59 protein-coding genes, 1 tRNA gene and 1 pseudogene (2 of these 61 cut by a window edge) are annotated in these 53,794 nt (G+C 72.2%); 35 read left to right on the top strand and 26 right to left on the bottom strand.

Annotated elements, in window-relative coordinates; genetic code table 11:
• A protein-coding gene (locus tag ACIO5E_RS31505) for a hypothetical protein (RefSeq protein WP_400674421.1) crosses the window boundary here: on the bottom strand, positions 1 to 309 show its 5' portion. 132 nt of this gene lie to the left of the window's left edge; 309 of the gene's 441 nt are visible here — the first part of the coding sequence; the start codon lies at positions 307 to 309; its stop codon lies beyond the left edge, outside the window.
• Between the two features lie 303 nt (positions 310 to 612).
• Here ACIO5E_RS31505 and ACIO5E_RS31500 point away from each other — a divergent pair, with 303 nt between their 5' ends.
• Entirely contained in the window at positions 613 to 1,752 is a 1,140-nt protein-coding gene (locus ACIO5E_RS31500; protein ID WP_400674419.1) for a cation diffusion facilitator family transporter, read from the top strand.
• A gap of 113 nt (positions 1,753 to 1,865) precedes the next feature.
• Here ACIO5E_RS31500 and ACIO5E_RS31495 read toward each other — a convergent pair whose 3' ends face one another.
• Positions 1,866 to 2,426 carry a hypothetical protein gene (locus ACIO5E_RS31495; RefSeq protein ID WP_400674416.1) on the bottom strand — a complete coding sequence of 187 codons (561 nt, stop codon included), beginning with the start codon at positions 2,424 to 2,426 and terminating at the stop codon, positions 1,866 to 1,868.
• A 256-nt stretch (positions 2,427 to 2,682) separates the two neighbouring features.
• On the opposite strand from ACIO5E_RS31495, the gene ACIO5E_RS31490 reads away from it, so the two are divergent.
• Positions 2,683 to 3,690 carry a hypothetical protein gene (locus tag ACIO5E_RS31490; RefSeq protein ID WP_400674413.1) on the top strand — a complete coding sequence of 336 codons (1,008 nt, stop codon included), beginning with the start codon at positions 2,683 to 2,685 and terminating at the stop codon, positions 3,688 to 3,690.
• 37 nt (positions 3,691 to 3,727) lie between these two features.
• On the opposite strand, the gene ACIO5E_RS31485 is transcribed toward ACIO5E_RS31490, so the two are convergent.
• Both ACIO5E_RS31485 and ACIO5E_RS31480 read right to left on the bottom strand, forming a co-directional pair.
• Entirely contained in the window at positions 3,728 to 4,318 is a 591-nt protein-coding gene (locus ACIO5E_RS31485) for an isochorismatase family protein (protein ID WP_400674410.1), read from the bottom strand.
• Between the two features lie 211 nt (positions 4,319 to 4,529).
• A complete protein-coding gene (locus ACIO5E_RS31480) occupies positions 4,530 to 5,846 on the bottom strand; it encodes a nicotinate phosphoribosyltransferase (protein ID WP_400674407.1) in 1,317 nt (438 codons plus the stop codon).
• A 141-nt stretch (positions 5,847 to 5,987) separates the two neighbouring features.
• Between ACIO5E_RS31480 and clpS the strand changes: the two genes are divergently transcribed.
• From clpS to ACIO5E_RS31445, 7 genes are all read left to right on the top strand, one after another.
• Positions 5,988 to 6,281 carry an ATP-dependent Clp protease adapter ClpS gene (gene clpS / locus ACIO5E_RS31475; protein ID WP_280680041.1) on the top strand — a complete coding sequence of 98 codons (294 nt, stop codon included), beginning with the start codon at positions 5,988 to 5,990 and terminating at the stop codon, positions 6,279 to 6,281.
• Positions 6,282 to 6,372: 91 nt separating this feature from the next.
• On the top strand, positions 6,373 to 6,945 hold the full coding sequence (locus tag ACIO5E_RS31470; protein ID WP_400674403.1) for a DUF2017 domain-containing protein: 573 nt from the start codon (positions 6,373 to 6,375) through the stop codon (positions 6,943 to 6,945).
• A 187-nt stretch (positions 6,946 to 7,132) separates the two neighbouring features.
• Positions 7,133 to 8,575, top strand: coding sequence for an amino acid permease (locus ACIO5E_RS31465; RefSeq protein WP_400674400.1), 1,443 nt, complete (start codon positions 7,133 to 7,135; stop codon positions 8,573 to 8,575).
• A gap of 112 nt (positions 8,576 to 8,687) precedes the next feature.
• Positions 8,688 to 9,119 carry a Mov34/MPN/PAD-1 family protein gene (locus ACIO5E_RS31460; RefSeq protein WP_400674398.1) on the top strand — a complete coding sequence of 144 codons (432 nt, stop codon included), beginning with the start codon at positions 8,688 to 8,690 and terminating at the stop codon, positions 9,117 to 9,119.
• A gap of 139 nt (positions 9,120 to 9,258) precedes the next feature.
• The gene (locus tag ACIO5E_RS31455; RefSeq protein WP_347878546.1) at positions 9,259 to 9,378 is read left to right on the top strand and encodes a putative leader peptide; all 120 of its coding nucleotides are present in this window, start codon (positions 9,259 to 9,261) and stop codon (positions 9,376 to 9,378) included.
• A gap of 110 nt (positions 9,379 to 9,488) precedes the next feature.
• Positions 9,489 to 9,767, top strand: coding sequence for a MoaD/ThiS family protein (locus tag ACIO5E_RS31450; protein WP_196952340.1), 279 nt, complete (start codon positions 9,489 to 9,491; stop codon positions 9,765 to 9,767).
• Between the two features lie 86 nt (positions 9,768 to 9,853).
• Complete coding sequence (locus ACIO5E_RS31445; protein ID WP_400674394.1) at positions 9,854 to 10,822, top strand: PLP-dependent cysteine synthase family protein; 969 nt, start codon at positions 9,854 to 9,856, stop codon at positions 10,820 to 10,822.
• 17 nt (positions 10,823 to 10,839) lie between these two features.
• Here the strand turns inward: ACIO5E_RS31445 and ACIO5E_RS31440 are convergent, their stop codons facing one another.
• Positions 10,840 to 11,295, bottom strand: coding sequence for a type II toxin-antitoxin system PemK/MazF family toxin (locus ACIO5E_RS31440; RefSeq protein WP_400674392.1), 456 nt, complete (start codon positions 11,293 to 11,295; stop codon positions 10,840 to 10,842).
• 183 nt (positions 11,296 to 11,478) lie between these two features.
• Here ACIO5E_RS31440 and ACIO5E_RS31435 point away from each other — a divergent pair, with 183 nt between their 5' ends.
• Positions 11,479 to 11,670 (top strand): MerR family transcriptional regulator, encoded by a 192-nt coding sequence (locus ACIO5E_RS31435; RefSeq protein WP_400674391.1) that lies wholly within the window; start codon positions 11,479 to 11,481, stop codon positions 11,668 to 11,670.
• Between the two features lie 198 nt (positions 11,671 to 11,868).
• Positions 11,869 to 12,615 (top strand): MBL fold metallo-hydrolase, encoded by a 747-nt coding sequence (locus ACIO5E_RS31430; protein ID WP_400674388.1) that lies wholly within the window; start codon positions 11,869 to 11,871, stop codon positions 12,613 to 12,615.
• Positions 12,616 to 12,708: 93 nt separating this feature from the next.
• Here ACIO5E_RS31430 and ACIO5E_RS31425 read toward each other — a convergent pair whose 3' ends face one another.
• From ACIO5E_RS31425 to ACIO5E_RS31410, 4 genes are all read right to left on the bottom strand, one after another.
• On the bottom strand, positions 12,709 to 13,995 hold the full coding sequence (locus ACIO5E_RS31425) for an LLM class flavin-dependent oxidoreductase (RefSeq protein ID WP_400674385.1): 1,287 nt from the start codon (positions 13,993 to 13,995) through the stop codon (positions 12,709 to 12,711).
• Positions 13,992 to 15,044 carry an LLM class flavin-dependent oxidoreductase gene (locus ACIO5E_RS31420; RefSeq protein WP_400674382.1) on the bottom strand — a complete coding sequence of 351 codons (1,053 nt, stop codon included), beginning with the start codon at positions 15,042 to 15,044 and terminating at the stop codon, positions 13,992 to 13,994. The genes ACIO5E_RS31425 and ACIO5E_RS31420 overlap by 4 nt, the downstream gene beginning before the upstream one ends.
• Before the next feature lie 444 nt (positions 15,045 to 15,488).
• Positions 15,489 to 16,766: a PTS transporter subunit EIIC gene (locus ACIO5E_RS31415; RefSeq protein ID WP_280680016.1), complete on the bottom strand. Its 1,278-nt coding sequence runs from the start codon at positions 16,764 to 16,766 to the stop codon at positions 15,489 to 15,491.
• Positions 16,767 to 17,539: 773 nt separating this feature from the next.
• Positions 17,540 to 18,829: a PTS transporter subunit EIIC gene (locus ACIO5E_RS31410; RefSeq protein ID WP_400674379.1), complete on the bottom strand. Its 1,290-nt coding sequence runs from the start codon at positions 18,827 to 18,829 to the stop codon at positions 17,540 to 17,542.
• Between the two features lie 401 nt (positions 18,830 to 19,230).
• On the opposite strand from ACIO5E_RS31410, the gene ACIO5E_RS31405 reads away from it, so the two are divergent.
• The 4 genes from ACIO5E_RS31405 to rdgB all read left to right on the top strand — a co-directional run bounded on the left by ACIO5E_RS31405 (position 19,231) and on the right by rdgB (position 21,503).
• A complete protein-coding gene (locus ACIO5E_RS31405; protein ID WP_030284095.1) occupies positions 19,231 to 19,464 on the top strand; it encodes a glucose PTS transporter subunit EIIB in 234 nt (77 codons plus the stop codon).
• Between the two features lie 126 nt (positions 19,465 to 19,590).
• Positions 19,591 to 20,316: a ribonuclease PH gene (gene rph / locus ACIO5E_RS31400; protein ID WP_400674376.1), complete on the top strand. Its 726-nt coding sequence runs from the start codon at positions 19,591 to 19,593 to the stop codon at positions 20,314 to 20,316.
• Between the two features lie 160 nt (positions 20,317 to 20,476).
• On the top strand, positions 20,477 to 20,866 hold the full coding sequence (locus tag ACIO5E_RS31395) for a hypothetical protein (protein ID WP_400674374.1): 390 nt from the start codon (positions 20,477 to 20,479) through the stop codon (positions 20,864 to 20,866).
• Between the two features lie 31 nt (positions 20,867 to 20,897).
• The gene (gene rdgB / locus ACIO5E_RS31390) at positions 20,898 to 21,503 is read left to right on the top strand and encodes an RdgB/HAM1 family non-canonical purine NTP pyrophosphatase (RefSeq protein ID WP_400674371.1); all 606 of its coding nucleotides are present in this window, start codon (positions 20,898 to 20,900) and stop codon (positions 21,501 to 21,503) included.
• 69 nt (positions 21,504 to 21,572) lie between these two features.
• Here rdgB and ACIO5E_RS31385 read toward each other — a convergent pair.
• A tRNA-Leu gene (locus tag ACIO5E_RS31385) sits at positions 21,573 to 21,654 on the bottom strand.
• 61 nt (positions 21,655 to 21,715) lie between these two features.
• The gene (locus ACIO5E_RS31380) at positions 21,716 to 22,198 is read right to left on the bottom strand and encodes an HNH endonuclease signature motif containing protein (RefSeq protein WP_400674369.1); all 483 of its coding nucleotides are present in this window, start codon (positions 22,196 to 22,198) and stop codon (positions 21,716 to 21,718) included.
• A 268-nt stretch (positions 22,199 to 22,466) separates the two neighbouring features.
• On the opposite strand from ACIO5E_RS31380, the gene ACIO5E_RS31375 reads away from it, so the two are divergent.
• Positions 22,467 to 24,926: a chitinase C-terminal domain-containing protein gene (locus tag ACIO5E_RS31375; protein ID WP_400674367.1), complete on the top strand. Its 2,460-nt coding sequence runs from the start codon at positions 22,467 to 22,469 to the stop codon at positions 24,924 to 24,926.
• A gap of 77 nt (positions 24,927 to 25,003) precedes the next feature.
• On the opposite strand, the gene bcp is transcribed toward ACIO5E_RS31375, so the two are convergent.
• On the bottom strand, positions 25,004 to 25,480 hold the full coding sequence (bcp, locus tag ACIO5E_RS31370; RefSeq protein WP_280680004.1) for a thioredoxin-dependent thiol peroxidase: 477 nt from the start codon (positions 25,478 to 25,480) through the stop codon (positions 25,004 to 25,006).
• A gap of 150 nt (positions 25,481 to 25,630) precedes the next feature.
• On the opposite strand from bcp, the gene ACIO5E_RS31365 reads away from it, so the two are divergent.
• The 3 genes from ACIO5E_RS31365 to ACIO5E_RS31355 all read left to right on the top strand — a co-directional run bounded on the left by ACIO5E_RS31365 (position 25,631) and on the right by ACIO5E_RS31355 (position 27,734).
• Positions 25,631 to 25,972, top strand: a complete 342-nt coding sequence (locus ACIO5E_RS31365) for a DUF3618 domain-containing protein (RefSeq protein WP_280680002.1) — start codon at positions 25,631 to 25,633, stop codon at positions 25,970 to 25,972.
• 216 nt (positions 25,973 to 26,188) lie between these two features.
• Entirely contained in the window at positions 26,189 to 26,491 is a 303-nt protein-coding gene (locus ACIO5E_RS31360; protein WP_049655715.1) for a co-chaperone GroES, read from the top strand.
• Positions 26,492 to 26,555: 64 nt separating this feature from the next.
• On the top strand, positions 26,556 to 27,734 hold the full coding sequence (locus tag ACIO5E_RS31355; protein WP_400674364.1) for a winged helix DNA-binding domain-containing protein: 1,179 nt from the start codon (positions 26,556 to 26,558) through the stop codon (positions 27,732 to 27,734).
• Positions 27,735 to 27,755: 21 nt separating this feature from the next.
• On the opposite strand, the gene ACIO5E_RS31350 is transcribed toward ACIO5E_RS31355, so the two are convergent.
• A complete protein-coding gene (locus tag ACIO5E_RS31350; RefSeq protein WP_400674362.1) occupies positions 27,756 to 30,128 on the bottom strand; it encodes a transglycosylase domain-containing protein in 2,373 nt (790 codons plus the stop codon).
• A 245-nt stretch (positions 30,129 to 30,373) separates the two neighbouring features.
• On the opposite strand from ACIO5E_RS31350, the gene ACIO5E_RS31345 reads away from it, so the two are divergent.
• From ACIO5E_RS31345 to ACIO5E_RS31295, 11 genes are all read left to right on the top strand, one after another.
• Positions 30,374 to 31,273, top strand: coding sequence for an ABC transporter permease (locus tag ACIO5E_RS31345; protein WP_400674360.1), 900 nt, complete (start codon positions 30,374 to 30,376; stop codon positions 31,271 to 31,273).
• 55 nt (positions 31,274 to 31,328) lie between these two features.
• Positions 31,329 to 32,093, top strand: a complete 765-nt coding sequence (locus tag ACIO5E_RS31340) for an ABC transporter permease (RefSeq protein ID WP_400674559.1) — start codon at positions 31,329 to 31,331, stop codon at positions 32,091 to 32,093.
• A 26-nt stretch (positions 32,094 to 32,119) separates the two neighbouring features.
• Positions 32,120 to 33,079, top strand: a complete 960-nt coding sequence (locus ACIO5E_RS31335; RefSeq protein WP_400674357.1) for an ATP-binding cassette domain-containing protein — start codon at positions 32,120 to 32,122, stop codon at positions 33,077 to 33,079.
• Positions 33,080 to 33,241: 162 nt separating this feature from the next.
• A complete protein-coding gene (locus ACIO5E_RS31330; RefSeq protein ID WP_400674355.1) occupies positions 33,242 to 34,474 on the top strand; it encodes a glycosyltransferase family 2 protein in 1,233 nt (410 codons plus the stop codon).
• Positions 34,471 to 35,772, top strand: coding sequence for a nucleotide sugar dehydrogenase (locus ACIO5E_RS31325; RefSeq protein WP_400674354.1), 1,302 nt, complete (start codon positions 34,471 to 34,473; stop codon positions 35,770 to 35,772). Before ACIO5E_RS31330 ends, ACIO5E_RS31325 begins: the two co-directional genes overlap by 4 nt.
• 124 nt (positions 35,773 to 35,896) lie before the next feature.
• Complete coding sequence (locus ACIO5E_RS31320) at positions 35,897 to 37,192, top strand: DUF445 domain-containing protein (protein WP_400674352.1); 1,296 nt, start codon at positions 35,897 to 35,899, stop codon at positions 37,190 to 37,192.
• Between the two features lie 65 nt (positions 37,193 to 37,257).
• The gene (locus ACIO5E_RS31315; RefSeq protein ID WP_400674350.1) at positions 37,258 to 38,325 is read left to right on the top strand and encodes an adenosine deaminase; all 1,068 of its coding nucleotides are present in this window, start codon (positions 37,258 to 37,260) and stop codon (positions 38,323 to 38,325) included.
• A gap of 137 nt (positions 38,326 to 38,462) precedes the next feature.
• Positions 38,463 to 39,023 carry a toxin-antitoxin system HicB family antitoxin gene (locus tag ACIO5E_RS31310; protein ID WP_400674347.1) on the top strand — a complete coding sequence of 187 codons (561 nt, stop codon included), beginning with the start codon at positions 38,463 to 38,465 and terminating at the stop codon, positions 39,021 to 39,023.
• Between the two features lie 93 nt (positions 39,024 to 39,116).
• Positions 39,117 to 39,956 carry a DUF4097 family beta strand repeat-containing protein gene (locus ACIO5E_RS31305; protein ID WP_400674345.1) on the top strand — a complete coding sequence of 280 codons (840 nt, stop codon included), beginning with the start codon at positions 39,117 to 39,119 and terminating at the stop codon, positions 39,954 to 39,956.
• Positions 39,956 to 40,882 carry an ATP-binding cassette domain-containing protein gene (locus tag ACIO5E_RS31300; protein WP_400674342.1) on the top strand — a complete coding sequence of 309 codons (927 nt, stop codon included), beginning with the start codon at positions 39,956 to 39,958 and terminating at the stop codon, positions 40,880 to 40,882. Before ACIO5E_RS31305 ends, ACIO5E_RS31300 begins: the two co-directional genes overlap by 1 nt.
• Complete coding sequence (locus tag ACIO5E_RS31295) at positions 40,879 to 41,646, top strand: ABC transporter permease (protein ID WP_400674339.1); 768 nt, start codon at positions 40,879 to 40,881, stop codon at positions 41,644 to 41,646. The genes ACIO5E_RS31300 and ACIO5E_RS31295 overlap by 4 nt, the downstream gene beginning before the upstream one ends.
• Positions 41,647 to 41,751: 105 nt before the next feature.
• On the opposite strand, the gene ACIO5E_RS31290 is transcribed toward ACIO5E_RS31295, so the two are convergent.
• The 7 genes from ACIO5E_RS31290 to ACIO5E_RS31260 all read right to left on the bottom strand — a co-directional run bounded on the left by ACIO5E_RS31290 (position 41,752) and on the right by ACIO5E_RS31260 (position 47,522).
• Positions 41,752 to 42,486, bottom strand: coding sequence for a DUF2071 domain-containing protein (locus ACIO5E_RS31290; RefSeq protein WP_400674337.1), 735 nt, complete (start codon positions 42,484 to 42,486; stop codon positions 41,752 to 41,754).
• Between the two features lie 175 nt (positions 42,487 to 42,661).
• Positions 42,662 to 43,060: a hypothetical protein gene (locus tag ACIO5E_RS31285; protein ID WP_400674335.1), complete on the bottom strand. Its 399-nt coding sequence runs from the start codon at positions 43,058 to 43,060 to the stop codon at positions 42,662 to 42,664.
• A 260-nt stretch (positions 43,061 to 43,320) separates the two neighbouring features.
• The gene (locus ACIO5E_RS31280; RefSeq protein WP_400674332.1) at positions 43,321 to 43,896 is read right to left on the bottom strand and encodes a hypothetical protein; all 576 of its coding nucleotides are present in this window, start codon (positions 43,894 to 43,896) and stop codon (positions 43,321 to 43,323) included.
• Positions 43,893 to 45,275: a hypothetical protein gene (locus ACIO5E_RS31275; protein ID WP_400674329.1), complete on the bottom strand. Its 1,383-nt coding sequence runs from the start codon at positions 45,273 to 45,275 to the stop codon at positions 43,893 to 43,895. Before ACIO5E_RS31275 ends, ACIO5E_RS31280 begins: the two co-directional genes overlap by 4 nt.
• Positions 45,272 to 46,081 carry an ABC transporter ATP-binding protein gene (locus ACIO5E_RS31270; protein WP_400674326.1) on the bottom strand — a complete coding sequence of 270 codons (810 nt, stop codon included), beginning with the start codon at positions 46,079 to 46,081 and terminating at the stop codon, positions 45,272 to 45,274. The genes ACIO5E_RS31275 and ACIO5E_RS31270 overlap by 4 nt, the downstream gene beginning before the upstream one ends.
• 56 nt (positions 46,082 to 46,137) lie before the next feature.
• Positions 46,138 to 46,962: a zf-HC2 domain-containing protein gene (locus ACIO5E_RS31265; RefSeq protein WP_400674323.1), complete on the bottom strand. Its 825-nt coding sequence runs from the start codon at positions 46,960 to 46,962 to the stop codon at positions 46,138 to 46,140.
• On the bottom strand, positions 46,959 to 47,522 hold the full coding sequence (locus ACIO5E_RS31260; protein WP_400674320.1) for an RNA polymerase sigma factor: 564 nt from the start codon (positions 47,520 to 47,522) through the stop codon (positions 46,959 to 46,961). Before ACIO5E_RS31260 ends, ACIO5E_RS31265 begins: the two co-directional genes overlap by 4 nt.
• Positions 47,523 to 47,657: 135 nt before the next feature.
• Here ACIO5E_RS31260 and ACIO5E_RS31255 point away from each other — a divergent pair, with 135 nt between their 5' ends.
• On the top strand, positions 47,658 to 47,894 hold the full coding sequence (locus ACIO5E_RS31255) for a hypothetical protein (RefSeq protein WP_400674317.1): 237 nt from the start codon (positions 47,658 to 47,660) through the stop codon (positions 47,892 to 47,894).
• Between the two features lie 53 nt (positions 47,895 to 47,947).
• On the opposite strand, the gene ACIO5E_RS31250 is transcribed toward ACIO5E_RS31255, so the two are convergent.
• Both ACIO5E_RS31250 and ACIO5E_RS31245 read right to left on the bottom strand, forming a co-directional pair.
• On the bottom strand, positions 47,948 to 48,133 hold the full coding sequence (locus tag ACIO5E_RS31250) for a DUF397 domain-containing protein (protein ID WP_400674314.1): 186 nt from the start codon (positions 48,131 to 48,133) through the stop codon (positions 47,948 to 47,950).
• Between the two features lie 4 nt (positions 48,134 to 48,137).
• On the bottom strand, positions 48,138 to 48,989 hold the full coding sequence (locus ACIO5E_RS31245) for a helix-turn-helix domain-containing protein (RefSeq protein WP_400674311.1): 852 nt from the start codon (positions 48,987 to 48,989) through the stop codon (positions 48,138 to 48,140).
• Positions 48,990 to 49,186: 197 nt separating this feature from the next.
• On the opposite strand from ACIO5E_RS31245, the gene ACIO5E_RS31240 reads away from it, so the two are divergent.
• From ACIO5E_RS31240 to ACIO5E_RS31230, 3 genes and pseudogenes are all read left to right on the top strand, one after another.
• Positions 49,187 to 49,567, top strand: a complete 381-nt coding sequence (locus ACIO5E_RS31240) for an ATP-binding protein (RefSeq protein ID WP_400674308.1) — start codon at positions 49,187 to 49,189, stop codon at positions 49,565 to 49,567.
• Positions 49,564 to 49,821 carry a hypothetical protein gene (locus tag ACIO5E_RS31235; protein ID WP_400674306.1) on the top strand — a complete coding sequence of 86 codons (258 nt, stop codon included), beginning with the start codon at positions 49,564 to 49,566 and terminating at the stop codon, positions 49,819 to 49,821. The genes ACIO5E_RS31240 and ACIO5E_RS31235 overlap by 4 nt, the downstream gene beginning before the upstream one ends.
• Positions 49,822 to 50,013, top strand: a pseudogene (locus ACIO5E_RS31230) (helix-turn-helix transcriptional regulator); the annotation flags it as partial.
• Positions 50,014 to 50,043: 30 nt separating this feature from the next.
• Here the strand turns inward: ACIO5E_RS31230 and ACIO5E_RS31225 are convergent.
• From ACIO5E_RS31225 to ACIO5E_RS31210, 4 genes are all read right to left on the bottom strand, one after another.
• Complete coding sequence (locus tag ACIO5E_RS31225) at positions 50,044 to 50,478, bottom strand: ester cyclase (protein ID WP_400674304.1); 435 nt, start codon at positions 50,476 to 50,478, stop codon at positions 50,044 to 50,046.
• A 210-nt stretch (positions 50,479 to 50,688) separates the two neighbouring features.
• Entirely contained in the window at positions 50,689 to 51,522 is an 834-nt protein-coding gene (locus ACIO5E_RS31220; protein ID WP_400674302.1) for an NmrA family NAD(P)-binding protein, read from the bottom strand.
• A gap of 263 nt (positions 51,523 to 51,785) precedes the next feature.
• Complete coding sequence (locus tag ACIO5E_RS31215) at positions 51,786 to 52,193, bottom strand: hypothetical protein (protein WP_400674300.1); 408 nt, start codon at positions 52,191 to 52,193, stop codon at positions 51,786 to 51,788.
• 194 nt (positions 52,194 to 52,387) lie between these two features.
• Positions 52,388 to 53,374: a zinc-binding alcohol dehydrogenase family protein gene (locus tag ACIO5E_RS31210; protein ID WP_400674297.1), complete on the bottom strand. Its 987-nt coding sequence runs from the start codon at positions 53,372 to 53,374 to the stop codon at positions 52,388 to 52,390.
• A 110-nt stretch (positions 53,375 to 53,484) separates the two neighbouring features.
• Here ACIO5E_RS31210 and ACIO5E_RS31205 point away from each other — a divergent pair, with 110 nt between their 5' ends.
• Positions 53,485 to 53,794, top strand: the 5' portion of a protein-coding gene (locus ACIO5E_RS31205; RefSeq protein ID WP_400674295.1) for an ArsR/SmtB family transcription factor. Its footprint extends 50 nt past the window's final position; only the first 310 of its 360 coding nucleotides appear in the window; the start codon lies at positions 53,485 to 53,487; the stop codon falls past the right edge of the window.

Genomic DNA, 53,794 nt, shown 5'->3' with positions numbered 1-53,794 from the left:
GTCGGCCGGGTGGTGGTCCGGGGTCGCGGGCACCTGCCGGGTGTGGTCGGCGACGGTGCCGCGCAGGATCTGCCAGGCCTGCGCGGTGGGGTTGGAGCTGCCCAGTAACTCGCGCCATTGGACGGCGATTTCGGCGAACGCCTGTTGGACGGCGGCGGCCGCGGCGCTGTGCTCGGTCAGCCACACCCGGGCGTAGCTGAGGTACCGGGGGCGGTGGAGTTCGCAGAAGGCGGCGAACTCCAGTGGTACGTCCTCCGGTTCGCCGGGCCCCGGGGGTGGCTCGGCGGAAGTCGCGTGACGGTTGGTCATCTCGGCTTCTCGGAAAGGGAGATGGGCTTCTGACGGTCGATCATCTGTGCTCACTCTACGGTATGCCCTCGGTGCGCTGGGTGACCAATCGGATTGAATGCCCGGAACCCGCCGCCGCTCGGCCGGTTCCGGTGTCGACCGGTGGAGCGCGGCGGTGGAGCGGTGGCGGGGCGGCCGGGCGGGAGATCGGCGGGGGAGGGTGGCGCAGTGGCGTGGGTGGCGTAGTTGCGAGCATGTCGCAGCTGGTCAGAGCATGTAGGACGGCCATAGCCGCAAGTCGGTTGATGTGCAACCGTAGGCTTTATGGAGGCTGACGTCCACGCCCACGGCGCGAAGCCGCGCGCGCACAACCACCCGCGCAACCACACCCACGATCGCGACCACGATCACGCGAACGATCACGACCATGACCACGGCCACGATCACACCCATGACCACGACCACGCCCACGACCACACCCGCGACCACGCCCACCGGCACGGGCCCGGGCGCTCTCGTACGGCCGCCCTGCGGCACCGTCTCGCCCACGTCCTGCGTCCGCACTCGCACGATGCCGCGGACCGGGTGGACGCCGCCATGGAGGCCTCCGCAGAGGGGCTGCGCACCCTCTGGATCTCGCTCGTGGTGCTCGGCGCCACCGCGCTGCTCCAAGGGGCCATCGTGGCCCTCTCCGGCTCGGTGGCCCTGCTCGGCGACACCGTGCACAACCTCGCGGACGCGCTGACCGCCGTCCCGCTGGGGATCGCCTTCCTGCTCGGCCGCCGGGCCGCCAACCGCCGCTACACGTACGGCTACGGGCGGGCGGAGGACCTGGCGGGAGTGGCGATCGTGCTCGCCGTCGCCGCGTCGGCGGTCTTCACCGCCCTGGCGGCGGTGGACCGGCTGCTGCACCCCCGGCCGGTGGACCACCTGGCGGCGGTGGCGGCGGCCGCGCTGGTCGGCTGCCTCGGCAACGAGTGGGTGGCCCGTTACCGGATCCGCACTGGCCGCCGGATCGGTTCGGCGGCGCTGGTCGCGGACGGGGTGCACGCCCGCACCGACGGCCTGACCTCGCTGGCGGTGCTGGTCGGCGCGGCCGGGGTCGGGCTGGGCCTGCCGTGGGCGGATCCGCTGGTCGGCCTGCTGATCACGGCGGCGATCCTGGTGGTGCTGCGGAGCTCGGTGCGCGAGGTCGGTCGACGGCTGATGGACGGGGTGGATCCGGCCCTGGTGGACGCCGCCGAGGGAGCGCTGCGCGGGGTGGACGGCGTGCGCGGGGTGGGCGCGCTGCGGATGCGGTGGATCGGGCACTCGCTGCGCGCCGAGGCGGACGTGGTGGTGGACGGTGCGCTCACCGTGGTGGCGGCGCACAGGGTGGCGGAGGCGGCGGAGCAGGCGCTGATCCGGGCGGTCCCGCGCCTGCTGGCCGCCACCGTGCACATCGACCACGCCCCGGCGGCCTGAGGCCGTCCGGACCGAGGGTCGAAACCCAAGGATCGAAGCCGAGGATCGAAGCCGAGGCCCGAAGTCCGAGGGTCGAAGTCCGAGGACCGGGGCGCGGCTGGGGCGGTCCGGCGTCAGGACGTGGGGCGGGCCTCCGTCGGGGAGATCCGGTCGTCGACGGCGTTGCCTCGCTCGACCTGGGCGGGGAAGGACTCGATGGCCCGCCGCCGGGCCAGTTGGGCGGCGGTGGCGGCTGCGGCCGAAGCCGCTGCGGTGGCCCCGGCGGCGGCCTCCTCCCGCTCGCACCGGTGCCCGCCTCCGGTCGGGTGCCCACTGGCGGAGTGCCCGCCGGGCGCGCGTCGTCGGCGGCCGAGCGCGGTGCGGGCGGCGTGTTCCTCGGCCGCCTGTCTCGCGGCCAGGTAGGCCTGGACGGCGGCCATGCCGTAGACCGGCTGGATGAGCTGGTGGCCCTTGAAGAACGGTCTGGCCGGGGCGAACCCGGCGGCGACCACGAGGTCGCGGATTTCGGCTATCTCGGCCTCGCTGCGGGCGGTGAAGCGGACCTCCCAGCCCTTCTTGTACGTATGGCCCTGTTCGCCGCCGCGGCGGGCCGGGTCCGGGCGGCGGACGTATCCGGGCAGACGGCCGAGGCGGAGCTGGGCCGCGCGGAGGCCGGCGGTCTCGTCACGTGACATGACGTAAGCCTAGGCAATTCCAGGGGCGGGATTGACGCGCGGAGGGTCCCTCGGCGTATGCCCTTGGTCACTCTGGGTCAGGCGGCCTGGCGGGCGATCGTTTTCGATCAGATATGACAACCCGACGACCGTCAATTACTCCGAATGGGTGAGGGTATGAGGACTTTAGTGCAGGCTGATCCCGGTTTCGCGACGGTTGGGTAACAGTGCGTCAGGTGGCCGGTGGCGGGTCGCGGCGGTTGGGGATGGTGTCGGCATGAGCTACCGGATTCCCACGCCGCCACCGTCCCTGGAGGAGCTGGCGAAGCGTCAACAGAACGTCGTCACTGCGAGCCAGTTGCGCGCCCGTGGTGTGCCGGCCCGGGTCATCACCGAGCACTGCCGTCGCGGCGGGCCCTGGCGGCGGCTGCTGCCCCGGGTCTACCTGCTGCAGTCCGACGGGCCGACCCCGGAGCAACGGATGTGGGCCGCACTGCTGTACGCGGCGCAGAACGGCCGCGAGGAGGGCCGCCGCGAGGGGGCGGTGATCACCGGTGCGGCCGCGCTCGCGCTGTACGGCTTCGCCGCGGTGCCGCGGCTGCCCGCGGTGACCGGGGTGGACGTCCTGGTGCCCCGCCAGCGTCGGCTGAAGGACGCCGGTGAGGTGCGGATCCGGCGCACCGAACGGGAGTTGGTGGCCCGGTCGGTGCACGGCCTGGCCTGCGCGCCGGTCGCCCGGGCGGTCGCGGACGCGCTGTGCGAGTGGGCGGAGGAGGGGGCCGGCGTCCCGGTGCCGGTGCGGGAGGTGCTGCGGGAGGCCGTCTCCCGGCCCGACAGCCGGTGCACGGTGCGGGAGTTGGCGGCCGAGCTGGCCGAGTCCGGGCTGACCGGCGAGCCCCGGGTGCGCGCCGCGCTGGACGAACTGCTGGCCGGCGAACGGGACTTCGTCCTGGACCGGGTCGGCGAGCTGGTGGACGAGTGCCTGCTGCCCGTCCCGCTGGCCGGCCCCGAACTGCGGATGCGCGGCGGCACGTTCATCGCCGTCCCGGACCTCTACTGGCCGGAGCGGGGCGTCGCGTTGGAGGTGGACTCGGACCTGCGCTGCGTCAGCGAGGGCGAGGCCGCCTGGGTGCGCGGCGGCCAGCACCGGATGGAGTACCTGGGGATCCGGGTGGTGTACGTCTGCGGCGCCCGGCTCGTGGCCGACCGGGACGCGGTCGGCGCCGAACTCCGCGAGGCCTACCGGGTGGGTGGTACGGACGTGGTGGAGCTGATGGTCGATTAGAGTCCGCCCCCCCGCAGGGTCCTAGCCCCGCACCACCCTAGCCCCGCACCACCGGGGTGCCGACCAACTCGACCCCGGCGGCCCGCAGTTCGGCCAGCGCGGCGGCGGTGGTCTCCGGCGCGACGCCGGCGGTGAGGTCGAGCAGGATGCGGGTGGTGAAGCCGGCCCGGGCGGCGTCCAGGGCGGTGGCCCGGACGCAGTGGTCGGTGGCGAGGCCGACCACGTCGATCTCGTCGACCTGCCGTTCGCGCAGCCAGTCCACCGGGCCGCGGTTGTTCTCGTCCAGCCCCTCGAAGCCGCTGTACGCCGCCGAGTAGGCGCCCTTGTCGAAGACCGCCTCGACCGCGCCGGAGATGACGGCCGGGGCGAAGTTGGGGTGGAAGCCCACGCCCTCGGTGCCGGCGACACAGTGCACCGGCCAGCTGTTGACGTAGTCGGGCTCGTCGGAGAAGTGGTCGCCCGGGTCGATGTGGTGGTCGCGGGTGGCGAGGATGTGCTGGTAACCGGGGGGGGACTCGGCGATCAGGTCGGTGATGGCGGCGGCCACCTCGGCGCCGCCGGCGACGGCCAGGCTGCCGCCCTCGCAGAAGTCGTTCTGCACGTCGACGACGATCAGTGCCCGGTGCATGGCTCGCATCCTCGGATGTGGGGGGCGGCGACGGTGGCGGCCCCGGGTGGGGGAGCCCTCGGGAGTGCTCGGCCCGCTGCGGGGCTCGGGGGTTCTCGGGGAGCTCCAGGGGAACTCTACGGCTGACTTTAGGGAGTGGCGCGCGGGGGCGGAAGGCCTGGGGCGGGCCCCGGGGCCGTCCGCCGGGTCGCGTCGGTCGCCCGGGGCCGGGTCAGAGGAGGAGTTCGGTCGGCAGGACCGGGTCGCCCTTGGAGAGCTGGGTGGCCGACAGCGGCAGCGCGGCCCGGGCCCGGATGTGCCGTTCGCGGGCGGCGGTGAGCGGTTCGCGGCCGACGATCCGGCCGGCCCGCACCAGCGGCACCTGCATCAGGTGGGGTTCCAGGGCGGCGGGGACCGCCCCGGTGCCGACCACCTCGGCCTCGGCGACGCCGTCGGCGTCGGGCCGGCGGGCGGCCCACTTGCGGCCGCCGATGCTGCTCTTGCCGCCGGCCGCGCGCTTGGCCACCGGCACCAGCGGCCCGTCCTCGGCCTCGGTGCGGGCGACCAGCTTGTAGACCATCGCGCAGGTCGGGTGGCCGCTGCCGGTGACCAGGCTGGTGCCGACGCCGTAGCCGTCCACCGGGGCGGCGGCGAGCGCGGCGATGGCGTACTCGTCGAGGTCGGAGGTGACGATGATCCGGGTCTGCTCGGCGCCGAGCTCGTCCAGCTGGCGGCGGACCCGGTGGGCCAGCAGGGTGAGATCGCCGGAGTCGATCCGGACGGCGCCCAGTTCGGAGCCGGCCACCTCGACGGCGGTGCGGACGGCCTCGCGCAGGTCGAAGGTGTCGACCAGCAGCGTGGTGCCCTTGCCCATGGAGGCGATCTGCGCGCGGAAGGCGTCCCGCTCGCTGTCGTGGACCAGGGTGAAGGCGTGCGCGGCGGTGCCGGTGGTGGGGATGCCGTGGGTGAAGCCGGCCTCCAGGTCGGAGGTGGCGGCGAAGCCGGCCACGTACGCGGCCCGGGCGGCGGCGACGGCGGCGTGCTCGTGGGCGCGCCGGGCGCCCATCTCGATCACCGGGCGGCCGCCGGCGGCGGCGGTCATCCGGGAGGCGGCGGCCGCGATCGCCGAGTCGTGGTTGAGGATCGACAGGATCACCGTCTCCAGGATCACCGCCTCGGCGAAGCTGCCCTCGACGGTGAGCAGCGGCGAGCCGGGGAAGTAGACCTCGCCCTCGGGGTAGCCGTGGATGTCACCGCCGAAGCGGTAGTCGGCGAGGTAGCGCAGGGTGTCGTCGTCGACCACGCCCTGGCCCGCCAGCCAGTCGAGCTGGGCGGGGGAGAAGCGGAAGTTCTCGACGGCGTCGAGCACTCGGCCGGTGCCCGCCATGACGCCGTAGCGGCGGCCGTCGGGCAGGCGGCGGGTGAACACCTCGAACACGGAGCGGCGGTGCGCGGCCCCGCTGCGCAGGGCGGCCTGCAGCATGGTGAGCTCGTAGCGGTCGGTGAGGAGCGCGGTCGAACCGGCCGCGTGCACTGAAGTGGCGTCCATGCGGATGATGCTACTACCACTTAGCGTCAGAGTGACGATTTCTCGTGGTGGGACCCGGGCCGGAATCGCCCGGGGGTCCCCCGGATGGCAGCATGGGGCTGAAGAGGCGTGGACGGACTGCGCAGCGAGGAGGACCCGGCGGTGAGTGTCGCGCCCGTGGAGATCGAGCGCCCGGAGGTCGAAGGACTGCCGGTGACGGAGCCGGACACGCCCTGGGTGACCATCGTGCACAACGACCCGGTCAACCTGATGAGCTACGTCCAGTACGTCTTCCAGGCCTACTTCGGCTACCCGAAGGACAAGGCCCGGAAGCTGATGATGGACGTGCACACCAAGGGCCGGGCGGTGGTGTCCAGCGGCTCCCGTGAGGAGATGGAGCGCGACGTCCAGGCGATGCACGGCTATGGCCTGTGGGCGACGCTGCAGCACGACTGACCGCGGGTACGACTGACCGCGGGTGCGACTGACCGCGGGCCCGCGGAGCCAGTACCCACCCGAGACGACGAAGACGGGCTGACCGATAGACATGGCTGGGTTGTTCGAGAGTGCCGGCGGCGGCAGTGCGGCGATCGCGCTGGACGAGCTGGAGGTCTCCATCCTGCGCTCCCTGGAGGTGGGGATGGTGCAGCTGATCGGGCCCGGCCCGGGCGGGGACGGCGGCGATCCGCTGGCCGCGCTGTTCGCCGAGGGCCCGACGGAGGCGCCGACCAATCCGATGCTCGCGCGGCTCTTCCCGGACGCCTACGGCGACCCGGCCAAGCCGGAGGACCCGGAGAGCCGGGCCGCCTCGGGCGAGTTCCGCCGCTACACCGAGGTGGATCTGCGGGCCCGCAAGCGCGAGGACGCGCTGCACGTCGTCCGGATGCTCGACCGGCTCGGCGGCGAGGGCGGGGTGCTCAAGCTGGACCCGGCCGACTCCCTGCGCTGGCTGGGCGCGCTCAACGACCTGCGGCTGGTCCTGGGCGTCCAGCTGGAGGTCAGCGAGGACGACGAGGAGCTCTACGACCTGCCGGACGAGGACGACCGGAAGCCGCTGGTGATGGCGTACGTCTGGCTGGGGGCGCTCCAGGAGACGTTGCTGGAGGCGATCGCGGACTGATCCTGCCCGCTTTCGGGCAAGCCCTGGCCGTTTCGTCCAGTATGTGGACGGGCGGCCGGGGCATTTCCGTTTAAATCGGGCAAACCATACCAGGTCATGCTCAAATAACGCTCAGATGAACGCCGCTATCCGGACCCTGCGTGGTACGACTTCTGCACCCCACGAGACCCACCCAGGACGGTGCACCATGGCCGAGCAGCTGTACGAAGACGTGGTCGACCCGAAACCGGACGAGGAGGGCTATCACCGCGGGCTGGGCAGCCGCCAGATTCAGATGATCGCGATCGGCGGTGCCATCGGCACCGGCCTCTTCCTCGGTGCGGGCACCGCGATCTCCAGGTCCGGCCCGAGCCTGATCCTCTCCTACGCCGTCGCCGGCGTGGTGATCTTCGCGATCATGCGGGCCCTCGGTGAACTCCTCACCTACCGCCCGGTCTCCGGCAGCTTCGCCGAGTACGCGCGGGAGTTCCTGGGCCCGTTCGCCGGCTACGTGACCGGCTGGACGTACTGGCTGTTCTGGGTCGTCACCGGCATGGCGGAGACCACCGCCGCCGCCGTGTACGTGCGGTTCTGGGCGCCCGACATCCCGCAGTGGATCAGTGCGTTGACCTTCCTGGTGATCCTCTACGCGGCCAACCTGATCTCGGTGAAGCTGTTCGGCGAGATCGAGTTCTGGTTCTCCATGGTCAAGGTCACCGCCATCATCGGCATGATCCTGATCGGCGTCGGCGTCCTCACCCTGGGCTTCAGCAAGGCCGGTGACACCGCGTCGATCACCCACCTGTGGCAGAACGGCGGCTTCTTCCCCAAGGGCATCGGCGCCACCGTGATGACCCTGCAGATCGTCATGTTCGCCTACCTGGGCGTCGAACTCGTCGGCGTCACCGCGGGCGAGAGCGAGAACCCCGAGAAGACCCTGCCGCGCGCCATCAACACGCTGCCCTGGCGCATCGCGCTGTTCTACATCGGCGCCCTGGTGGTCATCCTCGCGCTCGTGCCGTGGACCGAGTTCCAGCCGGGCGTCAGCCCGTTCGTCGCCGCCTTCGGCAAGATCGGCATCCCGGCGGCGGCCGGCATCATCAACTTCGTGGTGCTCACCGCCGCGCTCTCCTCCTGCAACTCCGGGATGTACTCCACCGGCCGCATGCTGCGCGACCTCGCCCTGCGCGGCCAGGCCCCCGGGCGGCTCACCGGGCTCAACTCCCGCCGCACCCCGGCCTTCGCGATCACCGTCTCCTGCCTGCTGATGGGCGCCGGCGTGGTGCTCAACTACCTCGTCCCGGCCAAGGCGTTCGAGTACATCACCTCCGTCGCCACCGTCTGCGGCCTGTGGACCTGGGCGATGATCCTGATCTGCCAGATCCGCTACCGGAAGGCCTGGCGGTCCGGCCGCCTGCCTCCGCCCACCTTCAAGGCACCGGGCGGCGTCTGGACCAGTTGGGCCGCGCTCGCCTTCCTCGTCCTGGTCGTGGTGCTGATCGCCTTCGACTCCAGCAGCCGGATCTCGCTGTACGTCTTCCCGTGCTGGGCCGTGCTGCTGGTGGTCGGCTACCAGGTGCTCAAGCGCCGCAATCCGCAGGCCGCCCAAGCCGTCGCGCACGACCACCTGCACGTGCGCAACGGCGGCTGAACCGGTCGCGGACGCCCGGTCACCGGCCCTCCGCGCCCAGGTGGCGGACGCCCGGTGACCGGGCCTCGGACGTCCCGGCGGGCACCCGCCGGGGCGTGGCTATCCTGGCCGCATGCTGACCATCACCCGAGAACTCCGCGACCGGATCGTGGCCCACGCCCGCGCCGACCACCCGGACGAGGCCTGCGGCGTGGTCGCCGGACCGGCCGGCAGCGGACGGCCCGAGCGGTTCGTCCCGATGCTCAACGCGGCCCGCTCGCCCACCTTCTACGAGTTCGACTCGGGCGACCTGCTCAAGCTCTACCGCGAGATGGACGACCGCGACGAGGAGCCGGTGATCGTCTACCACTCGCACACCGCCACCGAGGCCTACCCCTCGCGCACCGACGTGAGCTACGCCTCCGAGCCGTTCGCCCACTACGTCCTGGTCTCCACCGCCGAGGGCAACGGCGAGAACGACCCGTACCAGTTCCGCTCGTTCCGCATCGTGGACGGCGAGATCACAGAGGAAGACGTCCAGGTCGTCGAGGCCTACCCGGCCTGACCAGCACCCACCTGGGCGCGGCCCGTCGACCGCCGTCGAGCGGTCGGCGGGCCCGTGTCGTCTCAGCCTGAGAAACGGGAACATCCGGATCCCGAGACGGCCATGGAGGAGCGGGCCGGGGAATCTATACGATGAGCCCATGCGTTCCGTCGATGTGAGCAACCAGGCCCCGGGCACCCGCCTCGTGGCGCGCCTGCACGTCGACCTGTGCCGGCTCGCCAGCGCGATCTGTCCCGGCACGCCCGCGCGCTCGCGCTGAGCCGCCCCACCCGGGCCCGCCGCCCGCCGACGGCGTCGAGCCCCGGGACCATCCGCACTGCCGCGCCCGTTGCGGCCCACCCACCTCACGACTCGCACAGGAGCGCACCCATGGCCATCGAGGTCCGCATCCCGACCATCCTCCGCACCTACACCGACGGCGCCAAGGCCGTCGAGGGCACCGGCAGCAACCTCGGGGAACTCTTCACCGACCTCGACGCCCGCCACCCCGGCATCGCCGCCCGCCTGGTCGAGGGCGGCGAGCTGCGCCGCTTCGTCAACGTCTACCTGAACGACGAGGACGTCCGCTTCCTGGAGGGCATCTCCACCGCCCTCGCCGACGGCGACAGCGTCACCATCCTGCCCGCCGTGGCCGGCGGCGCCCGCTGACCTCCCGCTCCCCCGCCCGCCCGTTGCGAGGCGCGGGCGGGGGAGCGCCCTTCCCCCACCCTCACCGCCGACGCCGGAGGCCTCCCTTGCGTTACGACAGCCCGCTCGAAGCCGTCGGCAACACCCCGCTGGTCCGCCTGCCGCGGCTGTCCGCCGCCGTCCCCGGCAACGTCGACGGCCTGGTGACCCTGTGGGCCAAGCTGGAGGACCGCAACCCCACCGGCTCCATCAAGGACCGCCCCGCGCTGCACATGATCGAGCGCGCCGAGGCCGCCGGCCGGCTCACCCCCGGCTGCACCATCCTGGAGCCCACCAGCGGCAACACCGGCATCTCGCTCGCCATGGCCGCCAAGCTCAAGGGCTACCGGATGGTCTGCGTGATGCCCGAGAACACCAGCGAGGAACGGCGCGAGCTGCTGCGCATGTGGGGCGCCGAGATCATCCCCTCCCCGGCCGCCGGCGGCTCCAACACCGCCGTCCGGATCGCCAAGGAGATCGCCGCAGAGCACCCGGACTGGGTCATGCTCTACCAGTACGGCAACCCCGACAACGCGGGCGCCCACTACGCCACCACCGGCCCCGAGATCCTCGCCGACCTGCCGACCGTCACCCACTTCGTGGCCGGCCTCGGCACCACCGGCACCCTGATGGGCGTCGGCCGCTTCCTGCGCGAGAAGGTCCCCGGCGTGCGGATCGTCGCCGCCGAACCCCGCTACGACGACCTGGTGTACGGGCTGCGCAACCTCGACGAGGGCTTCGTCCCCGAGCTGTACGACGCCGAGGTGCTCACCACCCGGTTCTCGGTCGGCTCCGCGGACGCCGTCCGCCGCACCCGCGAACTCCTCCAGCAGGAGGGGATCTTCGCGGGCGTCTCGACCGGGGCCATCCTGCACGCCGCGATCGGCGTCGGCCGCAAGGCCGCGGCGGCCGGGGAGCGCGCGGACATCGTGTTCGTGGTCGCCGACGGCGGCTGGAAGTACCTGTCCACCGGCATCTACACGGCGGAGTCCACCGAGGCAGCCGTCGAGGCGCTGCAGGGCCAGCTCTGGGCCTAGCCCCACCCTGCCCGGCGCTAGCCGGCCTTGGCCGCGCGCCGGGCGCTGGCCCAGATCTGCCCGTCCACCGCGCCGGCCCGGCGGCGGAACGCCGACAGCGGCACCTCACGCAGCTCGTCGGTCTCCAGCCAGCTGGTCCGGCCCTGGCGGTCGCCGACCGAACCGGGCGGCAGCGGCAGCACGCCAGGGCGGTCGGTGTGGTGCTTGCTGGTGATCTTCGCGACGGTGGCGGTGCGGCCGTGCACCCGCAGCACCAGGCACGGGCGGTCCTTCGCCCCCGGGCCGTCCTCGAACGGCACCTCCGCCCACCAGATCTCCTGCGGCGCCGGTGCCGGACGCCCCTTCGCCGGACGCGGCCGCGGCGCGGACGGTGCCTGCGCCGGGGCCGGCCGGGACCGCCGGACCAGCGCCGACACGACGAAGGCCAGCAGGACGACGCCCGCCGCCGCCAGGGCCACCCAGATGCCAGTCATGCCGCCGACCGTACCGGGCCCGCGACGTCCCCCACCACCGTGACCACCGTGACAGTTGGGCATTTGTCCGCACCCTGCTCCCGGTTCGTCACGGAATGACCACAGAGTCCGTTCTGCGGCGGAGTAACCGCCGATGCCCGGAGAGGCTGCTCGCGAACGCCCCCACACCCCCGGAGGTCACCCGTGAGCCGCAGCACCGACCTGTGGTCCTACGCCGAGATCGCCCGCCACATCAACGTCCAGGCCGAGACCGTCCGCAACTACCGGCGGCACGGGCTGCTGCCCGAGCCGGACGTCGTCGACGGCAGCGGTCACCCCCGCTGGTACCCCGACACGATCAGGGCCTGGGCCCGCAACCGGCCCCGCCACCGCTGACCCGGCGGCACCCGAAACGACGCCCCCGCCCCCGCCCCGGCGTTCTGGTGATTCCAGCCACAGCCCGGCACGGGGACGGGGGCAAAGTGCCGCTCCGCCCTTACTCTCGACACGCGAAGCAGTGCTACTGGCCGGTCGACCGGCCCGGCCTGCCGTTTTCCAGCAGCAGCCAGGACGTGTCGGGGCGGAGGGGCTCGGATGAAACTGACCGTGGTGGGGTGCTCGGGGAGCTTCCCGTCCGCCGACTCCCCCTGCTCCAGCTACCTCGTCGAGGCCGACGGCTACCGCGTCGTGCTCGACCTCGGCAACGGCGCCCTCGGCGCCCTGCAGAAGTACGTCAGCCTCTACGAGGTCGACGCCGTCCTGCTCAGCCACCTGCACGCCGACCACTGCATCGACCTGTGCGCCTACTGGGTCGCCCGCAACTACCGCGCCGAGGGCTGCCCCGACCCGATGCCCGTCTACGGCCCGGACGGCACCGCCGAACGGCTCGCCCGCGCCTACGACATGCCGGAGAACCCGGGGATGAAGGAGGTCTTCGACTTCCACACCCTCACCCCCGGCGCCTTCGACCTCGGTCCGTTCCGGATCGAGGTCGCCCAGGTCAACCACCCCGTCGACGCCTTCGCCTTCCGGCTCGAACACGGCGGTCGCGCGCTGGTCTACTCCGGCGACACCGGTGAGAGCGCCGAACTCGTCGAACTCGCCCGCGACGCCGACCTGTTCCTCTGCGAGGCCGCCTACATCGACGGTCGGGACACCTATCAGGCCGTCCACCTCAACGGCCGGGAGGCCGGTGAGCACGCCGCCGCCGCCCGAGTCCGCCGGCTCGTCCTCACCCACATCCCGCCGTGGACCGACGCCGAACACAACCGCCGCGACGCCGCCGCGGTCTACGCCGGCCCCGTCGAGGTCGCCCGGGCCGGCGCGGTGTACCTGATCTGAGCGGACCGCCGGCCTGGGAGCGGAGAGCCGCTTCCAGGCCGGCGTGCACGCGGCCCGGCTGGGGTGAATCCAGGGCCTGGGCGCCGGCTGGTGTCAGCGCCGGCCGGGGGCCGGGAGGCCGAGGTGGTCGCGCAGGGTCGTCCCGCTGTAGTCGGTGCGGAACACCCCGCGTTCCTGGAGCAGCGGCACCACGCGGTCGACGAAGGTGTCGAGGCCGCCCGGGGTCAGGTGGGGGACGAGGATGAAGCCGTCCGCCGCGTCGTTCTGCACGAAGAAGTCGATCTGCCCGGCGACCGTCGCGGGGGAGCCGATGAAGGACTGTCGGCCGGTCACCTCGATGACCAGCTCGCGGCTGGTGAGCTTCTTCTCGGTCGCCAGCGCCCGCCACGTGGCGGCGATGGCCGGCGGGTCGCCGATCCGGACCCGGCCCTGGGCCAGGGCGCTGCCGGGGTCGGGGTCGACGGCGGGCAGCGGGCCATCCGGGTCGTGGTCGGACAGATCGATGCCCCAGACCTGTTCCAGGAAGGCGATCGCGGTCTGCGGTCCGACCTGGGCCCGGCGGGTCTCGGCGGCGAGTTCGGCGGCCTCGGCGTCGGTGTCGCCGAGGGTGAAGGTGACGCCGGGCATGATCTTCAGCTCGTCCGGCTTGCGGCCGTACGCGGCGAGCCGGCGTTTGACGTCCGCGTGGAAGGCCTGGCCGTCGGCGAGGGTGGAGTGCCGGCTGAAGACGACGTCGGCGGTCGCGGCGGCGAACTCCCGGCCCTCGTCGGAGTCCCCGGCCTGGATGACCACCGGGTGGCCCTGGGGTGGGCGGGGCAGCGAGAGCCGGCCCTCGACGTCGAACTGCGGGCCCTGGTGCCGGACGGTCTCCTCACCGCCGTCCCAGAACTCCCGTGCCAACTGGACGAATTCGGCGGCCCGGGTGTAGCGGTCGGCGCGGTCGAGGTAGCCGCCGCGGCGGAAGTTCTCCCCGGTGAAGGCGTCCGAGGAGGTGACCACGTTCCAGGCCGCGCGTCCGCCGGAGAGGTGGTCCAACGAGGCGAAGCGGCGGGCCAGTTCGTACGGCTCGTTGAAGGTGGCGTTGACGGTGGCGGCCAGCCCGAGGCGGGTGGTGACGGCGGCCAGCGCGTTCAGCACGGTGATCGACTCGGGGCGGCCGACCACGTCCAGGTCGTGGATGCGGCCCTTGTTCTCGCGCAGCCGCAGGCCCTCGGCGAGGAAGAGGAAGTCGAACTTCCCGCGCTCGGCGGTTTCGGCGAGGTGGCGGAAGGAGTCGAACTCGATGTGGCTGCCGGAGGCCGGGTCGCTCCACACCGTGGTGTTGTTGACGCCCGGGAAGTGCGCGGCGAGGTGGATCTGCTTGAGCGGGCGGTCCGTCATCGGGTCACCTCGGCGAGAGCTGCGGGGCCGGTGGAGTCGGTAGCGGTGGCAGGGCCGGCGGCGTAGCGGCTGGCCGGGCGGGCCAGGCCGAGGTGGTCGCGCAGGGTGCGGCCGGCGTACCCGGCGCGGAACAGCCCCTCGGCACACAGGATCGGGACGACCCGCTCGGCGAGCGCGGCCAGGTCGCGTCCCGGGTCGGCGGGGACGAGGTGGAAGCCGTCGACCCCGGCACCGGTGGCGGCGAGCTCGGCGAGCAGACGCTCGACGGCGGCGGCGTCGGGCAGGGCGGCCTCGGTCCGGGCGAGGATGCGCAGGTGCTCCCCGGCGCGCAGCCGCAGTTCGGTGGCGGCGCTCAGCCGGGCGGTGTGGTCGGGGGCGTCGAGCAGCACGACGTCCGCGTACCGGATCGCCGTCGAGACCCGGGCCCGCCCGCCGGGGGAGGCGTCCGGGGCGAGGTCGGCGGCGGTCACCGGCACCGCGACGACCGGGCGGCCCTGCGGCGGGCGCGGGGTGATGGACGGGCCGCGGACGGAGAAGTGCGCGCCCTCGAAGTCGATGTAGTGCAGCTTGTCGCGGTCGATGAACCGCCCGGTGGCGGCGTCGCGGATCTCCGCGTCGTCCTCCCAGCTGTCCCAGAGCCGGGCGGCGACCTCGGCGGCGTCGGCAGCCTCGGCCCAGAGCGCGTCGGCGGGGGCGGTCGGGCGGCGGCCGAAGGCCTTCGCCTCGGCCTCGGTCGCGGAGACGCCGACCAACCAGCCGGCCCGGCCCCGGCTCACCCAGTCCAGGGTGTTGACCGAGATCGAGGTGTGGAACGGCTCGGTGTGGGTGGTGGTGACGGTCGGCACCAGCCCGACCCGCTCGGTCAGCGGGGCGATCCGGGCGAGGGTGGCGAGGGCGTCGGGGCGGCGCGGTTCGGGAGTGAAGGAGTCGTCGAGGGTGACGAAGTCGAGGGCGGCCCGTTCGGCGAGGCGGGCGAGGGCGGCGTAGTGCCCGGCGTCGACGTGGCCGGGGCTGTCCAGGGCGGCGGAGAGGTGCAGTGGGCGGGGCATGGAGAGGCCTGACTTTCCTCGTGCGGACGCGTGCGGGCGACGCCGTCGGACGCGCACAGGGGTGTGCGGGTGTGTGCGGCCGCGCGGTGACGGCCCGGAGGCGGGCGGGGCCCGCGCGGGCGGGAGGGGAGGAGCGGCGCCGGGCGGGACGTCAGCCGGGCGGCGGCGGGGGGAACGGTCGGTTCAGCCGCGACACGCCGCGGACCACACGCGACCGAAGTCGATGTGGCTGCGGGTCACCAGCGGGCACGAGGCGTTCACCGCTTCAGTTGACCAGTGCCCCCGCCGGTTCGTCAACCGCCGTTCCCGCCGCGACCGCTGTCCCCGCCGACCTGGATCGGGACACCTGACGGCCCCACGCCGGATCGGGATACGCGACGACCCCGCCCCGCCGCTGGGGGAGCGGCGGCGGGGCGGGGTCGTGGTGTGCGGACGGGCGGGGCCTCAGGCCTTGGTCACGTCCTCGATCTCGTCGTCGTCCTCGCGACCGGGGGTCTTGAGGTTGAACTTGGTGATCGCGAAGCGGAAGAGGAAGTAGTACAGCGCGGCGAAGACCAGTCCGATCGGGATGATCATCCACGGGTCGGTGGCCTTGCTCCAGGCCAGCGCGTAGTCGATCAGACCGGCCGAGAAGGTGAAGCCGTCGTGCACGCCGAGCGCCCAGGTGACGGCCATCGAGACGGCGGTGAGCACCGCGTGGATGACGTACAGGGCCGGTGCGATGAAGACGAAGGCGAACTCGATCGGCTCGGTGACACCGGTGACGAAGGAGGTCAGGGCCAGCGACATCATCATGCCGAGGACGGCCTTGCGGCGGTGCGGCTTGGCGGCGTGGGCGATCGCCAGCGCGGCGGCGGGCAGCGCGAACATCATGATCGGGAAGAAGCCCGACATGAACTGGCCGGCGGTCGGGTCGCCGGCGAAGAAGCGCGGGATGTCGCCGTGCACGACCGTGCCGTCGGCCTTGGTGAAGTCACCGGTCTGGAACCAGGCGTAGGAGTTCACGAACTGGTGCATGCCGACCGGCAGCAGACCGCGGTTGACCAGGCCGAAGGCGCCCGCGCCGAGCGCGCCGGCACCGATCAGGGTGTCGTTCAGGCTCTTGATGGCGTCGCCGACCGGGCCCCAGGCCAGGGCGAACACCACGCCGACGGCGGTGCCGACGAAGGCCATCAGGATCGGCACCAGACGGCGGCCGTTGAAGAAGCCGAGCCAGTCGACCAGCTTGGTGCGGTGGTACTTCTGCCACAGCACGGCGGCCAGCAGGCCGATCACGATGCCGCCGAGCACGCCCGGGTTCTGGTAGGTCGGGGCGACCCACTTGCCGTCGGCGATGTGGCCCTCGGTGATCGGGAACGCGGTCAGCACGTTCTTGTAGACCAGGAAGCCGACCAGGGCGGCGAGGGCGGTGGAGCCGTCCGCCTTCTTGGCGAAGCCGATCGCGATGCCCACCGCGAACAGCAGCGGGAGGTTGTCGAAGACCCCGCTGCCGGCGGTGTTGAACACCGCGGCGACCTTGTCCCAGCCGAGGCCGTCCTTGCCGAACACGTCGTCCTGGCCGAGGCGCATCAGCAGACCGGCGGCGGGGAGCACGGCGATGGGCAGCTGGAGGCTGCGGCCGATCTTCTGCAGGCCCTGCAGGAGGTTCTGGCCGAACTTCTTGGCGGGGCTTGGCGTGGCCGGAGCCGTGGCGGGCGCCGGTGCCTGCGCTGACTGACTCATGGGGTGGGCTTCCTAACGGCATGGCGGTCGGGGGAGGGGCACAGGGGGCCGAACCGCGAACTGGTCTACACCACGTGTGGTGTAGACCAGTTTTGTAGCACGGGTGGAGAAGGGGGGGAACCCCGGAAAGGGCCACCGCCGGGAAGTGCTATGAAATCGAAACCTAGGTGTGGAACGGCGATCATGATTACCGCCGTGATTGGGATTTTGGCTATTTGCGCAACAAAAGGCCCGGGCCCCGCTCGCGGCTGCGGGACCGGGCTCCGGGGCGGGGTCCGGAGGTGGGCGAACGGGCGGGGTGTGGGGTCCTCGGCCGGGTGGAGTCGGATCGGACGGCGGGGGCGACCGCCGTCGCCCCGGGACGACCTCGCGGCGCTCGGGCCGGACGGCGCGAGCGATCGGAGCGGTGGCGGCCGGCGGGGTCGAACGTCGCGATCGGGGTGGGCGCGGACCGGAAAACGGACCGGAACCTGGAAGAAGGCATTCGGGAACCGGTGCGGGGCGGTCGGGAGCGGCGGTGTCGTAAAACCCCCGGCGATGCCACGCCCCCACCCCGGTGCCACCCCGGCCCCGCCCCTCCGGAGGTGCCCGGACCGGGCGGCGCGGGCGCCGACGACCCCACCCGGCCCGGTGGGTGGCCCGGCCCGGGAATGCGCGCGGTCGATATCGGAATTGTTTTCAGGTCGGGCCGTCGGTCGTTTCCGGAAATGCCGAAGGCCCCCGGACCGACGGGTTCGGAGGCCATTGCGGGTGATGCCGGATGGCGCTCGGTTTCAGACCTTGGTGACGTCCTCGACCTCGCTCTCGTCCTCCCGCCCCGGTGTTTTCAGGTCGAATTTGATGATGATGAACCGGAAGAGCGCGTAGTACACCACGGCGAAGCAGAGCCCGATGGGGATGATCAGCCACGGTTTGGTGGCCAGCCCCCAGTTGATCACGTAGTCGATCAGGCCGGCCGAGAAGCTGAAGCCGTCGTGCACCCCGAGCCCCCAGGTCACCGCCATCGAGACGCCCGTCAGCACCGCGTGCACGCCGTACAGGGCCGGGGCGATGTAGGCGAAGGAGTACTCCAGCGGTTCGGTGACGCCCGTCACGAAGGAGGTCAGGCCGACCGAGAGCATCAGGCCGTAGATCTCCTTGCGGCGGTGCGGCTTCGCCGCGTGCGCGATCGCCAGGCCGGCGGCCGGCAGCGCGAACATCATGATGGGGAAGAATCCGGACTGGAACTGGCCGGCCGTCGGGTCGCCCGCCAGGAAGCGCGGGATGTCGCCGTGCACGATGGTGCCGTCCGGCTTGATGAACTCGCCGAACTGGAACCAGACGAAGGTGTTCAGCAGCTGGTGCATGCCGATCAGCAGCAGTGCGCGGTTGAACAGGCCGAAGATGCCGGCGCCGCCCGCGCCCAGGTCGGCCAGGGTCTGGCTGAAGTCGTTGAGCCCGCGGCCGATCGGCGGCCAGACCCCGAGCGCGATGCAGGCGGTGGCCATGCCGACGAGGGCCGTGATCATGGGTACCAGGCGGCGACCGTTGAAGAAGCCCAGCCAGTCCACCAACCTGGTGCGGTGGAACCGGACCCAGAGCCAGGCGGACATCAGGCCGATCAGGATGCCGCCCAGCACGCCCGGGTTCTGGAACGTCGCGGCCGCCGCCTTCGCGGAGCCGTAGTCCACGCACTGGTCGCCGACCAGCACCGTCGGCGGCTTGCAGTGCTCAGGAAAGGCGTGCAGCACCCTGTAGTACACGAGGAATCCGACCACCGCCGCCAGTGCGGTCGAACCGTCGGCCTTCTTCGCCATGCCGATCGCGACGCCGACGCAGAACAGCATCGGCAGGCCGAACGAGGAGTCCAGCAGGGCGCCGCCGGCCGAGGCGAAGACCTTCGCGACGTCGGTCCAGCCGAGGCCGTCCTTGCCGAAGACGTCGGGCTGGCCGAGCCGGTTGAGGATGCCGGCCGCGGGCAGCACCGCCACCGGCAGCTGGAGCGAGCGTCCCATCTTCTGGAGGCCGCCGTAGAAGGAGTGCCACCACACTTTCTGCGGGGCCGTGGCGCCTGCCGAACTCATCCGTCGCCCTCCGGGAGCAGTTGCCGGCCGGTGGCCCCTCGCGAGACCCTCGGACAGGGCCCTGGAACACCCGGGGTCCTTTCCGCGTTCATCGGAGTACACATATATTGGTGTAGACCACTTTGGGACGCAGGTCGCACGCCGGGCGCGAACCCCGCTGATCGTCATCCTCTGGCGACGGTCGGGACCGCGCGCGCCGGGCTGGGCCAAAAGTGGACTAACGTGGCAGATCGGACCGGAGCGGGTCATGCTTGTCGCGCTGCCCGGCAGCACGACCGCAGCTGAACCCGCGTCAGCACCGGCACTCGACCTCGCCGGCCACCGGCCGGCGGACACCCCAGCACAGCGCAGGACGGCACCCGGCAGAGCGGCCGGCGGGCCGAGACAGAGGGAGAAATCAGATGGCCAGCAAGGCTGAGAAGATCGTCGCCGGTCTGGGCGGGATCGACAACATCGAAGAGGTCGAGGGCTGCATCACCCGCCTGCGCACCGAGGTCAAGGACGCCGCCCTGGTCGACGAGGCCGCCCTCAAGGCCGCCGGCGCCCACGGCGTCGTCAAGATGGGCACCGCGATCCAGGTCGTCATCGGCACCGACGCCGACCCGATCGCCGCCGACATCGAGGACATGATGTGAGCTGAGCCACCAGGCTCACCCCACCCCACGGCCCGCCGCCCCACCGGGGAACGGCGGGCCGAGGCGTACCGCGACCGCCCGAGCCGCAGCCGGGACACCCACCCCGAGCGACTACGCTCAGTGCCTATGTCACGCATCGACGGCCGCACCCCCGACCAGCTCCGCCCCATCACCATCGAACGGGGCTGGAGCAAGCACGCCGAAGGATCCGTCCTCATCTCCTACGGCGACACCAAGGTGCTGTGCACCGCCAGCGTCACCGAGGGCGTCCCCCGCTGGCGCAAGGGCAGCGGCGAAGGCTGGGTCACCGCCGAGTACTCCATGCTCCCGCGCGCCACCAACACCCGCGGCGACCGCGAGGCCGTCAAGGGCCGCATCGGCGGCCGCACCCACGAGATCAGCCGGCTCATCGGCCGCTCGCTGCGCGCCGTCGTCGACCACCGCGCCCTCGCCGAGAACACCATCGTCCTCGACTGCGACGTCCTCCAGGCCGACGGCGGCACCCGCACCGCAGCCATCACCGGCGCCTACGTCGCCCTCGCCGACGCCGTCGCCTGGGCCCGCGACAAGAAGCTCCTGCGCGCCAAGGGCCAGCCCATCACCGGCGGCGTCAGCGCGGTCAGCGTCGGCATCATCGACGGCGTCCCGATGCTCGACCTCCAGTACGAGGAGGACGTCCGCGCCGAGACCGACATGAACATCGTCTGTACCTCCGACGGCCGCTTCGTCGAGGTCCAGGGCACCGCCGAAGGCGCCCCCTTCGACCGTGCCCTGCTCGACCGGCTGCTCGACCTCGGCACCCTCGGCTGCGCCGAGCTCGACGAGATCCAGCGCAAGGCCCTGGAGGGCTGAACCCGTTCGGCCCACGGCGCCGTGGAACCGGGTGTACGCGCTGCTGTACAGGCCGGGCCCCGAACCCGTACGGTTCCCGCAGCACCCCTGCTGCGGGAACCGCGCACCCCCCGGCGCGCGTCCCGTCCCACGGAACCCGCGCGCCCCACAGGAGGTCCGGATGCCGTCGAGCATCGCCCGTCCCGCCGCTCTCGCCGTGGCCGGCCTGATCGCGATCCTCCCACTCAGCATGGTCAGTTGCTCCGCGGCGCAGAAGGCGATCGACTGCGGGAACACGGCGGTCAGGATCACCGGCGACCTCGCCGACGTCACCAGCGCCTACGGCAACGCGAGCAACGACTCGGCGGCCGCCGGGAAGGCGCTGCAGAAGCTGAAGAACGACCTCGACCAGGTCGGCAGGAACTCCAAGAACACCGACGTCGCCAAGGCCGTCGCCGACCTGCAGAAGCAGGCCGACAAGGTCCAGCAGGCCGTCGACAAGAAGGAGGTCCCCGACCTCAAGCCGCTCGGCGACGCGGCCGGCAACCTCACCTCGGTCTGCACCGGCTGACGCCCGGACGGCTCCGGATAGGGTGGGCGATATGTCCACCCGATTGATCCTCGCCACCCGTAACCAGCACAAGGTCGCCGAACTCCGCGCCATCCTCGGCGAGGCCGGCCTGGACGTCGAACTCGTCGGCGCCGACGCCTACCCCGAGATCCCGGACGTCCCCGAGACCGGCGTCACCTTCGCCGAGAACGCCCTCCTCAAGGCCCACGCCCTCGCCCGCGCCACCGGCCTGCCCGCCGTCGCCGACGACTCCGGCCTCTGCGTCGACGTCCTCAACGGCGCCCCCGGCATCTTCTCCGCCCGCTGGGCCGGGAAGCACGGCGACGACCGCGCCAACCTCGACCTGCTGCTCGCCCAGCTCTCCGACATCGCCGACCCGCACCGCGGCGCCCACTTCTTCTGCGCCGCCGCCCTCGCCCTCCCCGACGGCACCGAGCGCGTCGTCGAGGGCCGCCTCCTCGGCACCCTGCGTACCGCCCCCTCCGGCGACGGCGGCTTCGGCTACGACCCGATCCTCCAGCCCCTCGGCGAGACCCGCACCTGCGCCGAACTCACCCCCGCCGAGAAGAACGCCATCAGCCACCGCGGCCACGCCTTCCGCGCCCTGGCCCCGGTGGTGAAGGACCTCCTGGGCTGAGGGAAAACCGAAGGGCCCGACCGGAATTCCTCTATCCGGTCGGGCCCTTCGATTTGAAGGCATACTCGGTGCGGCCGAAGGGATTCGAACCCTCAAGCCCTCACGGGCCAACGGACCTAAACCGTCTGCGTCGCCACTGCGCCACGGCCGCTTGTCCTGCTGGCCATCATGTTACTGGTCCCGTGGAACGGCTGGCACCTTCGTTTCCGTAGTCACAGAGCGCGGAGGTTGCTCTTCTTCCGCCGACAGTACGTCGGAGTGACGGCGTGGCAGTTCGGGCAGAGCAGCCGGAGGTTGCCCGGCCGGCTGTCCGACCAGTCGCCGTTGACGTGGTCGACCTCCAGAGTGAGTGGACGCCCCTGCCATTCCGGCCCGGTGCCGCAGCCTTCGCACAGCTCGGGTCGGCCGAGCTCGGAGAGGGCCTGGCGGATGCGCAGGCCCGGAATCCGCTTGGCCTCCCGAGGGCGCTGGACGAGGACCTCCTCCGGGGTGATTCGCCGGGGCGACCGCGTGCCGCGATGGTGGGCCTGGCCGGTGAAGTGCGAGGTGTCGATCCCGTACTCGGCGAGCTTGCGGCGAAGGTACTTGCGCCGATCGCGGTTCGGCTCGCGGCCGAGTGCGGTCAGCATCTCGTCGAGCGAGGTGGCGGTGGCCGCGATCGTCGTGAGTAGTTCGCGGGTGTAGTTGACCAACACGGGTGTTCCCCCCTCGGGGCAGTCGTTCGCCCCTCTCCCGGGTGGGGCGGCGATCGGCGGGGGATTCGGTTGCGGGTGACGGGGTTTCGGCCAGGGGGTGACTTGTTGTCGTCGGTGGGGTGACCGGCGGGGTTTTGGGTTTGATGACCAATTGGTACAGACCTATTGACCTATGTGGTTCAGACCACATAGCTTCGGCGCCAATTGCAATCCCCCACGTGCGTGCTCCCCCACAGGCACGCGCCGACACTCTCTCCCGGAGGACCGAGTGTTGATCCGAAGCACGGCGCAGCGGCGTCCCACCGCCGCCCACCGCCGCAAGAGCCCGGCCGCCCGGGCGGGCGTGGCCTCGCTGGCGGCGGCCGGCCTGGCCGGCCTGCTGCTGGCGACGCTGGGCGCGGCGCCCTCGCAGGCGTCCGCGACCGTCGACAACGGGGCCTGTCGCCCCGACGGCCTGTACCAGACGCCCGGAGCGGACGTCCCGTACTGCTCCGTCTACGACACCGGTGGCCGCGAGAAGATGGGCGCGGACCACCAGCGCCGCATCATCGGCTACTTCACCGGCTGGCGCACCGGCAAGAACGGCGACCAGCCCTACCTGGTGAACGACATCCCCTGGGACAAGGTCACCCATCTGAACTACGCGTTCGGCCACGTCGGCGGCGACAACAAGCTCTCGGTCGGCACCGACGGCCCGACCAACGAGGCCACCGGGATCTCCTTCCCGGGCGTGCCCGGCGCCGAGTTGGACCCGACGCTGCCCTACAAGGGCCACTTCAACCTGCTGACGAAGTTCAAGAAGCAGTACCCGAACGTCAAGACCCTGATCTCGGTGGGCGGTTGGACCGAGACCGGCGGCTACTTCGGGGACGACGGCAGGCGCGTCAACACCGGCGGCTTCTACTCGATGACCGTCAACCCGGACGGCAGCGTCAACCAGGCCGGCATCGACACCTTCGCGGCCTCGTCCGTCGACTTCATCCGCAAGTACGGTTTCAACGGCGTCGACATCGACTACGAGTACCCGACCTCGATGAAGGACGCCGGCAACCCGCTGGACTGGCAGCTCGCCAACTCCAAGCGCGGTTCGCTGGCGAAGGGTTACGCGGCGCTGATGAAGACGCTGCGCGAGAACCTGGACCGGGCCGGCGCCGCCGACGGCAGGCACTACCTGCTGTCGGTCGCGGCCCCGTCGTCCGGCTACCTGCTGCGCGGCATGGAGACCTTCCAGGTGGCTCAGTACCTGGACTACGTCAACATCATGTCGTACGACCTGCACGGCGCCTGGAACAAGTACGTCGGCCCGAACGCCTCGCTGTTCGACGACGGCAAGGACGGCGAGCTGGCGGCGGCCAACGTGTACGGCACCGGCCAGTACGGCGGCATCGGCTACCTGAACGCCGACTGGTCGTACCACTACTTCCGCGGCGCGATGCCGGGCGGCCGGATCAACGTCGGCCTGCCGTACTACACCCGCGGCTTCAAGAACGTCACCGGCGGCACCAACGGCCTCTGGGGCACGGCCGCGGCGACCACCTGCCCGGTCGGCTCCGGCCTGACCTCCTGCGGTGACGGCGCGGTCGGCATCGACAACATCTGGAACGACAAGGACGACGCGGGCAAGGAGTCCCCGGCCGGGTCGAACCCGATGTGGCACGCGAAGAACCTGGAGAAGGGCATCCTGCCCGACTACCTGGCCAAGTACGGCGTGAGCGACACCGCGCTGCAGGGCACCTACGCCCGCAACTACAGCAGCGCCCTGGTGGCGCCGTGGCTGTGGAACGACGCCAAGAAGGTGTTCCTCTCCACCGAGGACGAGCAGTCGGTGGGCGCCAAGGCGGACTACATCGTCAACCAGGGCGCCGGCGGCGCGATGATCTGGGAGCTCGCGGGCGACTACACGTGGGACGCGGCCGCCAACGGCGGCAAGGGCGAGTACGTGCCGGGCTCGACGCTGACCTCGCTGATGTACGACAAGTTCAAGGCGGCCACGCCGTACGGCGCGACCCGTTCGACGATCACGTTGCCGCAGCAGACCCTGCCGATCGACGTGTCGTTCACCAACTTCGCGCTGGGGGACTCGAACTACCCGATCAACCCGAAGATCCACATCGTCAACAACTCGACGACGACCCTGCCGGGCGGCACCGAGTTCCAGTTCGACTACGGCAACTCGGCTCCGGGCAACGCCAAGGACCAGTCCGGCTTCGGCCTCCAGGTCATCCGGCAGGACAACCCCGGTCCGGGCAACGTGGGCGGCCTGAAGGGCACCTACAACCGGGTGTCGGTCAAGCTGCCGGGCTGGCAGTCGCTGGCGCCGGGCGCCTCGGTGGACCTGGACTTCGTCTACTACCTGCCGGTCTCGACCCCGTCGAACTGGACGGTCAACGTGAACGGGACGCTGTACGGACTCAAGGGCGACCTGACCCGGGGCACGGTGGACGGCGGCACCCCGACCCCGACGCCGACCCCCACGCCTACCGCCACGGCGACGGCTTCCCCGACGGCCTCACCGACCGCGACGGCCACGGCCACCGCGACCCCGACCGCCACCCCGACCTCGGGCGCCTGCACGGGCGCCCCGAGCTGGGACGCGGGCACCACCTACGCGACCACCACCAAGGTGTGGTGGAAGGGCCACTACTACCAGAACAAGTGGTGGACCAAGGGCGACGACCCCGCGGCCGGCGGCGCGTGGGGTGTCTGGAGCGACCTCGGGGCGTGCTGACGCCGCCCTGAGGTGAGAGACGGCGGTGGCGGTGCACCCGGTCGGGGGTGTGCCGCCACCGCTGCGTGGTCGGGGTCTCAGGCGGTCTCGACCTTGAGGTCGCGCAGCAGCTTGGCGACGTGCCCGGTGGCCTTGACGTTGTAGAGGGCGCGCTCGACCTTGCCCTGCTCGTCCACGATCACGGTGGAGCGGATCACGCCGACGTAGGTGCGGCCGTAGTTCTGCTTCTCCCCGAAGGCGCCGTAGGCCTCCAGCACCTTGTGGTCGGGGTCGGACACCAGGGTCACCTTGAGGTCCTCGGCCTCGCGGAACTTGCCGAGCTTCTCCGGCTTGTCCGGCGAGACGCCGATGACGTCGTAGCCGGCGCCCGCGAACACCTCCAGGTTGTCGGTGAAGTCGCAGGCCTGCTTGGTGCAGCCGGGCGTGAGCGCGGCCGGGTAGAAGTAGACGATGACCTTGCGGCCCAGGTGGTCGGCGAGGGACACCTGCTTGCCGTCGGCGTCGGGCAGGCTGAAGGCGGGCGCGGTGTCGCCGGGCTGGAGACGCTCACTCACGGGTTGACTCTCCTGGTGCGTGCGGGGCGGGCGGTCGTACCACGGCAAACTTACCCCCGATGGTGGGTGGGGCCGCGCGGCCGTGCTCGGCAGCTGACAGACTGGGTCAGTCGCACAGGACAACATCAGTAAGTGAATGGGGTGGCCCGAGTGGGCGAGGCGAGCACGAAGGACAAGTCGGCGCGGACGACCGCCCAGATCGAGGCGGACATCGCCCGGACCCGCACCCAGCTGGCGGACACCCTGGACGAGCTGGCCGTGCGCGTCCACCCGAGCACGATCAGCGCCCAGGTGAAGGCGAAGGCGGTGGCGGCCGTCGAGGAGAAGGCCGGCCGGGCGTACGTGGCCGCCAACGGCGTGGTGGAGAAGGTGCGGGCGCAGTTCGTGGACGAGAAGGGGCAGCCGCGCAGGGAGCGGATCGTCCCGGCCGCGCTGGTCGGCGTGGGCGTGGTGCTGCTGGTGGCCTCAGTCCGTAGGCGTCGCAAGGGCTGAGCGGGCGCGATGCGAGGGGCCGGGCGCGGGAGGCGCCCGGCCTTCGGTGTGCCCGGCGGCCCTCCGCACACCGGCCCAGCGTCACGCTCCGCGCCCGGGGGCGGTACCTTCGGGATCGTGAGTACGAACGACGAACCGACCCCGCAGCCCGCCTCCGCCGCCCCCGAGTACGAGGCGTCGCGGCACGACCGGCTGGGCGAGAAGCTGCCGATCAGGATGCTGCACGACCGCGTGCTGGTGCGGATCGAGGGCGGCGAGGGCGAGCGCCGCTCGACCGGCGGCATCCTCATCCCCGCGACCGCGGAGCTGTCCAAGCGCTGTACCTGGGCCGAGGCCGTCGCGGTGGGCCAGAGCGTCCGCTCGGTGGAGCCGGGTGACCGGGTGCTCTACGACCCGGAGGACAAGCTGGAGGTCGAGGTCCGCGGCGCGACCTACGTGCTGCTGCGCGAGCGCGACCTGCACGCGGTGGCGGCGACCCGCTTCGGCGACACGGAGGGCTCGACCGGCCTCTACCTCTGAAACCTCCGAATACCTCGGACCTCCGAACCTCTGAACTGTCGGTGGCGGGCGCTAGGGTCCGGGCATGACGAGGCGGGTGCCGGTGATCGGCGAGGGTGAGCGGCGGGCCCGGGTGGGGCGGCGGCAGTTGCTGGCGCCCTCGGCGCGGGTGGCGCGGGTGGAACAGGTGGCGGACGCGGTGGTGGGGCTGCACGCCTCGGACGCCGCGACGGTGTACCTGTCGGCGTGCGCGCGGCTGGCCGAGCCGTCGGCGGCGGAGGTGGAGCGGGCGCTCTACGAGGACGTCACGCTGGTGAAGCTGCTGTCGATGCGGCGGACGATCTTCGCGGTGACGGAGGGCTTCGCGCCGTACGTGAGCTCGTCGACGGCGCGCGCGATCGCCGCGAAGGAGCGGGCGACGCTGCTCAAGCACCTGCGGGACCACGCGGAGGGCTGGGACGAGCCGCGGTTGGCCGGTGCGGAGCGCGCCGTGCTGGCCGCCCTGGCCCGGCGCGGCGAGGCGACGACGAAGGAACTCGGCGACGACGTACCGGAGTTGCGCGAGACGATGCTGATGTCGGCGGGCAAGTCGTACGAGAACCGGCAGAGCGTGGGCAGCCGGCTGCTGCGGCTGCTGGCCGCGGACGGGCACGTGCGGCGGGGCCGTCCGCGCGGGTCGTGGCTGAGCAGCGTCTACCCGTGGGCGCCGGTGCCGCAGTGGCCGGAGGTGCCGGTGCGGGAGGCGAAGGCGGAGGTGGTGCGGCGCTGGCTGGCCGCGTACGGCCCGGCGACCGTCGAGGACGTGAAGTGGTGGACGGGCTGGACGCTCGGGGACACCCGCAGGGCGGTGGCGGACGTCGGCGCCGAGGACGTGGAGCTGGCGGGCGGGGTGGTGGCGCTGGTGCTGCCGGGGGACGCCGGGCCGGTGGCGGAGCCGGAGCCGTGGGCGGCGCTGCTGCCGGCGCTGGATCCGGTGGTGATGGGCTGGCGGGGGCGGGACTGGTACCTGCGGCCGGAGGACGTGCCGGCGCTGTTCGACCGGGCGGGCAATGCCGGGCCGACGGTGTGGTGGTGCGGCCGGGTGGTGGGCGGCTGGGCGCAGCGCCCGGACGGCGAGGTGGTGTGGCGGCTGTTCGGTGATGTCGGGGCGGAGGCCGAGGCGGCGATCGCGGGGGAGGCGGCGCGGTTGGCGGGCTGGTTGGGGGAGGTGCGGGTGACGCCGCGGTTCCGGACGCCGCTGGAGCGGGAGTTGGTGGCGCGCTAGGGCCGCCGGACAGGCCCTAGCTCACCGGGCCGGTACCTCGTTGGCCGGTGGTGTCGCGGACGCCGCCGGGGTGTTGGTGGCGGCGGGGGTGGTGGGCGTGCCGGGCGGGTGGGTGGGCCGGGTGTGGGTGGGTCGGGCGGTGGGGCTGGGCTGCTCCTGGGTGGGGGTGGACTGGGGTGCCGGCGGGCTGGGGGCGGTCGGGTCGGGGACGGGGTCGCCGGTGGGGGCGGGCGCGCTGGGGGCGCGGGTGGGGGCGCGGGTGGGAGTGCCGGGTGCGGGTGCGGGGGCGCTGGTGGGGGGTTCCTCGGCGGTGGTGGTGGGCACGGGGGCGGTCGGCCTGGGGGTGCTGGTGGCGCTGCTGCTCGGGCTGTAGCTGGGGGTGGGGGTGTCGCGGCCGGTCTGCAGGTCGAACTGCTGGGTGGCGGTGCCGTTGAGGGCGGCGGCCATGTAGGCGGTCCAGATCTGGGTGGGGAAGGTGCCGCCGTTGATCCGGGTGAGTCCGGCGGTGCCGGCCAGCGGTTCCTTGGCGTGGGTCTTCGGGTTCTCGCGGAACAGGCCGACGGTGGTGGCGAGTTCGGGGGTGTAGCCGGCGAACCAGGCGGAGAGGTTGGAGTCGGTGGTGCCGGTCTTGCCGGCGGCGGGGCGGCCGAGGTCGAGGGCGGCGGCGCCGGTGCCGCGGAGGCTGATGACGTCGCGCAGGACGTCGGTGACGGCGTCGGCGTAGGAGCGGTCGATGGCGTCGACGGGGGTGTGGTCGGGCATCTTGGGGACGTCGACGGCGCCGCCGGTGTGGACGCGTTCGAGTTTGAGGACGGACCACGGGGCGTTCGCCTGGCCGTGGTTGGCGAGGGTGGCGTAGGCGCCGGCCAGGTCGATGGCGCTGGGGGTGGCGGTGCCGAGGGTCATCGAGGTGTTGGCCGGGTCCATGCCGCGGACGTTGTCGGGGATACCGAGTTTGACGGCGGTGTCGCGGACGCGGGCGAGGCCGGCGTCGACGCCTTCCTGGGCGTAGACGGAGTTGACGGACTTCACCATGGCGTAGCGCAGGGTGATGTCGCCGTAGTCGATGTCGTCCTCGTTGGGCGGCGCGTAGGGGGTGGGACCACCGGTGACGGGGCGTTCGCTGGTGCCGTCGTAGTGGGTGTCGGGGGTGATCCGCGTTCCGTCGAGGGCGTGTTGGGCGATGAGGCCGGCGGCGAGGTCGATGGGTTTGAAGGTGGAGCCGATCTGGTTGTCCTGGCGCAGGGCGTCGTTGTAGGGCTGCTTGGCGTAGTCGGGGCCGCCGTAGACGGCGACGACGCGGCCGGTGGCGGGTTCGACGGAGGCGCCGGCGACCCGGACGTCGGTGTCGGTGGTGGGGCGGGTCCGGGGGTCGAGTTCGTCGGTGAGCTCGTCCTGGACGGCCTTGCTGAAGGCGTCCTGCTTGGGCTTGTCGAAGGTGGTGGTGATGCGCCAGCCGCCGGCCTTGAGGGTGGCGGTGTCGATGATGCCGGCGGAGACGAGGTAGTCGTCGGCGACGCCGACGAGGTAGCCGGCCTGGCCGGAGAGGCCGGTGGCGGGCTGGGGGTCGTTCGGTTCGGGGAAGGTGGTGGCGGCGCGTTCGGCGTTGGTGAGGAAGCCGAGTTGGACCATGCCGTCGAGGGTGTAGTTCCAGCGGGCGATGGCCTTCTCGCGGTTGGCGGGGGTGGCGGTCTTGACGTCGTAGCTGCTGGGGGCCTGGAGGAGGGAGGCGAGGTAGGCGCCCTGGGCGAGGGTGAGGGCGGAGACGTCGACGCCGTAGTAGGCGTGGGCGGCGCTCTGGATGCCGTAGGCGCCGCGGCCGAAGTAGCTGCTGTTGAGGTAGCCGGTGAGGATGTCCCGCTTGTCGCGCTGCTGGTCGACCTTGAGGGCGATGAAGAGTTCGCGGCCCTTGCGCTCGATGGTCTTGTCCTGCGTCAGGTAGTAGTTCTTGACGTACTGCTGGGTGATGGTGGAGCCGCCCTGCATGCCCTTGCCGGTGAGGGTGTTCCAGCCGGCCCGGAGCATGCCCTTCAGGTCGATGCCGCGGTTGCGGTAGAAGGTGCGGTCCTCGGCGGAGACGACGGCGTGCTGGGTCTGCAGCGGGATCTGGTCGATGGTGACGTCGGTGCGGTTGACGGCGCCGGTGCGGGCGATCTCGGTGGTGCCGTCGGCGTAGAGGTAGATGTTGTTCTGGGCGACGGCGTGGGCGTTGGGGTCGGGGACCGGGACGATGACGTAGAGCACGGCGAAGGCGCCGACGGCGAGGAGCAGCACGGCGGCGAGGGTGCCGAGGGTGATCCGCCAGGTGGGCAGGATCCGGCGCCAGCGGGGGAGGGCGCGGCGGGCCGCGCGGCGGGCGGCTCGTTTGGCCTGGCGCCGGGTGCTCAGGGTCATGCCGCGATTATGTGCTATTTGACGGGCACTCAGGGGTCGGTCCGGGTTTGGCGTGCGTGGGAAAACGGGGTGCGGCGGCTGATCGTCGGCGGTACGGTGAAAGATGCAAACCACATAGCGCACCCAGTTCTGACAGCTCCGCCCGTTCGGCCCGGTACCCCCGGGTTCGGCCGGTCGGGGCCACTGCGGCGTGCGCGGACGTCTGCGGGCACCCGCCTGCCCGTATTTGTCGACAAGGAGACAATATGCTGAACGCCGCACCCGTGGAGGCGCAGGTCGGACGCCCTCCCGACCCCGGCCCCGACCCCGACCCCGGCCTCGGTCCCACCGGGCTCGCCTCCGCGCTCGGGCTCTACGCCGCCGTCGCCCGCGGCGCCTTCCGCCGCTACTCCACCTACCGGGCCGCCACCCTGGCCGGCACCTTCACCAACACCGTCTTCGGCATCATCCTGGCCTCCTCCTTCCTCGCCCTCTGGCAGGCCCGCCCCAACCTCGGCGGCTACGACCAGAGTCAGGCCGTCACCTACATCTGGGTCAGCCAGGCCCTGCTGGTCACCGTCGCGGTGTGGGGCGGCGGCTTCCAGGACGACGTCCAGGACCGCTTCCGCAGCGGGGACATCGCCGTCGACCTCTACCGCCCGGTCGACTTCCAGGGCTGGTGGCTGGCCACCGACCTCGGCCGGGCCGCCTTCCAGCTGCTGGTCCGCGGCACCGTGCCGCTGCTGATCGGCGCGCTGGTGTTCCGCACCCGGATGCCCGAGCAGCCGGTGACCTGGGTGGTCTTCCTGCTCTCGGTACTGCTCGCGGTGGTGGTCAGCTTCGGGCTGCGCTTCCTGGTCTCGATCACCGGCTTCTGGCTGCACGACTCGGAGGGGGTGCGCTCGGTGATGCTGGTGGTCTCGATGTTCTTCTCCGGGATGCTGCTGCCGATCGCGCTCTTCCCCGGCCTGCTCGGTGAGCTCGCCCCGGTGCTGCCCTGGGCGGCGCTGGTGAAGGTGCCGACCGACGTGTTCCTGGAGCGCGCGACCGGCACCGGCCTGGTCGGCGCGCTCGGCTTCCAGCTCGCCTGGGCCGTCGCCCTGCTCGCCGCGGGCCGGGGCGCCCAGTGGCTGGCGACCCGCAAGGTGGTGGTGCAGGGTGGCTGAGCCCCTGCTCGCCCGGACCGGCTGGGCGGTCCGCTCCTGGTGGCTGTGCGCCCGGATGTGGATGCGCTCGATGATGGCCTACCGGGCCTCGTTCGCGCTGAACCTGCTGGCCAGCCTGGTCACCCACTCGCTGGACTTCGTGGTGCTGGTGCTGATGTTCCGGCACACCGACCAGCTCGGCGGCTGGCGCCTGCCGGAGATCGCCTTCCTCTACGCCACCGCGACCTTCGCCCTCGGCGTGGCCAACATGCTGGTCGGCTCGGTCGACGGCCTCGGCGTGCGGATCGTCAACGGGTCGCTGGACACCATGCTGATCCGGCCCGCGCCCGCGCTCGCCCAACTGTGCGCCGAACGCTTCTCGCTGCGCCGGATCGGCCGCCCGCTCCAGGCCCTGGCGGTGCTCGCCTGGTCGCTGGTCACCCTGGACGTGCACTGGACCTGGGACCGCGTGCTGCTGGTGCCCGCCCTGCTGGTCTGCGGCAGCGTCATCTTCGGCGCGATCTTCGTCGGCGGCGCGACCGTGCAGTTCTGGTGGGGGGAGTCCAAGGAGATCCAGAACTCCTTCACCTACGGCGGCGCGACCCTGCTGCACTACCCGCCGACCATCTTCGCCAAGGAGCTGGTGGCCGGCGTGGTCTTCGGCGTCCCGCTGGCCTTCGTCAACTGGCTGCCCGCCCTGCACGTCCTCGGCCGGCCCGACCCGCTCGGCCTGCCCACCGCCTTCCAGTTCGCCTCCCCGCTCGCCGCCGCGCTCTGCGTCGCCGCCGCCGGACTCGCCTGGCGGGCCGGACTGCGCGCCTACCGCGGCACCGGCAGCTGAACCCGCCCTCCACGCAAGGAACTTCCATGGCACTGATCGAACTCGACGACGTCCGCCGCACCTTCACCGTGCGGGCCCGCACCGGCCGGTTCAGCCGGGAGAAGCGCGAGGTGCGCGCGGTGGACGGGCTGAGCTTCACCGTCGAGGCCGGCGAGTGCGTCGGCTACATCGGCCCCAACGGCGCCGGCAAGTCGACCACCATCAAGATGCTCACCGGCATCCTCGTGCCCAGCGGCGGGCGGCTACGCGTCGCCGGGGTGGACCCGGCCCGCGAACGCGTCGCGCTGGCCCGCCGGATCGGCGTCGTCTTCGGCCAGCGCACCACCCTCTGGTGGGACCTGCCGCTGCGCGACTCCTTCGAGCTCGCCCGCCGGATCTACCGCATCCCCGACCGGCGATATCGCGAGAACCTCGGCCGCTGCGTCGAACTGCTCGACCTGGAAGGACTGCTGGACACCCCCGTCCGGCAGCTCTCGCTCGGCCAGCGGATGCGCGGCGACCTCGCGGCGGCGCTGCTGCACGACCCGCAGGTGCTCTACCTGGACGAGCCGACCATCGGCCTGGACGTGGTCAGCAAGGGGAAGGTGCGGGAGTTCCTGCGCGAGGTGAACCAGGACCGGGGCACCACGGTGCTGCTCACCACCCACGACCTGACCGACATCGAGCAGCTCTGCGGCCGGGTCATGGTGATCGACCACGGCCGGGTCGTCTACGACGGCGGGCTGGACGGGCTGCACGCCACCGGGCGCAGCGAGCGCACCCTGGTGGTCGACCTGGCCGAGGCCCGGCCCGCGATCGAGGTGGCCGGCGCCCGGGTGGTGAAGGTCGAGGGGCCGCGCCAGTGGCTGGCCTTCCCGGCGCAGCAGAGCGCGGCGCCGATCGTGGCGGCGGTGGCCGAGCGCTACCCGCTGGTGGACCTGTCGGTGCGCGAGCCGGCGATCGAGGACGTGATCGCGCGGATGTACGCGGAGGTGGCGATCGGCTGACGCCTGGCGGGTACCTCCCGCCCGATCCGGCCGGGCGTTCGACCGCCGTACCTCCGGTCGGCTGCGGCCACCCGTCCGGGGAGGGCACGTGACTCCCCGGCGGGTGGCCGAGTTGATGTTGCATCGCTCGGCGAACCGCACACCGGAGGGCAGCGTTTCTCGATGGCCGGACCCGATGTGACCGTGGTGGTCGCGGTCTACAACACCATGCCCTACCTCACCGCCTGCCTGGACTCGCTGGTCGGGCAGACCCTGGCGCCCGGGCGCCTTGAGGTGGTGGTCGTCGACGACGGCTCCACGGACGGCGGCGAGGCCGTACTGGACGACTACGCCGCCCGCCACCCCGGCCTGTTCCGGGTGGTGCACCAGCCCAACTCGGGCGGCCCGGCGGCCCCCACCAACCGGGGCGTGGCGCTGGCCCGCGGCCGCTACGTGCTCTTCCTCGGCGCGGACGACTGGCTCGGCGCCGAGGCGCTGGAGCGGCTGGTCGCGGCGGCCGACGCCTGGGGGTCGGACGTGCTGGTGCCCAAGCAGGTGGGGGTGAACGGGCGGCTGGTGCCGCAGGGGATCTTCCACGCCGACGCGGAGTCCGTCGGCTTCACCGACTCGGCGCTGGCCTGGGCGCTGGCCGACACCAAGCTGTTCCGGATGGACCTCATCCGGCGCCACGGGCTGCGCCGCAACGAGGAGTTGAAGGTCTTCTCGGATCAGCCGTTCACCCTGGAGGCCTGTCTGCGGGCGGCCCGGGTGTCCGTCCTCGCCGACTACGACTGCTACTTCCTGGTGCTGCGCGAGGACCGGGGCAACGTCACCCAGCGGGCCGGGGTGCTGGACCGGCTGCGCGGGATCGCGGCGCTGCAGCAGGTCGCCGCCGATCTGGCCGAGCCCGGCGAGGAGTTGGACGCGATCAGGGCCCGCAGCTTCGCCTGGGACGTGCCGCGGCTGCTCCAGGACGACTTCCTGCTGCTGGACGACGCCGTCCAGCAGCAGGTGTGCGCCGAGGTCGGCCGCCTGGTCGAGCGCTTCGGCGCCCGCGCGGTCTACCCGCGGCTGCCCGTCGCCGAGCGGCTGCGGCTCGAACTCGCCGCCGCCGTAAGGCCGGAGGCGCTGCGCGACCTGATCCGGTACGAGGCCGCGCACGGCGACCCGCCGGTGGTCGTGGACGGGCGGCGGCACTACGCGGGCTACCCGGCGTTCCGGGACGCCCGGCTGGGGCTGGCGGACGAGGTCTTCCTGCTGCACGAGGAGCCGGAGCCGCTGCCGGCCGGGGTCCCGCCGCTCAACCTGGCCCAGCAGCTGTGGCGCGGCGCCGTGCCGGTGCAGCTGCGGCGCGGGCTGCGGCGCTATCCGGTGTGGCGCCGGCTGGCCAACACGGTGAACGGAGGGCGGGGATGAGCACGGACGTCTGTGTGGTCGGGCTGGGCAAGCTGGGCCTGCCGCTGGCCGTGCAGTTCGCGCTGAAGGGGCACCGGGTGACGGGGGCGGACATCGCCCCCGGGGTCGTCCACAGCGTCAACCAGGGCGTGCCGTCGTTCCCCCGGGAGGCGGGTCTGGACGAGGCGCTGAAGCGGGTGGTCGCCGAGGGCCGGCTGCGGGCCACCACCGACACCACGGCGGCGGTCGCCGCCGCCGAGGCCGTGGTGCTGGTCGTCCCGCTGGTCACCGCCGCCGACGGCACCCCGGACTTCGTCCTGCTGGACGCGGCCACCGACGCGGTGGCCGCCGGGCTGCGCCGGGGCACCCTGGTCAGCTACGAGACCACGCTGCCGGTCGGCGTCACCCGGGGCCGCTGGGCTCCCCGGCTGGCGGCCGGCTCCGGGCTCGCCGCCGGCGCGGACTTCGCGCTGGTGTTCAGCCCGGAGCGGGTCCGCACCGGGCGGGTCTTCGCGGACCTGCGGCGCTACCCCAAGCTGGTCGGCGGCGTCGACGCCGCCTCGACCCGGCGCGGCGCCGAGTTCTACCGGGCGGTGCTGGACTTCGACCCGCGCCCCGACCTGCCCCGGCCCAACGGCGTCTGGGAGCTGGCCTCGGCGGAGGCGGCCGAGTTCGCCAAGCTCGCCGAGACCACCTACCGGGACGTCAACATCGCGCTGGCCAACCAGTTCGCGCGCTACGCCGACCGGGTCGGGGTGGACTTCGCGGAGATCGCCGACGCGTGCAACTCGCAGCCGTACAGCCACCTGCACCGGCCCGGCATCGCGGTCGGTGGGCACTGCATCCCGGTGTACCCGCGGCTGTACCTGTGGAACGACCCGGGCGCGACGGTCGTCCGGGCCGCCCGGGAGGCCAACCTGGAGATGCCCGGGTACGCGGTCGGGGTGCTGGACGGCGCGCTGGCGGGCGGGATCGCCGGGCAGGGCGTGCTGGTGCTCGGGGCGGCGTACCGGGGCGGGGTCAAGGAGACCGCGTACTCGGGGGTGTTCCCGCTGGTCGAGGCGGTCCGGGCGGCGGGGGCTCGGCCGTACGTCAGCGACCCGCTGTACCGGGGCGAGGAACTGGCGGCGCTCGGGCTGCCCCCGTACGGCGGGGAGCCGGTGGCGGCTGCGGTGCTCCAGGCGGACCACCCGGAGTACCGGGGGCTGGCGCCGGAGGACCTGCCGGGGGTGCGGGTGCTGCTGGACGGGCGGCGGTGCACGGACCCGGAGCGGTGGGCGGTCGCGGGGGTGCGGCGGATCGTGCTGGGCGGGGCGTGAGGGGAGCGCGAGGGGGCTTGAGAGGACGGCACGCCGGGGGGAACGGGGCGTGACCGGGCGCGCCCCCGGCGCGTGATCGTGGGGCGCGCCCTCGCCCGCGCCGGGCAACGGGCAGACTGGCGGGGTGAGTGACGAAGCCTTCAGCGGTACGGGCCCCGGGGTCCGGTTCACCGCCGCCGACGAGCAGAAGAGACGTGGCGTCCGCCGGATGAAGACCATCGCGACCGGCCTGCTGGCCTTCGCGTCCCTGGTCTTCGCCCTCGCCACCTGGGCCAAGGCGGCCGGCGCCGGCGCCTGGGCCGGGTACGTGGCGGCGGCCGCCGAGGCGGGCATGGTCGGCGCGCTGGCCGACTGGTTCGCGGTGACCGCGCTGTTCCGCCGCCCGTTCGGCCTGCCGATCCCGCACACCGCGATCATCCCGACCAAGAAGGACGCCTTCGGGCGCTCGCTCGGCGAGTTCGTCGGCGAGAACTTCCTCGCCGGCCACGTGGTGCGCGGCCGCCTCGCCTCGCTCGGCATCGGTCGGCGGCTGGGGGAGTGGCTGGCCGCGCCGGGCAGCGCCGAGCGGGTCACCAAGGAGGCCTCGGCGGCGCTGCGCGGGGTGCTCGCGGTGCTGCGGGACGACGACGTGCAGGCGGTCGTCGCCGAGGCGGTGACCAGGCGGGCGGCGGCGACCTCGGTGGCCGAGCCGATGGGCCGGATGCTGGGCAAGGTGGTCGCCGACGGCGGGCACCACGGCATGGTGGACCTGGTGGCCGTCCGGGCGCACGGCTGGCTGACCACCAACCACGAGGAGGTGGTCCGGCGGGTCAGCCAGAAGACCCCCGGCTGGACGCCCAAGTTCATCGACCACCAGGTCGGCGAGCGGGTCTACAAGGAACTGATGCGGTTCGTCACCGACATCCGGGACGATCCGGACCACCCGGCCCGCGGCGCCATCGACAACTTCCTCGCCGACTTCGCGACCGAGCTGCAGACCGACCCGGAGACCATCGCCCGGGTCGAGCGGGCCAAGGTGGAGCTGCTGGCCCGGCCCGAGGTGCAGGACCTGATCGCCTCCACCTGGGCGGCCGTCCGCACCCTGGTGCTCAACGCGGCCGAGGACGAGGACAGCGAACTGCGCCGGCGCATCCGCGACGGCGTGGGCGGCTTCGGCGCGCGCCTGGCGACCGACGCCAAGCTCCAGGCCAAGGTGGACGGCTGGCTCCAGGACGCCGCGCAGTACCTGGTGGACACCTACCGCACCGAGATCACCTCGCTGATCTCCGAGACGGTGGCGGGCTGGGACGCCGACGACGCCTCCCGGAAGATCGAGGCCAACGTGGGCCGTGACCTGCAGTTCATCCGGATCAACGGCACCGTGGTCGGCGCCCTGGCCGGGCTGCTCATCCACACCGTCGCGGTCGCCCTCGGCGGGTGATCCCCGCTTCGGCCTATTCTTGGCCGACATCGTCGAGACGCGCGTAGAAGGAAGAGGGAACCACCGTGGTCCAGCCGGACGGAAGTCGGATCGGAAACCCCACTGGTGCCGGGGGCATCGAGGCGTTCATCGCCGGGATGCCCAAGGCGGAGCTGCACGTCCACCACGTGGGCTCGGCCTCGCCGCGCATCGTCGCCGAGCTGGCCGCCCGCCACCGCGGCCAGTCGAAGGTGCCGACCGACCCGGCGGCGCTCGCCGAGTACTTCACCTTCACCGACTTCGCCCACTTCATCGAGGTCTACCTGAGCGTCGTGGACCTGATCCGCGACGCCGAGGACGTCCGCGCGCTCACCTACGGCGTGGCCGAGGACATGGCGCGCCAGAACATCCGGTACGCCGAGCTGACCCTCACCCCGTACTCCTCGGTCAAGCGGGGCATCCCGGACGTCGCCTTCATGGAGGCGATCGAGGACGCCCGGCTGCGGGCCGAGAAGGAGCTCGGAGTCGTCCTGCGCTGGTGCTTCGACATCCCCGGCGAGTCCGGTCTGGGGGCCGCCGAGGAGACCGCCCGGCTCGCCGTCGACCTGGCCCCCGAGGGTCTGGTCAGCTTCGGCCTGGGCGGCCCGGAGATCGGCGTGCCGCGCCCGCAGTTCAAGCCGTACTTCGACCGGGCGCGGGCGGCCGGCCTGCGCAGCGTCCCGCACGCGGGCGAGACCACCGGGCCGGAGACGGTCTGGGACGCGATCCGGGTGCTCGGCGCCGAGCGCATCGGGCACGGCACGCAGTCGGTGCAGGACCCGGCGCTGCTGGAGTACCTGGGCGAGCACCGGATCCCGCTGGAGGTCTGCCCGACCTCCAACATCGCCACCCGGGCGGTGGAGCGGATCGAGGAGCACCCGATCAAGCGGATGGTGGACGCCGGGCTGCTGGTCACGATCAACAGCGACGACCCGCCGATGTTCGGCACCGACCTCAACACCGAGTACGCGGTCGCCGCGCGGCTGCTGGACCTGGACGAGGCCGGGGTGGCGGCGCTGGCGCGCAACGCGGTCGAGGCGTCCTTCCTGGACATGGCCGGCAAGGCCCGGCTGGTGGGCGAGATCGACACGTACCTGGCGGGCTGGCAGGCCTGACCCCTCCCGGCGAACCGCCCCGTCGGCCTCGGCCGGCGGGGCGGTTTCGCGTTGGTGCCGCGGCGCTCCGAGCCGTGATGCCAAAGTGGTGTCACCAATGGCTCGACATGGCACCACTGCTGTGCCATGCTTAAGCCATGGACCTCACGCCGTACGTCGAAAACCTTCGGAACGAGCTCGCGGTGGCCGCGGGCACGGGCGGGGACGAAGCCCGCGCGCTGGCCGAGCGGCTCACGCTCCCGCTGGAGTCGGCCGTGCGGCTCACCCTGCTCAACGCGCTCTCGGCCGCCATGGGCGAAGTCACCCGTGACCTCGCCCCGGGCTCGGTGGACGTGCGCCTGCGCGGGCTCGACCCGGAGTTCGTGGTGACCGTACCGCCCGGCTCCGACGCCTTCCACGGCGAGGTGTCGCCCGTGGTGCCGCCGATGGCGCCACCGATGATGCCGGTGGCACCGCCCGTGGTGCCGGAGTCGGACGAGACGGGCACCGCCCGGATCAACCTGCGCCTGCCCGCGAACCTCAAGGCCCGGGCCGAGGAGGCCGCCGGACAGGAGGGCCTCTCCCTCAACACCTGGCTGGTCCGGGCCGTCGCCGGCGCGCTGGAGGGCGGCCAGCCGGCCGTCCGCTCGGCCGCCCACCTCGGCACCCGCACCTCGCGCGGCGTCGGTGGTCAGGGCTTCACCGGCTGGGTCCACTAACGCTTCCGCACCATCTGAACCTTCTGCACCTTCAACGTCACCCCCGCTCCGACCGGCGGGAACACTCACGAGAGTCAAGAGGACGGGACAGCCATGCCTACGTACGAGACCGGCGGACCGATCTCCGCCGCCCTGGAGTTCGAAATCGGCTCGGTGTGGATCAAGGCGAGCAAGCGCACCGACGCCGTGGTCGAGGTCCGGCCCGCCAACACGGCCAGGGAGGCGGACGTCAAGGCCGCCGAGCTGACCGAGGTCGACTACTCCGGAGGTCGGCTCACCCTCAAGGGTCCCAAGCAGCGCACGGTGTTCTCCAGCAAGAAGGGCTCGATCGAGATCCTGATCGAGCTGCCGTCCGGCTCCGAGGTGCACGCCGACTCCCCGATGGCGGACTTCGTCACCGAGGGTCCGCTGGGAGACTGCCGGCTGAAGACCTCCCTCGGCCGGATCCAGCTCGACCGGGCCGAGAGCGTGCGACTCAAGACCGACCATGGGGACATCCGGGTCGGCACGATCGCCGGGGACGCCGAGGTGTCCGGCTGCGGCCGGATCGAGATCGGCGCCGTCGCGGGCGAGCTGACGGTCAAGAACAGCAACGGCGACACCGAGATCGACGAGGTGCAGGGCGAGCTGAAGGCCAACGCCTCCAACGGACGGATCCACGTCGGCCTCGCCGGGGCGGGCGTGGACGCCAAGTCGGCGAACGGCCACATCCGGCTCGGCCGGGTGGTCCGCGGCAAGGTCACCCTGCAGACCGCCGTGGGGGACCTGGAGGTCGGCATCGCGGAGGGCACGGCGGCCTGGCTCGACGTGCACAGCAAGTTCGGCGTCGTCCGCAACTCCCTCGGCGCGTCGGAGGGCCCGGGCGACGCCCGGGAGACGGTCGAGGTCCGCGGCCAGACCCAGGTCGGCGACGTCATCGTCCGGAGGGCGTGATGGCGGCGATCTCGGCGGTCGGACTGACCAAGTCCTACGGCGACAAGGCCGTGCTGAACGGCATCGACCTGGAGATCCCGTCGGGTAGCGTGTTCGCCCTGCTCGGGCCGAACGGCGCCGGCAAGACCACCACCGTGCAGATCCTCTCCACCCTGATCCCGGCCGACGGCGGGGTGGCCCGGGTGGCCGGGCACGACGTGGTCCGCCAGGCCGACCAGGTACGGGCGGCGATCGGTGTCACCGGGCAGTTCTCGGCGGTGGACAACCTGCTCACCGCCGAGGAGAACCTGATGCTCATGGCGGACCTCAATCACCTCCGCCGTCGGGAGGGGCGGAGGCGGGCGGAGGAACTGCTGCGGCGCTTCGACCTCACGGAGGCGGCGCGCAAGCCGGTCGTCACCTTCTCGGGCGGCATGCGGCGCAAGCTCGACCTGGCGATGACGCTGGTCGGCGATCCGCGGGTGATCTTCCTCGACGAGCCGACCACCGGGCTGGACCCGCGCAGCCGGCGGACGATGTGGGAGATCATCCGGGGGCTGGTCGCCGACCACGGGGTGACGATCTTCCTCACCACCCAGTACCTGGAGGAGGCCGACGAACTCGCCGACCGGATCGCCGTCCTGGACGGCGGGCGGATCGTCGCCGAGGGCACGGCGGAGGAGTTGAAGCGGATCGTCCCCGGCGGGCGGATCCGGCTCCAGTTCGCGGACGCGGCGCACCTGGGCGTCGCCGCCGGGCTGTTCGACTACGCGACGGCCGACCCGGAGGCGCTGCGGCTCGACATCCCGGGGAACAACTCCGTCCTCACCGTCAAGGCCGTGCTGGACGCGCTCGACAACGCCTCCGTGCGGGCCGAGTCACTGGTCGTGGAGACGGCCGATCTGGACGACGTGTTCCTCACACTGACCGGAGAGGGAGCCCGATGAGTGCGACGACCTACGTGGTCGGCGATTCGCTGACCATGCTGCGCCGGAACCTCAAGCACGCGCTGCGGTACCCGTCCCTGACCTTCGCGGTCGTGGTGATGCCCGTGATGATGCTGCTGCTGTTCAACTACGCCTACGGCAGCACGCTCGGCGCGGGCATCGGAGGCGGCAGCTACATCGACTACGTGGCGCCCGGCATCGTGCTGATGGCGGCCATCTCGGGATCGCTGGTCACGGCGATCGGGGTCTGCACCGACATGACGGAAGGGATCGTCAACCGCTTCCGCACGATGGCGATCTCGCGCTCGGCGTTCCTCGCGGGGCACGTGGTCGGCAGCCTGATACAGACCGTGGTCGGGCTGGTCCTGGTGATCGGCGCGGCCCTCGCCATGGGCTTCCGGCCCACCGCAGGGCCGGTGGAGTGGCTGGCCGCCGCCGGGCTGCTGGTGTTCGTCGCCCTGGCGCTGACCTGGATCTCGGCCGGCATCGGTCTGGTGGCCAAGACCGTCGAGAGTGCCAGCAACATGCCGATGCCGCTGCAGTTCCTGCCCTTCATCGGCAGCGCCATCGTCCCGACCGACTCGATGCCGACCGCCCTGCGCTGGTTCGCCGAGTACCAGCCGTTCACGCCGATCATCGAGACCCTGCGCGGGCTGCTGATGGGCACTCCGATCGGCAACAGCGCGTGGAGCGCGCTGGCGTGGTGCACCGGGCTGACGCTGCTCGGCTTCTTCTGGTCGAGGAGCGTCTTCTACCGGCGGTGACGGGGGTACGGCCGGTAGCAGGGCCCGGGCGGACAGCGATGTCCGCCCGGGCCACTGGGCTGTCCGGGCCCGGGGGCCTCTCCGGCCTCGGGGCCCGGACGAACCCTAGGCGGCGTCCATGGCGGGCAGGGGCTGCCAGCGGGCCGGGAGGCCGCGCATGAGCAGGGTGGAGTCCAGGACGGCGCTGCCGGGCGGGAAGCGGTCGGGGTCGTCGAAGAAGGACGAGGTGATTGAGAGGGGGCGGCAGGTGTCCATGTGCCAGGCGTCGGTGTCCAGGGTCATGCCGTCCAGGTGGCGGCGCCGGGTGGCGGAGTAGCCCTTGCTGCCGTTGCGGAAGAAGGCGGAGGCCTCGGCGAGGTCGGCGAAGAGCCGACTGCCGCTGAGGCCGTCGGTGCGGCCATCGGGGTAAGTGACGGCGGCGCGGACGCGGGTGGTGCCGTCCCGGCTGGTGTAGGCGATGTCGAGGCGGTCGGCGGTCTCGTGGACGTCGAAGTCGGCGCGGTGGTGCACCCCGGGGAACAGCCGTCCGCCGACCAGGGTGCTCAGCCGGGAGGTGGTGTCGCGGCGCGGGATGTAGACGCCGGTCTCGACCCCGAGCGGGCCGTCCCACTCGACGGCGAAGCGGTGGGCGGCGTTCTCGCTGTGGAGGCCCGCGCGGACGGGCGACCAGGCCGGCCGTACGTCGCCCAGCCGGATGAGGCAGATGCCGCCGACGGCGTGGCCGCGGATCAGCTGCGGGCGGAGCGGAGCGGGCAGGTGGTGGGCGGCGACGCCCGGGTCGAGGCGGTAGTTGACGAGGAGTCGGCGCTCGACGGTGCTGGCGACGTTCGGCCGGATCATGGTCCCCCCTCAGGGCGTGGCCCGTTGACGGGGACATCATGGCAGGAGATTTGAACACGTTCAACGCCGATCCGGCAGTGGCTCGGTGGCCGTGGCCGTACCCCGGAGCCGAGCAGGCCCCCGCGCGCGGATTCGGCGACGGGGGCCTGCCACGGTCAGGTCGGGGTGCCGTGCGTCACCACGTGTCGATGCCCATGGTCTTGGCCGCGTTGTGGATGGCGTTGTAGTGGTCGTGGGACATGCCGGACTTCTTCTCCTTCTCGGGGAGGTTCTTGTCCGCGGCCCGGAACTCGTCCCGGGAGCCGGCGAGGAGGCTCGTCCCGTAGGAGACCGGGACGTCGTTCTTGCCGTGGACCGGGTGGGACTTGGCGGCCGACTGGCTGCCGGCCTTGGCCAGGATGCTGCGGGCCTGGTTGTACGCGTCGGCCTTGACCGTCTTCGGGTTGCGGAGCTGTGCCTGCACGCCGGCCACCGGCTGGGCCTGTTCGGCGGCCATCGCGGCCGGGGCGACGGCGACGCCGAGCGCTCCGGCGGCGGCGACGGTCACGAGTGCGTTCCGGACGATCCTCTTCATGCGAATCCTGCCCTTCACAATGATGGAGAAGAAATGATTTTCGGAATTCAACGATCCGTCTCCGCCCGGGACTGGGAGACGGGCGGAGCGCGAACACCTCGCCACTACCCCCGCCGTCGACGGCGGGAAACCGGATCGCGTTCGGAATCCCTGAAAGCGATCGGATCAAGCCGTTATCGGAACGGCTGAAGTGTGATTGTCGGATACGTCTAGGACTGAGATCACGTCACGATCACGGGACCAGGACGGTGCGGCCGTCGCTAACGCCTCGGGCCTCCGACGCTGTAGACCACGGTGCCCAGGACGGCCAGGACGAGGGCCGTCCAGGTGCCGGCCGCCGTGCCGGGCGGCAGCATCATCCAGGCCAGCACCTGCGTCGCCGTGTTCGTCGTGGCCGGGACGAAGTAGGAGAACGACAGCCACGCGAACGGCAGGATCCACGCGTACTGCGCCCCGAACCAGGCCGCCCCGATGGCGGCGAGTCCCATCAGCCCCGCGCTGTTGCGCACGACGAAGGAGGCGGGGGCCGACTGCTCGCCCATCGTCTGCACCGCCAGCAGCACCGCGCCGATGAGCACGCCGCCGAGCAGCACGTGCGCCGCCCTGCGGAGCGTCCAGCGGATCGCTGCCGTCCGGTCCAACGCGAGGTCCTGCCCGCCGAGTCCGACCGAGACCGCCGTCGCCCCCGCGAAGAGGACGAGCGTGGACAGCCACGGACCTCCCGGGTCCCCGCCGCTGATCCGGGCGAGTGCCCACACCGCCACCGCGCTGATCACCACCACGGCGAGCGAGGCGGACGCCTGCCGCGAACGCGCGTACAGCGTCAGCCACCTCATCGGGACGCACCGCCGGCCAGTGCGGCGAGCGGGTCCGCGCAGGAGAGTGCGGCGGCGTGCATGGCACCGATCCGCCGGCGCTGCTCCGGCTGCGGCAGCGCGATGAACCTCTCCCACACCGGGCGGGCCACGGTCAGGTCGTTGGCGGCGAACCTGCTCCCGTCGAGCGGCCGGAGGTCCCCGCCGAGGACCCAGGCGGCCCCGATGCTCCGGGCGGCCTCCTCCTGCGCCGAGCCGAAGTCGGTGTCGCTGCGGGGGTGGCACACCGGGGCCATGCCCTGGCCGACCAGGGCCCGGGTCAGCTGCTCGCCCCCGGCGGCGCCGATCACCACGTCGTCGGGGTCGATGAGCACGAAGTCGCGCGACCGCTCCGTCTCGGCGTCCCGTGCCCGTGGGGCGGTGGTCCCGTGGATGGCGGCGGGCGCCTGGTCGCCCAGGGTGTCGTGCAGCAGGCGCAGCGCCTCCCTGCCGGGACCGGCCAGGTCGGCGAGCCGCGCCCGCTGGGCCGCCGTCACGCACACCGCGCCGTCGCACACCTGCGCCGCCGCGGCCCGGTCGACGACGTACGCACCGCGGGGGCTCACCGGGAACACGAGCACGGCGACGGCCCCGCCGACCAGCAGGGGGGTGAGGGCGAGCAGTCGGGCCCGCGGGGTGGCGGCGGCCAGCAGCGCGAGGCCCGTCGCGACCATGCCGAGCAGCCAGAGCGCCTGCCCGACGTGCACGGGGGCGGAGAGCGTGAGGAGCGTCTGGCGCACCTCCGCCGTCGCCGGCGCCAGCAGCGAGTAACGGTTCGGCACCGCGAACGAGGTCGGCACCGTGTCGTCCGCGCTCTGCCGCAGGAGGTTGCTGAACACGAAGGCGCCCACGGCCAGTGCGGGCGGGGTGAGGACGGAGGGCAGGGCCCGCGCGACCCCCATGCCCAGGACGGCCCCCGCGGCCAGCGCGAGCGCCCCCACCAGCGAGATGGGCAGCCAGCCGAGAGAGGTGTACGGGGCGTCGCCGGCGAGCACCTGCACCGCGCCCTGGAGGACGATGAGCGCGAAGGCCGAGACCAGGGTCAACGCCGTCGCGCCCGCCAGGACGGCTGCGCGGTGCCGTGCGGGCCGCGGGGTGCTGGAGAGCAGCTCGGACATCTTCGAGCGGGGGTCGCGCAGCCCCTGGAGCGCCCCGAGCCCCACGGCGAGCGGCCAGACGAAGGCCAGCAGGTACCGGGTCCACAGCGCCATGGAGGTCCACTGGGCCGTCCACAGCGCGTTGCCCCGCCACCACGGTCCGGACACGAGGTACAGGTACGCGAGCGCGGTCACCAGGACGACGGCGCCGGCCCACGGAGCGACGGTCCGCTTCAGCTCGATGCGCAGGATGCGGAGGTTCACCAGGCGCCCCCCGTCCGTGCGGGGTCGATCAGCAGCGCCGAGTAGCCGCGTTCCAGCGGGCTGTCGCCCACGTGCTCCGGGCCGCCGGCCGCGGCCAGTTCGTCCGGGGTGCCCTGGAAGACCAGCCGCCCCTCGGCGAAGAGCACCACGTCGGTGCAGGCGGCGGCCACGTCCTCCACCAGGTGGGTCGAGACGACCACGCAGGTGTCCGTCCCCAACTCCTGGAGCAGTTCCCGGAAGCGCAGCCGCTGCGCCGGATCCAGGCCGACCGTCGGCTCGTCCAGCAGCAGGATCGCCGGGTCGTTGACGATCGCCTGGGCGATGCCGACCCGTCGCACCATCCCGCCCGACAGGGTCTTCATCCGGTCGTCGGCGCGGTCGGCCAGGCCGACCCGGTCCACGGCGCGCTGCACCGCCGCGGGGATGTCCGGCGCGGGCACCTCCTTCAGCCAGGCCATGTACTCGACGAACTCGCGCACGGTGAAGCGCTTGTAGTAGCCGAACTCCTGCGGCAGGTAGCCGATCCGGCGGCGCAGCGCGCGATGCTCGCCCAGTCCGCCCGCGGACTCCCCGAGCAGCTCCAGCTCGCCGCCGGCGGGGCGCAGCACGGTGGCCAGGGCCCGGATGAGGCTGGTCTTGCCCGCCCCGTTGGGACCGAGCAGACCGTGGACGCCGGTGCCCAGCGACAGGTCGAGCCCGTCGACGGCCATCCGGTTCCTGCCGACCCTGACCTTCAGTCCGGTCGCCTGGATCTCCCAGGCGTAGGCCGTGGGGGCGATGTCGGCCCTGCTCACTGCGGGCGTCATGCGCGTCCTCTTCTCTCGGGGGTTCGGGGAGTTCGGGGGGCCGGGGGCCGGGGGGTTCACCGGTGGGCTCCCAGCACGGTGTAGGCGCCGCGGCGGGCGATCACGACGGTGACGCCGAGGGCGAGGATGAGTCCCCACACCGGCAGGCCGTCGGTCTGCAGGGCGACGGCCGTCCGGCTGGTGGCCAGGGTCGGCGCCACCACCACCGCGGCCCACGCGACCACCAGGGCGACGGCGGCGCGGGTCACGCCGATCACCCCGCCGAGCGCCAGGGTCATCGAGGTGAAGGCCAGGCAGGGCAGCAGCCACTGCGCGGCCGTCACCCCCGTCGCCCAGCCCCCCGCCAGCAGCGTGGGGATCACCACGGCGAGCACGGAGGCGGTGCGCCGCAGCACCAGCTGCAGCCCCGCCCTCGGCGTGGAGGCCGTCAGTTCGTAGGCCGGGTCCAGGCCGCGCGACCACGAGGCCGCCACGCCGCCCACGGGCAGGACGGGGGCGAGCAGCAGCATCAGGGACACCTGGCCGGAGCCGAGTTCCGTCAGGTCCAGCAGCAGGGCGAGCAGCGTCACGGCCAGGACCATGGCCAGCCACGGCGCCATGGCGGGCGTCGCCCACGCGGACAGCCGCGACAGCGGCGACCGGCGCCGGCGCGCCGCCCCGGGGACGGCCGCGGCCAGTTCGTGTTCGAGCTCGGACCAGACGGCTTCGGTCAGCGCCGCCACGGCGGGTGCCTCGGTCATGACGGCGGCCGACAGCCGGTCACGGCAGACCCGGCACCCCTCCAGATGGGCCTCCAGGGCCCACACCTCGTCCGCGACGAGGTTCGTGTCGCCGCGCGCGTACCCGTCGATGAGCCGTGCCGAAGCGTGTTCCACGTTCATGCGAGCGCCTCCCGCATCGCGATCCGGGCCCGGCGGGCGCGGGTCTTGACCGTTCCCTCGGGCAGTCCGAGCACGACGGCGGTCTCCCGGACGGACAGTCCGTCGAGGACCATGGCCTGCAGTACCTCCCTGAGCTCCGGCGCGAGGCGCCGCAGCGCGTCCCCGACGTCACCGCCGACGGTGGCCACCAGCGCCTCCTCCTCGGCGGCGGGAGCCACGGGGTGCGGAGCGGCGGCGGGCGGCGGCTCCGCGTGGTGGGCCCGGCGCCGGAACGCGTCGACGAGGCGGCGGGCCGCGATCGTCCACAGCCAGCCGACGGCCGTTCCCCCGGTCCGGCTCCCGGCGAAGGAGCCCGCCGCCCGCCACACCGCCAGGTACGTCTCCTGCATGACCTCGGCGACGATCTGCTGGTCGGCGCAGCGGCGCTGCAGCCGTACCGCGAGCCACGGCGACGTGCGGCGGTACAGCTCCTCGAAGGCGGCCCGGTCGCCCCGGGCCACCCGCCGTAGGAGGCGCTCCTCGTCCAGTTCCTGCGGCGATGCCGCCCCAACCCGTTTCACACCTGCTAGACGCCCGGTCGGAGCGGCGGGTTTTCCGTGGGGAGTGATCTGGGTCACGCGGGTGGTGGCGCTGCGCTCGGGGCGGATTTCAAACGACGTTTGAAAGTGGGTAGAGGAGCGCTAGTGTCGTGATCGGTGACGTCGGACCGTGAGGGGACGCTGCGTCTGACGTACGAGGGGGCGGACGGGCTCAAGGGCACGTTCGATCCGTTGGCGTGGGAACTGACGCCGGTGTCGCACGCGCCGGAGAAGACGGTGTTCGCGGGGCGGCGGAACGAGAAGGGCGCGTGGATGCCGGTGGTGTTCTACGCACTGGAGGACGGAAGCAGGTACGTGCACTTCGGCGTTCGGGCGACGGCCAAGGCGGCGTAGGCGGCCGTCGGCTGGGCGGGCCGTTTCTTGAACGGCCCGCCCAGCAGCGGGGGTCAGAGGTCGAACTCCCCGGCGCGGATGGCGGTGAGGAGGTCGCGCCATTCGTCGGTGGTGAGGTGGGCGACGGCGTCGGGCAGGAGACTGCTGCGGATGTACACGGCGTCGGAGGTGATGGCCACCTCGGGGCAGCTAGCGCCCTCACCGCACGCCTCGGGGCGCTTCCAGTCTATTGCATCCATGGCGCTAGATCTCTTTCTTGATAAGCCTGATGGCGTCACGAGACTGGCTCTCGGTAAGTGATCGCTCGGTCATCACGTCGATGATCCGGCGATAGTTCTCCATCAGCTTCAGCTCGTGAAGGAACACTGGGCCGCTGGCAGTGTCGAGTTGAACAGTGTCCAGACGGGGCACCGGCCCGTTCGCATAGATGATGCCTTGGCCTGCACCCATGAAGCCATTGGTGCTGAAGGTGATCACTCGAAGTGTCACGTGAGGCAGTTCCGAGTACTCAAGCAGCTTGTCCATCTGTCGCTTTGCAGCATCGCGGCCACCGAACAGCATGCGCAGAGCAGCCTCGTGAACCAGCGCCGAGTAGGGCTCGGCTCCCTCTCTCATCAGATAGGCCGAACGTTGAACCCGGTGCTCAACGCGGGCTTCGACGTGGCGCGGCGAGAGTGGCGGGTAGACATCCTTGAAGATCGCCCTCCCGTACTCCTCCGTCTGCATGGCGCCAGGGACGTGCGAGATCTGATACGTCCGCAGCCCCCTGGAGAAGTACTCCAGCTCGGCAATGTTGAGGAAGCCGACCGGCACGGAACCCCGGTAGTCCTCCCACCAACCCTTGTGGCGTTCCTCGGCCATGGCCCCGAGCGCCTCGATGAAGGCGATGTCGCTCTCCTCGAACTCGGAGGCGAGCATCCGCACCCGCTCAGCGGTGACCGGGTAGTTCCCCTTCTCGATCTGGGTGATCTTCGTTCGCGCAAACCCGAACAGCGCGGCAGCTTCGGCGGTCGTGCGGCTTGCGCAGTCGCGCATCTTCCGCAGCTCGGTGCCTACTCGTTCCTGCCTGGCTGACGGGGTGGTTCGTGGTGGCATGCCCCCAAGCATCCATCGCGACCCCTTGAAGGGTCCAGCAATCCATCGATCGAGTGAAGCATGGGGGTAGAAGTACCCCAACATGTACCACCAATGCCCTACAGTCTGTGATGCGCCGATCACCGAACGGGCGTCAGTGACGCTGCCCCGCATCGCAGCCCGCTCGGCGTATCCCCTTACCCCTCAGGGAGATTCCCGTGTGTAACCCCAACCTCAACTCCCCCTCCCTCACCCTCGCCCGCGAGACCCTCCGCGACGTCATGGCCCGCGCCGGCTGGCCGTCCTCCGCCGTCGTCGACGCCGAACTCGCCCTCGCCGAACTCATCGTCAACGCCTGGCGTCACGGCGAGACGACCTCCCCCGTCGTCCTCATCCTCATCCTCGACAACACCCTCCGCGTCACCGTCGCCGACCGCTCCTCCGCCTTCCCGGAACGGCGAACGCCCTCCGCCCTCGCCGAGACCGGACGAGGCCTCCAGCTCGTCGACGGCCTCACCGACCGCTGGGGCGTCGACCCCCAGAAGCTCGGCAAGAGCGTCTGGTTCGAGCTGGACTTCGAGCTGGACGGTGTCGCGTGAGCGCGCACCAGCCCATCCACCCGGCGGACCCGGCCCTGCGTCACCTCACCGGCCGGGAGATCACCCAACTCATCGTCGAACTCCGCATCGAAGGGCGCGAGTTCGGTCTCCTCTGGCCCTCCGCCAGGCCCGGTGAGACCGTCCTCAACGGCCGCGTCCTCGTCGAGCTCGGCAACATCCAGGCCAGCACCCTCATCAACCTCCTCGCGCTCCTGCGCGAGTACAAGCGCGAGCGGGACCGCCGGCGATGCTAGACCGGGCTGACCCCGCAAGAGCTGTGGATCGCACGCCCGGTCGCGCGTGGCGACACCTCCAAGGAGGTCGCCGCCGCGCTGTTCCTCAGCCCCCGCGCCGTCAGCACCCACCCGCGCAACGTCTTCCGCAAACTCGGCATCTCCTCACGGCGCGAGCTCCGGAACCGGCCTGCGACCGTGCTCCAACCGTGAGCACCGGACACGCCGCGACCTGGCGGGTGTTCAGGCCGTACCGAGTCCGGCGCCGAGCTGCTCCATGAGGGAGAAGAGGTTCGCCACCCCCCAGTGCTCGCTGATCTTTCCGTCGACCACCCGCATGGCGTCCACGGTCTCGAAGTGGACCCTCCGGCCGGTGGGTGCGATCCCGAGGAACTCGCCGCTGTGGGTGCCGTGGTAGGTCTTGAAGGTGGTGATGAGGTTGTCGTCGGCGGCCTGCCAGTGGATCTCGGCGTGGAAGTCGGGGAACGCCGCACGCAGTACCCGGTAGAGCTCCAGCGCGCCGGCCTTGTCGGGGGTGCGGCCCGGCTGGGGAGTGTGATCGACGAAGTCGTCGGCCCAGAGCTCGTCGAACAGGGCCCAGTCACCGCCGCCCTGGACCTCCTCGGTGTTGCGCCGGACGACGGCCTTGGCGGCTTCGCTCACATCGTTCTGGTTCACGGGAGGCCCTCCTGTACGGACTGTTCTGTCTGCCCGGCGTTGTCCGAGGCCGTGCTGCCCGGGCCCGGGTCGTCGCCTGCTGATCCAGCGTCAGACTACCGAGGTCAGGCCGCTGTCGACGACGAGCGCGGCTCCGCTCGACTCGGCTCGTCAGCCTCTCCGCAGGCCCAGACCGAGCGCGACTCGCGGACCAAGGGACTTCTGGGACCGCTACCGGAAGTCGTCCGCGTGCTCCCGGGCCCACGAACGGAAGCTTCGCGCCGGGCGTCCGAGCACCTGCTCCACGGTGTCCGTCACCCGCTCCGGCTCGTGCGTGAACGACTCCCAGGCCCGCAGCCTGGACTCGACGAACGCCGCGTTCCCCCAGGCCGCCGTCAACTGCTCGCGGGCGGTCTCCGGCGACAGGTCCTCCCACCGCACCTCGGAGCCGATCTCCTCGCCGATGATCCCGGCCAGCTCGGCGTGGGCGATCGACTCGGGCCCGGTGATCACGTACTTCGCCCCGTCATGCCCCTCCGTCGTCAACGCCCGCACCACCACGTCCGCGATGTCGCGCTCGTGGATCAGCGACCGGCGGGCCTGCCCGTACGGCCAGCGGACCACACCCTGCCGGACCTGGTCGGCCCACCCGAGCATGTTCGTCGCGAAGTCGATCGCCCGCACGAACGTCCAGCCCAGGCCGGACGCCCTGATCAGCCGCTCGATCTCCTGGTGGAAGACCGTGGCCGGCTCGCCGTCGGCGAGGTCGGCCACGTCCGCCGACAGGTACACAACGCGCTTGGCGTGCGCGGCGATCAGCTCCACCACGCGCGGCTGCACCGGGATCCCCGGCCACATCAGATAGACGCTCTCCACCCCGGGCAGCGCCGCCTCCAGGCTCTCCGGCGACGCCAGATCACCCCGGACTGCCTCCACCGCCTCGGGCAGCGAGGCCCGGTCCGGGTCCCGTACCAACGCCCTTACCCCGAAGCCGCCTTCGGCCAGCGAGGACACCACATGCCGACCCACCTTGCCGGTCGCACCGATCACCAGAATCTTGGTCACGCCCCGCCCAACACCCGTCAGCCCCGAACTATGCCTACCAGTCGTGCTGCACCGGCCCGATGGCCCTCAACCCTGCCTTCCCGGCCAACCACTCCGCACGCCGGGCAGGAAGCCTCCCAGGCCCGGTGCCGCGGATCACCCGAATGTCCGAGCGCGCCGGCGTGCGTGGAGAGCCCCGTGATCGGGCAACCGCACCTGCACTTCCACGGCTTGCCCAGGACCGCGCGGACCGGCGGACGCGCGTGAAGATCACGTCGAGGGCATCAGGCGAAGGGAGCGGCCCACAGCGGGATACGGCGGAGATCGTCCAGTGTGCACTGCAGTCCTGCCAGTGCGCAGAGCACGCGCATGTTGATCGCAGCGTCGGGTTCGTCATCGTCGAGGTGGTCCTGCTCGAAGATCCCGGCGGCCGCGACGGCGTCACGCAGTCCAGCGGGGATCTCCTCGGCATCACGAGCCGGGTCGAGTTCCTCGGAGATCGAGAACAGCAGCTCGCCATCGACCGCATAGTCGAGGTTCGTGTCGGCATTGATGGAGAAGGTGCAGGTGGCAGCCTGCTTGCCCGTGGTTGACAGCAGCTTCGCCGGAGATTCGCCATCCTCCCCGAAGGAGGTCAGGCCGCCATCGTCGTAGACGAACGTCCAGTCACCCACCCGGCCGGACAGGAGCACGGCGCCGCTGTCCGTCGGGCCGATCGCCGCACGCGCGAGCGAGGTCCATTCGTCAGGGCGCTGCGCCGGAAGTCGGCCTGGCCGACTTCCGGCGCAGGGGGGCCGCCGCTCAGAGCGGGGCGATGGTCGGGACCGTCGCGAAGTCGAGGCTGGTGACGCCGTCGGGGGTGAGGCAGGCGGCGGCCCGACCCGGATCAACCCGCCACGCGTGCCACGTACTTGCCGGTGGCGCGGCCCTCCGCCATGGCGTCGTGGGCGGCGGGGGCGGCGGCCAGGTCGGGCAGTTCGGTGACCGGCAGGGTGAGCCCGCCGCCGGCCATCAGGTCGAGGACGCGGCCGATCGCCCGCCCCAGCCGGGCCGGGGCGGTGGCGGCCAGCGCCCGGTGGCTGAAGCCGGTGACGCTGAGGTTGCCCGCCATCAGCCGGACGAGCGGGGGCAGGTCGGTGACGGCGCCGCCGCCCGCGTTGCCGAACAGGACGATCCGGCCGCCGGGCGCGGCCAGGTCCAGGTCGAGTTCCAGCGCGTCGGTGCCGAGCGGGTCGAGGACGAGGTCGACGCCCCGGCCGTCGGTGGCGGCCCGGACGGCGTCGCGCAGGCCCTCGTCGCGGGCGAAGGCGTGGTCGTAGCCGGTGGCGACGGCGGCCGCGGCCTTCTCCGGGCGGCCCACCGTGCCGATCAGCCGGCCGCCGCCGAGCAGCGGGACCAGTTGGGCGACCGCGTTGCCGATCCCGCCGCCGGCCGAGTGCACCAGGACGGTGTCCCCGGCGGTGAAGCGGCCCGCGTCGGTGAGCAGCAGGATCGCGGTGGCCAGTCCGAGCGGGGCGGCGGCGGCCTCGCGCAGCGCCAGCCCGTCCGGGACGGGCACGGTGAGCACGGCCTCGGCGAGCACCACCTCGGCCAGGCCGCCGCCGGTGGGCGCGGCGACCACCCGGTCGCCCGGCGCCAGCCCGGTGACGCCCTCGCCGACCTCCCGGACGGTGCCGGCCACCTCCTTGCCCGGCCGGTACGGCCAGGCGGTGACGTACCCGGCGTCGCCCCGGCGGCCCATCACGTCGACGAAGTTCAGTCCGGCGTAGGCGACGTCGACCGCCACCTGGCCGGGGCCGGGGCGCGGCGCCTCGACCTCCCGGATCTCCGTGTGCTCGGCTCCACCGGGTGCGGTCATCACCAGTGCGCGCATGTCGGGCCCCCTCGGCTACGATGTTCGACGAACGACGAAATTGACGTGAGGCAAGTGGTACCACGCAGTTTCGATGATTGTCGAACATTGTAGATCGGAGAGGTCGGACCATGCCCCGCAGCACCCGGCGCCGACCGGCGCTCGCCCACCCCGCGACCGAGGAGATCGACCTGTTCGACGTCCTGCACGCGCTCTCCGACCCCACCCGGATGACCATCGTGCGGACCCTGCGCGCCGAACCCGAACGGGCCTGCGGCACCTTTCCCGTGGACGTCGCCCCCTCCACCCTCAGCCACCACTTCAAGGTGCTGCGCGAGTCCGGCCTGATCCGCCAGCGCGAGGAGGCCAACCGCCGGCTCACCGCGCTGCGCACCGTCGACCTGGAACGGCGCTTCCCCGGCCTCCTCGACACCGTCCTGG

Origin of the sequence: Kitasatospora sp. NPDC087314 (genome assembly GCF_044744365.1) — a bacterium.
Taxonomy (GTDB): Bacteria; Actinomycetota; Actinomycetes; order Streptomycetales; family Streptomycetaceae; genus Kitasatospora.
The sequence above is the reverse complement of the archived record's forward strand: the minus strand, read 5'-3'. Positions and strand labels throughout refer to the sequence as shown.

Excerpts from the sequence above, each read along its gene's own strand:
- ACIO5E_RS31460 (WP_400674398.1), top strand. The coding sequence starts at position 8,688 with ATGCTGACCATCACCCGAGAACTCCGCGACCGGATCGTGGCCCACGCC.
- ACIO5E_RS31415 (WP_280680016.1), bottom strand. The coding sequence starts at position 16,766 with ATGAGTCAGTCAGCGCAGGCACCGGCGCCCGCCACGGCTCCGGCCACG.
- ACIO5E_RS31450 (WP_196952340.1), top strand. The coding sequence starts at position 9,489 with ATGGCCATCGAGGTCCGCATCCCGACCATCCTCCGCACCTACACCGAC.
- ACIO5E_RS31470 (WP_400674403.1), top strand. The coding sequence starts at position 6,373 with ATGGCTGGGTTGTTCGAGAGTGCCGGCGGCGGCAGTGCGGCGATCGCG.
- ACIO5E_RS31345 (WP_400674360.1), top strand. The coding sequence starts at position 30,374 with ATGCTGAACGCCGCACCCGTGGAGGCGCAGGTCGGACGCCCTCCCGAC.
- ACIO5E_RS31395 (WP_400674374.1), top strand. The coding sequence starts at position 20,477 with ATGCCGTCGAGCATCGCCCGTCCCGCCGCTCTCGCCGTGGCCGGCCTG.
- ACIO5E_RS31245 (WP_400674311.1), bottom strand. The coding sequence starts at position 48,989 with ATGCCACCACGAACCACCCCGTCAGCCAGGCAGGAACGAGTAGGCACC.
- ACIO5E_RS31340 (WP_400674559.1), top strand. The coding sequence starts at position 31,329 with ATGTGGATGCGCTCGATGATGGCCTACCGGGCCTCGTTCGCGCTGAAC.
- rdgB (WP_400674371.1), top strand. The coding sequence starts at position 20,898 with ATGTCCACCCGATTGATCCTCGCCACCCGTAACCAGCACAAGGTCGCC.
- ACIO5E_RS31490 (WP_400674413.1), top strand. The coding sequence starts at position 2,683 with ATGAGCTACCGGATTCCCACGCCGCCACCGTCCCTGGAGGAGCTGGCG.
- ACIO5E_RS31425 (WP_400674385.1), bottom strand. The coding sequence starts at position 13,995 with ATGACGGACCGCCCGCTCAAGCAGATCCACCTCGCCGCGCACTTCCCG.
- ACIO5E_RS31465 (WP_400674400.1), top strand. The coding sequence starts at position 7,133 with ATGGCCGAGCAGCTGTACGAAGACGTGGTCGACCCGAAACCGGACGAG.
- ACIO5E_RS31290 (WP_400674337.1), bottom strand. The coding sequence starts at position 42,486 with ATGATCCGGCCGAACGTCGCCAGCACCGTCGAGCGCCGACTCCTCGTC.
- ACIO5E_RS31485 (WP_400674410.1), bottom strand. The coding sequence starts at position 4,318 with ATGCACCGGGCACTGATCGTCGTCGACGTGCAGAACGACTTCTGCGAG.
- ACIO5E_RS31295 (WP_400674339.1), top strand. The coding sequence starts at position 40,879 with ATGAGTGCGACGACCTACGTGGTCGGCGATTCGCTGACCATGCTGCGC.
- ACIO5E_RS31335 (WP_400674357.1), top strand. The coding sequence starts at position 32,120 with ATGGCACTGATCGAACTCGACGACGTCCGCCGCACCTTCACCGTGCGG.
- ACIO5E_RS31480 (WP_400674407.1), bottom strand. The coding sequence starts at position 5,846 with ATGGACGCCACTTCAGTGCACGCGGCCGGTTCGACCGCGCTCCTCACC.
- ACIO5E_RS31285 (WP_400674335.1), bottom strand. The coding sequence starts at position 43,060 with ATGAAGAGGATCGTCCGGAACGCACTCGTGACCGTCGCCGCCGCCGGA.
- ACIO5E_RS31500 (WP_400674419.1), top strand. The coding sequence starts at position 613 with ATGGAGGCTGACGTCCACGCCCACGGCGCGAAGCCGCGCGCGCACAAC.
- ACIO5E_RS31455 (WP_347878546.1), top strand. The coding sequence starts at position 9,259 with ATGCGTTCCGTCGATGTGAGCAACCAGGCCCCGGGCACCCGCCTCGTG.
- ACIO5E_RS31280 (WP_400674332.1), bottom strand. The coding sequence starts at position 43,896 with ATGAGGTGGCTGACGCTGTACGCGCGTTCGCGGCAGGCGTCCGCCTCG.
- ACIO5E_RS31360 (WP_049655715.1), top strand. The coding sequence starts at position 26,189 with ATGCTGCACGACCGCGTGCTGGTGCGGATCGAGGGCGGCGAGGGCGAG.
- ACIO5E_RS31430 (WP_400674388.1), top strand. The coding sequence starts at position 11,869 with ATGAAACTGACCGTGGTGGGGTGCTCGGGGAGCTTCCCGTCCGCCGAC.
- ACIO5E_RS31405 (WP_030284095.1), top strand. The coding sequence starts at position 19,231 with ATGGCCAGCAAGGCTGAGAAGATCGTCGCCGGTCTGGGCGGGATCGAC.
- ACIO5E_RS31310 (WP_400674347.1), top strand. The coding sequence starts at position 38,463 with ATGGACCTCACGCCGTACGTCGAAAACCTTCGGAACGAGCTCGCGGTG.
- ACIO5E_RS31305 (WP_400674345.1), top strand. The coding sequence starts at position 39,117 with ATGCCTACGTACGAGACCGGCGGACCGATCTCCGCCGCCCTGGAGTTC.
- ACIO5E_RS31265 (WP_400674323.1), bottom strand. The coding sequence starts at position 46,962 with ATGAACGTGGAACACGCTTCGGCACGGCTCATCGACGGGTACGCGCGC.
- ACIO5E_RS31440 (WP_400674392.1), bottom strand. The coding sequence starts at position 11,295 with ATGACTGGCATCTGGGTGGCCCTGGCGGCGGCGGGCGTCGTCCTGCTG.
- ACIO5E_RS31270 (WP_400674326.1), bottom strand. The coding sequence starts at position 46,081 with ATGACGCCCGCAGTGAGCAGGGCCGACATCGCCCCCACGGCCTACGCC.
- ACIO5E_RS31330 (WP_400674355.1), top strand. The coding sequence starts at position 33,242 with ATGGCCGGACCCGATGTGACCGTGGTGGTCGCGGTCTACAACACCATG.
- ACIO5E_RS31210 (WP_400674297.1), bottom strand. The coding sequence starts at position 53,374 with ATGCGCGCACTGGTGATGACCGCACCCGGTGGAGCCGAGCACACGGAG.
- ACIO5E_RS31325 (WP_400674354.1), top strand. The coding sequence starts at position 34,471 with ATGAGCACGGACGTCTGTGTGGTCGGGCTGGGCAAGCTGGGCCTGCCG.
- rph (WP_400674376.1), top strand. The coding sequence starts at position 19,591 with ATGTCACGCATCGACGGCCGCACCCCCGACCAGCTCCGCCCCATCACC.
- ACIO5E_RS31420 (WP_400674382.1), bottom strand. The coding sequence starts at position 15,044 with ATGCCCCGCCCACTGCACCTCTCCGCCGCCCTGGACAGCCCCGGCCAC.
- ACIO5E_RS31495 (WP_400674416.1), bottom strand. The coding sequence starts at position 2,426 with ATGTCACGTGACGAGACCGCCGGCCTCCGCGCGGCCCAGCTCCGCCTC.
- ACIO5E_RS31355 (WP_400674364.1), top strand. The coding sequence starts at position 26,556 with ATGACGAGGCGGGTGCCGGTGATCGGCGAGGGTGAGCGGCGGGCCCGG.
- ACIO5E_RS31410 (WP_400674379.1), bottom strand. The coding sequence starts at position 18,829 with ATGAGTTCGGCAGGCGCCACGGCCCCGCAGAAAGTGTGGTGGCACTCC.
- ACIO5E_RS31300 (WP_400674342.1), top strand. The coding sequence starts at position 39,956 with ATGGCGGCGATCTCGGCGGTCGGACTGACCAAGTCCTACGGCGACAAG.
- ACIO5E_RS31350 (WP_400674362.1), bottom strand. The coding sequence starts at position 30,128 with ATGACCCTGAGCACCCGGCGCCAGGCCAAACGAGCCGCCCGCCGCGCG.
- ACIO5E_RS31250 (WP_400674314.1), bottom strand. The coding sequence starts at position 48,133 with ATGGATGCAATAGACTGGAAGCGCCCCGAGGCGTGCGGTGAGGGCGCT.